The 56,388-nt window shown below is 63.6% G+C and carries 53 protein-coding genes and 1 pseudogene (2 of these 54 running past the window's edge); 28 read left to right on the top strand and 26 right to left on the bottom strand.

What is annotated here, in order from left to right; all coding sequences use genetic code 11:
• A protein-coding gene (locus FJ967_RS24325) for an SDR family oxidoreductase (protein ID WP_140734551.1) crosses the window boundary here: on the bottom strand, positions 1-510 show its 5' portion. It extends 243 nt beyond the left edge of the window; 510 of the gene's 753 nt are visible here — the first part of the coding sequence; its start codon is at positions 508-510; its stop codon lies off the left edge, out of view.
• Positions 511-675: 165 nt separating this feature from the next.
• Here FJ967_RS24325 and FJ967_RS24320 point away from each other — a divergent pair, with 165 nt between their 5' ends.
• Positions 676-1,041 carry a nuclear transport factor 2 family protein gene (locus tag FJ967_RS24320; RefSeq protein ID WP_140734549.1) on the top strand — a complete coding sequence of 122 codons (366 nt, stop codon included), beginning with the start codon at positions 676-678 and terminating at the stop codon, positions 1,039-1,041.
• A gap of 17 nt (positions 1,042-1,058) precedes the next feature.
• Here FJ967_RS24320 and FJ967_RS24315 read toward each other — a convergent pair whose 3' ends face one another.
• The gene (locus FJ967_RS24315; RefSeq protein ID WP_140734547.1) at positions 1,059-3,335 is read right to left on the bottom strand and encodes a transglycosylase domain-containing protein; all 2,277 of its coding nucleotides are present in this window, start codon (positions 3,333-3,335) and stop codon (positions 1,059-1,061) included.
• 116 nt (positions 3,336-3,451) lie between these two features.
• Positions 3,452-3,751 carry a hypothetical protein gene (locus FJ967_RS24310; RefSeq protein ID WP_140734545.1) on the bottom strand — a complete coding sequence of 100 codons (300 nt, stop codon included), beginning with the start codon at positions 3,749-3,751 and terminating at the stop codon, positions 3,452-3,454.
• A gap of 90 nt (positions 3,752-3,841) precedes the next feature.
• Here FJ967_RS24310 and FJ967_RS24305 point away from each other — a divergent pair, with 90 nt between their 5' ends.
• On the top strand, positions 3,842-4,381 hold the full coding sequence (locus tag FJ967_RS24305) for an inorganic diphosphatase (protein ID WP_140734543.1): 540 nt from the start codon (positions 3,842-3,844) through the stop codon (positions 4,379-4,381).
• Positions 4,382-4,421: 40 nt separating this feature from the next.
• Here FJ967_RS24305 and FJ967_RS24300 read toward each other — a convergent pair whose 3' ends face one another.
• The 5 genes from FJ967_RS24300 to FJ967_RS24280 form a co-directional block, all read right to left on the bottom strand.
• Entirely contained in the window at positions 4,422-4,568 is a 147-nt protein-coding gene (locus FJ967_RS24300; protein WP_013529552.1) for a hypothetical protein, read from the bottom strand.
• Positions 4,569-4,590: 22 nt separating this feature from the next.
• Positions 4,591-4,845 (bottom strand): GlsB/YeaQ/YmgE family stress response membrane protein, encoded by a 255-nt coding sequence (locus FJ967_RS24295; protein WP_140734541.1) that lies wholly within the window; start codon positions 4,843-4,845, stop codon positions 4,591-4,593.
• Positions 4,846-4,955: 110 nt separating this feature from the next.
• Positions 4,956-5,159 (bottom strand): hypothetical protein, encoded by a 204-nt coding sequence (locus FJ967_RS24290; RefSeq protein ID WP_140734539.1) that lies wholly within the window; start codon positions 5,157-5,159, stop codon positions 4,956-4,958.
• 85 nt (positions 5,160-5,244) lie between these two features.
• Positions 5,245-5,865, bottom strand: coding sequence for a ribonuclease D (locus FJ967_RS24285; RefSeq protein ID WP_140734537.1), 621 nt, complete (start codon positions 5,863-5,865; stop codon positions 5,245-5,247).
• A gap of 149 nt (positions 5,866-6,014) precedes the next feature.
• Positions 6,015-7,400 (bottom strand): M20/M25/M40 family metallo-hydrolase, encoded by a 1,386-nt coding sequence (locus FJ967_RS24280; protein ID WP_140734535.1) that lies wholly within the window; start codon positions 7,398-7,400, stop codon positions 6,015-6,017.
• Between the two features lie 419 nt (positions 7,401-7,819).
• Between FJ967_RS24280 and polA the strand changes: the two genes are divergently transcribed.
• Positions 7,820-10,777, top strand: coding sequence for a DNA polymerase I (gene polA, locus FJ967_RS24275; protein WP_181176130.1), 2,958 nt, complete (start codon positions 7,820-7,822; stop codon positions 10,775-10,777).
• Between the two features lie 177 nt (positions 10,778-10,954).
• Here polA and FJ967_RS24270 read toward each other — a convergent pair whose 3' ends face one another.
• Both FJ967_RS24270 and FJ967_RS24265 read right to left on the bottom strand, forming a co-directional pair.
• Complete coding sequence (locus FJ967_RS24270; protein ID WP_140734533.1) at positions 10,955-11,359, bottom strand: Fur family transcriptional regulator; 405 nt, start codon at positions 11,357-11,359, stop codon at positions 10,955-10,957.
• Positions 11,338-11,637 (bottom strand): hypothetical protein, encoded by a 300-nt coding sequence (locus FJ967_RS24265; protein ID WP_140734531.1) that lies wholly within the window; start codon positions 11,635-11,637, stop codon positions 11,338-11,340. Before FJ967_RS24265 ends, FJ967_RS24270 begins: the two co-directional genes overlap by 22 nt.
• Here FJ967_RS24265 and FJ967_RS24260 point away from each other — a divergent pair.
• The 5 genes from FJ967_RS24260 to amrB all read left to right on the top strand — a co-directional run bounded on the left by FJ967_RS24260 (position 11,630) and on the right by amrB (position 19,804).
• Complete coding sequence (locus tag FJ967_RS24260; protein ID WP_140734529.1) at positions 11,630-13,831, top strand: caspase family protein; 2,202 nt, start codon at positions 11,630-11,632, stop codon at positions 13,829-13,831. The genes FJ967_RS24265 and FJ967_RS24260 overlap by 8 nt on opposite strands.
• Positions 13,832-13,951: 120 nt before the next feature.
• Entirely contained in the window at positions 13,952-14,332 is a 381-nt protein-coding gene (locus FJ967_RS24255; protein WP_140734527.1) for a hypothetical protein, read from the top strand.
• Complete coding sequence (locus FJ967_RS24250) at positions 14,329-15,033, top strand: hypothetical protein (RefSeq protein ID WP_140734525.1); 705 nt, start codon at positions 14,329-14,331, stop codon at positions 15,031-15,033. The genes FJ967_RS24255 and FJ967_RS24250 overlap by 4 nt, the downstream gene beginning before the upstream one ends.
• A 2-nt stretch (positions 15,034-15,035) precedes the next feature.
• Positions 15,036-18,068, top strand: a complete 3,033-nt coding sequence (locus FJ967_RS24245) for a caspase family protein (protein WP_246675369.1) — start codon at positions 15,036-15,038, stop codon at positions 18,066-18,068.
• 71 nt (positions 18,069-18,139) lie between these two features.
• A complete protein-coding gene (gene amrB / locus FJ967_RS24240) occupies positions 18,140-19,804 on the top strand; it encodes an AmmeMemoRadiSam system protein B (RefSeq protein ID WP_181176129.1) in 1,665 nt (554 codons plus the stop codon).
• Between the two features lie 176 nt (positions 19,805-19,980).
• On the opposite strand, the gene FJ967_RS24235 is transcribed toward amrB, so the two are convergent.
• Together FJ967_RS24235 and FJ967_RS24230 are read right to left on the bottom strand one after the other, a co-directional pair.
• Positions 19,981-21,789, bottom strand: a complete 1,809-nt coding sequence (locus FJ967_RS24235) for a hypothetical protein (protein ID WP_246675368.1) — start codon at positions 21,787-21,789, stop codon at positions 19,981-19,983.
• 165 nt (positions 21,790-21,954) lie between these two features.
• Positions 21,955-23,046: a serine protease gene (locus FJ967_RS24230; protein WP_140734519.1), complete on the bottom strand. Its 1,092-nt coding sequence runs from the start codon at positions 23,044-23,046 to the stop codon at positions 21,955-21,957.
• A gap of 398 nt (positions 23,047-23,444) precedes the next feature.
• Between FJ967_RS24230 and FJ967_RS24225 the strand changes: the two genes are divergently transcribed.
• The gene (locus FJ967_RS24225; protein ID WP_140734517.1) at positions 23,445-24,542 is read left to right on the top strand and encodes a trypsin-like serine protease; all 1,098 of its coding nucleotides are present in this window, start codon (positions 23,445-23,447) and stop codon (positions 24,540-24,542) included.
• A gap of 70 nt (positions 24,543-24,612) precedes the next feature.
• Here the strand turns inward: FJ967_RS24225 and mgrA are convergent, their stop codons facing one another.
• The 7 genes from mgrA to FJ967_RS24190 all read right to left on the bottom strand — a co-directional run bounded on the left by mgrA (position 24,613) and on the right by FJ967_RS24190 (position 32,007).
• Positions 24,613-25,659, bottom strand: a complete 1,047-nt coding sequence (gene mgrA, locus FJ967_RS24220; protein WP_140734515.1) for an L-glyceraldehyde 3-phosphate reductase — start codon at positions 25,657-25,659, stop codon at positions 24,613-24,615.
• A 144-nt stretch (positions 25,660-25,803) separates the two neighbouring features.
• On the bottom strand, positions 25,804-26,946 hold the full coding sequence (locus tag FJ967_RS24215) for a Gfo/Idh/MocA family oxidoreductase (RefSeq protein WP_140734513.1): 1,143 nt from the start codon (positions 26,944-26,946) through the stop codon (positions 25,804-25,806).
• A gap of 5 nt (positions 26,947-26,951) precedes the next feature.
• Positions 26,952-27,704 carry a sugar phosphate isomerase/epimerase gene (locus FJ967_RS24210; RefSeq protein WP_140734511.1) on the bottom strand — a complete coding sequence of 251 codons (753 nt, stop codon included), beginning with the start codon at positions 27,702-27,704 and terminating at the stop codon, positions 26,952-26,954.
• Between the two features lie 54 nt (positions 27,705-27,758).
• Entirely contained in the window at positions 27,759-28,856 is a 1,098-nt protein-coding gene (locus FJ967_RS24205; RefSeq protein ID WP_140734509.1) for an ABC transporter ATP-binding protein, read from the bottom strand.
• Positions 28,857-28,861: 5 nt separating this feature from the next.
• Positions 28,862-29,797, bottom strand: coding sequence for a carbohydrate ABC transporter permease (locus FJ967_RS24200; protein ID WP_140734507.1), 936 nt, complete (start codon positions 29,795-29,797; stop codon positions 28,862-28,864).
• Positions 29,790-30,683 (bottom strand): sugar ABC transporter permease, encoded by an 894-nt coding sequence (locus tag FJ967_RS24195; protein WP_140734505.1) that lies wholly within the window; start codon positions 30,681-30,683, stop codon positions 29,790-29,792. The genes FJ967_RS24200 and FJ967_RS24195 overlap by 8 nt, the downstream gene beginning before the upstream one ends.
• Positions 30,684-30,768: 85 nt before the next feature.
• On the bottom strand, positions 30,769-32,007 hold the full coding sequence (locus tag FJ967_RS24190; protein ID WP_140734503.1) for an ABC transporter substrate-binding protein: 1,239 nt from the start codon (positions 32,005-32,007) through the stop codon (positions 30,769-30,771).
• Between the two features lie 376 nt (positions 32,008-32,383).
• Here FJ967_RS24190 and FJ967_RS24185 point away from each other — a divergent pair, with 376 nt between their 5' ends.
• Positions 32,384-33,436 (top strand): LacI family transcriptional regulator, encoded by a 1,053-nt coding sequence (locus FJ967_RS24185; protein ID WP_140734501.1) that lies wholly within the window; start codon positions 32,384-32,386, stop codon positions 33,434-33,436.
• Here FJ967_RS24185 and gndA read toward each other — a convergent pair.
• The 6 genes and pseudogenes from gndA to FJ967_RS24155 all read right to left on the bottom strand — a co-directional run bounded on the left by gndA (position 33,433) and on the right by FJ967_RS24155 (position 39,251).
• Positions 33,433-34,860, bottom strand: a complete 1,428-nt coding sequence (gndA, locus tag FJ967_RS24180) for an NADP-dependent phosphogluconate dehydrogenase (protein ID WP_140734499.1) — start codon at positions 34,858-34,860, stop codon at positions 33,433-33,435. The two genes, FJ967_RS24185 and gndA, sit on opposite strands and share 4 nt — an antisense overlap.
• 117 nt (positions 34,861-34,977) lie before the next feature.
• A complete protein-coding gene (locus tag FJ967_RS24175) occupies positions 34,978-36,612 on the bottom strand; it encodes a copper resistance CopC/CopD family protein (protein ID WP_140734497.1) in 1,635 nt (544 codons plus the stop codon).
• A gap of 56 nt (positions 36,613-36,668) precedes the next feature.
• A pseudogene (locus tag FJ967_RS24170) lies at positions 36,669-37,186 on the bottom strand (YcnI family protein).
• A gap of 41 nt (positions 37,187-37,227) precedes the next feature.
• The gene (locus tag FJ967_RS24165; protein WP_140734495.1) at positions 37,228-37,770 is read right to left on the bottom strand and encodes a copper chaperone PCu(A)C; all 543 of its coding nucleotides are present in this window, start codon (positions 37,768-37,770) and stop codon (positions 37,228-37,230) included.
• 97 nt (positions 37,771-37,867) lie between these two features.
• Positions 37,868-38,218, bottom strand: a complete 351-nt coding sequence (locus FJ967_RS24160) for a hypothetical protein (protein ID WP_140734493.1) — start codon at positions 38,216-38,218, stop codon at positions 37,868-37,870.
• Positions 38,219-38,348: 130 nt separating this feature from the next.
• Positions 38,349-39,251, bottom strand: coding sequence for a GntR family transcriptional regulator (locus tag FJ967_RS24155; RefSeq protein ID WP_140734491.1), 903 nt, complete (start codon positions 39,249-39,251; stop codon positions 38,349-38,351).
• 246 nt (positions 39,252-39,497) lie between these two features.
• Between FJ967_RS24155 and FJ967_RS24150 the strand changes: the two genes are divergently transcribed.
• The 6 genes from FJ967_RS24150 to FJ967_RS24125 all read left to right on the top strand — a co-directional run bounded on the left by FJ967_RS24150 (position 39,498) and on the right by FJ967_RS24125 (position 47,206).
• Entirely contained in the window at positions 39,498-41,003 is a 1,506-nt protein-coding gene (locus FJ967_RS24150) for an altronate dehydratase family protein (protein WP_140734490.1), read from the top strand.
• A 109-nt stretch (positions 41,004-41,112) separates the two neighbouring features.
• Positions 41,113-42,111, top strand: a complete 999-nt coding sequence (locus tag FJ967_RS24145) for an aldo/keto reductase (protein ID WP_140734488.1) — start codon at positions 41,113-41,115, stop codon at positions 42,109-42,111.
• A 340-nt stretch (positions 42,112-42,451) separates the two neighbouring features.
• Entirely contained in the window at positions 42,452-43,447 is a 996-nt protein-coding gene (locus FJ967_RS24140; protein WP_140734486.1) for an ABC transporter substrate-binding protein, read from the top strand.
• A 152-nt stretch (positions 43,448-43,599) separates the two neighbouring features.
• Positions 43,600-45,153 (top strand): sugar ABC transporter ATP-binding protein, encoded by a 1,554-nt coding sequence (locus FJ967_RS24135; protein ID WP_140734484.1) that lies wholly within the window; start codon positions 43,600-43,602, stop codon positions 45,151-45,153.
• Entirely contained in the window at positions 45,150-46,115 is a 966-nt protein-coding gene (locus FJ967_RS24130; RefSeq protein WP_140734482.1) for an ABC transporter permease, read from the top strand. The genes FJ967_RS24135 and FJ967_RS24130 overlap by 4 nt, the downstream gene beginning before the upstream one ends.
• A gap of 71 nt (positions 46,116-46,186) precedes the next feature.
• A complete protein-coding gene (locus FJ967_RS24125; RefSeq protein ID WP_140734480.1) occupies positions 46,187-47,206 on the top strand; it encodes a zinc-binding alcohol dehydrogenase family protein in 1,020 nt (339 codons plus the stop codon).
• Positions 47,207-47,303: 97 nt separating this feature from the next.
• Here the strand turns inward: FJ967_RS24125 and phnF are convergent, their stop codons facing one another.
• Complete coding sequence (gene phnF / locus FJ967_RS24120) at positions 47,304-48,053, bottom strand: phosphonate metabolism transcriptional regulator PhnF (protein WP_140734478.1); 750 nt, start codon at positions 48,051-48,053, stop codon at positions 47,304-47,306.
• A gap of 117 nt (positions 48,054-48,170) precedes the next feature.
• On the opposite strand from phnF, the gene phnG reads away from it, so the two are divergent.
• The 12 genes from phnG to phnD all read left to right on the top strand — a co-directional run.
• Positions 48,171-48,632, top strand: a complete 462-nt coding sequence (gene phnG, locus FJ967_RS24115) for a phosphonate C-P lyase system protein PhnG (protein ID WP_140734476.1) — start codon at positions 48,171-48,173, stop codon at positions 48,630-48,632.
• On the top strand, positions 48,632-49,243 hold the full coding sequence (phnH, locus tag FJ967_RS24110; protein WP_140734474.1) for a phosphonate C-P lyase system protein PhnH: 612 nt from the start codon (positions 48,632-48,634) through the stop codon (positions 49,241-49,243). Before phnG ends, phnH begins: the two co-directional genes overlap by 1 nt.
• 1 nt (position 49,244) lies before the next feature.
• Positions 49,245-50,357: a carbon-phosphorus lyase complex subunit PhnI gene (locus FJ967_RS24105; protein ID WP_140734472.1), complete on the top strand. Its 1,113-nt coding sequence runs from the start codon at positions 49,245-49,247 to the stop codon at positions 50,355-50,357.
• On the top strand, positions 50,354-50,773 hold the full coding sequence (fosX, locus tag FJ967_RS24100) for a FosX/FosE/FosI family fosfomycin resistance hydrolase (RefSeq protein WP_140734470.1): 420 nt from the start codon (positions 50,354-50,356) through the stop codon (positions 50,771-50,773). Before FJ967_RS24105 ends, fosX begins: the two co-directional genes overlap by 4 nt.
• Entirely contained in the window at positions 50,770-51,048 is a 279-nt protein-coding gene (locus tag FJ967_RS24095) for a hypothetical protein (RefSeq protein WP_140734468.1), read from the top strand. Before fosX ends, FJ967_RS24095 begins: the two co-directional genes overlap by 4 nt.
• Positions 51,045-51,944, top strand: a complete 900-nt coding sequence (locus tag FJ967_RS24090) for an alpha-D-ribose 1-methylphosphonate 5-phosphate C-P-lyase PhnJ (protein ID WP_140734466.1) — start codon at positions 51,045-51,047, stop codon at positions 51,942-51,944. Before FJ967_RS24095 ends, FJ967_RS24090 begins: the two co-directional genes overlap by 4 nt.
• Positions 51,941-52,717 carry a phosphonate C-P lyase system protein PhnK gene (gene phnK / locus FJ967_RS24085; protein WP_140734464.1) on the top strand — a complete coding sequence of 259 codons (777 nt, stop codon included), beginning with the start codon at positions 51,941-51,943 and terminating at the stop codon, positions 52,715-52,717. The genes FJ967_RS24090 and phnK overlap by 4 nt, the downstream gene beginning before the upstream one ends.
• A gap of 69 nt (positions 52,718-52,786) precedes the next feature.
• Positions 52,787-53,494, top strand: coding sequence for a phosphonate C-P lyase system protein PhnL (gene phnL / locus FJ967_RS24080; protein ID WP_140734462.1), 708 nt, complete (start codon positions 52,787-52,789; stop codon positions 53,492-53,494).
• Entirely contained in the window at positions 53,491-54,108 is a 618-nt protein-coding gene (locus FJ967_RS24075; RefSeq protein WP_140734460.1) for a DapH/DapD/GlmU-related protein, read from the top strand. Before phnL ends, FJ967_RS24075 begins: the two co-directional genes overlap by 4 nt.
• Positions 54,109-54,194: 86 nt before the next feature.
• Positions 54,195-54,905 (top strand): DUF1868 domain-containing protein, encoded by a 711-nt coding sequence (locus tag FJ967_RS24070; protein WP_140734458.1) that lies wholly within the window; start codon positions 54,195-54,197, stop codon positions 54,903-54,905.
• A 127-nt stretch (positions 54,906-55,032) separates the two neighbouring features.
• On the top strand, positions 55,033-55,890 hold the full coding sequence (gene phnC / locus FJ967_RS24065) for a phosphonate ABC transporter ATP-binding protein (RefSeq protein WP_140734456.1): 858 nt from the start codon (positions 55,033-55,035) through the stop codon (positions 55,888-55,890).
• A 111-nt stretch (positions 55,891-56,001) separates the two neighbouring features.
• Positions 56,002-56,388: the 5' end (the start) of a phosphonate ABC transporter substrate-binding protein gene (phnD, locus tag FJ967_RS24060; RefSeq protein ID WP_140734454.1), read on the top strand. The gene runs 522 nt beyond the window's last position; 387 of the gene's 909 nt are visible here — the first part of the coding sequence; its start codon is at positions 56,002-56,004; its stop codon lies beyond the right edge, outside the window.

Raw genomic sequence — 56,388 nt, 5'->3', positions numbered from 1 at the left:
GCCAAGTGCCGCCTTCGACGTCGCGTAAGCGGTGCCGGCAAAAGGATGCACGCGCGTGCCGGCGATCGAGGTGACATTGACGATCGAGCCCTTGGCCGCAGCGAGCTCCTTGAAGAGACCCCGCGCCAGCATGATCGGCGCGAAAAAATTGACCTGGAACACGTCGCGCCAGACATGCATGGGCGTGTCGATCGAGTTCATGCGGCTGTTGCCGTCCTTGAGCTTGGGCGAAATGCCGGCATTGTTGACCAGCGCATGCAACTGGCCGCCATGCGCCTCCAGCCGGTGGCGAATCTCGGACACGGCGATGCCGACATCTTCCTGATCGGCGAGATCGACCTTGATGTGGTCCTCCGGGCCGGCCGGCCAAGGGCAGTCCTCGGCAAAGGCCTGGCGCGAACAGGTGATGACGCGCCAGCCCTCGCGCGAAAAGCGCTTCACCGTCGCATGGCCGATGCCCCGGCTGGCGCCGGTCAGCACAATGGTCTTTCTGGTGTCGGTTTCGGTCATGTCACGGTCTCCGGGCTGGACATGTAGCCGAACGCCGCCGAGGTGGCGAGAGGCCGAAATGTCACCATTCATCCTTGTCCGAGGAACCGCACAGCCGGTCCGCCGTTGGTCCGATGGAAAAGACATAGGCATGGGGACTTGCATCAGCCAGTCAGGACCGGAGCCATGACACAGACACCACCTCTCGATATCGCCACAGCTTTCACCAAGGCTTGGACAAGCCACGATCTGGAAAAGGCGGCCTCCTTCGTCGCCGACGATGTAGTCTTCGACGGCCCCATGCAGCAGTCGACCGGCAAGGAGCCCTATCTGGCGGGGCTCGTGAAACTGTCGCAGGATGTCACCGGCATACGCATGATCGCCGCCTTCGGCGACGACCGGCAGGCGTTGCTGATGTACGATCTGATGACGCAGTCATCGGGGGCGTTGTCCTGCGCAAAACATCTCACCATCAGCGATGGCAAGATCCACAGCGACAAGCTGACCTTCGACAGCAAGCTTCTCGGCCGCGCTCAGCCGAAGGCGCAGTAGCGACGATGGCAACCGCCTCAGCCGCCGCCTAGAATGTCCAGGATCGAGGTCTGCTTCTTCTTCAGCGGGCCGCCGACGCTGCCGGGCGGCACCGGATGGCCGACGGAAGCGGTGGTGCCGGAATCGCTTGGCATGTTGAAGTCGCCATCGGCGTCGACCGTCTGTGCGGGACGAGGCGCGCGCACCGTTGCGGGCTGTGCGGACGGCGCCGCTGCGGCCGGAGCGGACTGACCGACCGACGCCGAAGGGACAGGTGCCGGCTGATTGTTGTCGGCCGAGGGGATGTCGTCGGGCACGATCGTGTCCGGCGGTGTGGACTTCCAGGTTCCGGGCAGCGGCCGCACCGGCACGCCCTCATGCGCGGCGACCATGAATTCGTGCCAGGCCTGTGCCGGCAGCGCGCCGCCGGTGACCTTCTTCATCGCCGTGCCGTCATCATTGCCGAACCACACGCCGGTGGTGAGATTGGCGGTGTAGCCGACGAACCAGGCATCGCGCGAATTCTGGCTGGTGCCGGTCTTGCCCGCCGACGGCCAGGTGAAGGCCGCCTTCTTGGCGGTTCCGACCTCGACCGTGCCGGTCATCATCGAATTCATCATGCCGACGATCTCGGGCTTGATCACGCGCGGTGCGCTACCGCTGCCGCCACTGTCGTAGAGCACCTTGCCGTCCGCGCTCGTGATGCGGCGGATGAAATGGATGTCAGGCTTGTAGCCGCCATTGGCGAAGGGCACATAGGCCGAAGTCAGCTCCAGCGGCGTCACTTCCGACGTGCCGAGCGCGATCGAGGTGTTGGCTTGCAGGTCTGACTGGATGCCCATGCGGTGCGCGGCTTCCACCACCGCGTTCGGCCCGACCTCCATGGTCAGTTGCGCGGCCACCGAGTTCAGCGACTTGGCCAGCGCCGTCGCCAGGGTGACCTTGCCGAAATACTTGCCGCCGTAATTGTCGGGGGTCCAGTTGCCGATCTTGATCGGCGCGTCGTTGCGGACGCTGTCGGGCGTACGGCCGGCCTCGAGCGCCGCCATGTAGACGAACGGCTTGAACGCCGAGCCCGGTTGGCGACGCGCCTCGGAAGCGCGGTCGAACTGGCTGGTCGAATAATCATAGCCGCCGACCATGGCACGCACCGCGCCGGAATCGTCGATCGACACCAGCGCGCCCTGGGTGACGTTGAGCTTCTTGCCGCTTTCGTCGATCAGCCTGCGGATCGATTGCTCGGCGAGCTTCTGCAATGTCAGGTCGACGGTCGAGTCGATGACGATGTCGCCGCGCACGTCGCCGATCAGGTCCGGCAGTTCTTCCATGATGGTGTCGGCGACATAGTTTTCCGAGCCGGTCCAGTAGGACGGCGAGCGCGTCGCCGGCGCGCTGAGCGCCGTCTTCAGCTCCTTCTCGCTGATCTTGCCTTCCTCGCGCATGGCGGCGAGCACGAGCTGCGAGCGCTCCTCGGCGGCCTTTGGATCGCGCGCCGGCGACAGCCGCGAGGGAGCCTTCAGGAGGCCGGCGAGCAGGGCTGCTTCCGACAAGGTGACGTCGCGCGCGCTCTTGCCGAAATAGCGTCGTGAGGCCGCCTCGACGCCATAGGCGCCCGAGCCGAAATAGACCCGGTTGAGGTACATTTCGAGGATCTGGTCCTTGGTGTGCTTGTGCTCCAGCCACAGCGCCAGCAGCACCTCCTGCACCTTACGCTCCAGCGTGCGGTCGGGCTTCAGGAACAGGTTCTTGGCCAATTGCTGCGTCAGCGTCGAGCCGCCCTGCGAGAAATGCCCGCCGAGCAAATTGGTCACCATGGCGCGCGACAGGCCGATCGGGTCGACGCCGAAATGCGAATAGAAACGGCGGTCCTCGATGGCGATCACGGCCTCGGGGATATAGGGCGACATTTCGTGCAGCCCGACGGCCTCGCCGCCGCTCATGCCGCGATTGGCCAGCAACTGCCCGTCGGCCGAGACGATCTTGATGTTGGGAGCGCGGTCCGGAATCGACCAGGTCGTGGCCGCCGGCATCTTGGCGCCGTAGTAGATGACGACGCCCGCCACGGCGATGCCGCCCCAGATGGCGAGCACGAAACACCAGTAGACCAGCCGGCCGAGCACGCCGAACAGGCCGCGCCCGCTGCCGCCGCGCCTGGATCGCGATGATTTCGCTTTCGACGATTTGCGTTTGGCGGAGGCTTTGCGGTTGCTCGGCACGACGCGGTCCTCCTCGCTCACCGAAAGACCCGTCTGGGATTTCGCCCGTGGCGGTCCCTCGAAGCTGGGCTCGATGCGGCTGTCTCTGCGGTTCGCCATGCGCTGCGCTTGATATCCCCGGTGCCAATGGCGCTCGGGTTGAAGAGTAGATGCGGCGATTTAAGGGCGGGTTAAGCAGGCCTTCGCCCAAGCCTTTGAATTTCGTTAGGAATTTGTTAATTATGCCGTTGCCGACCACAGCGACCGGACGACAGCCGGTTTGAGCGATGCAAGGCTTCCGCTGGACCTCTTGGCGACGACGCGCCTTCTTCGCCTTCCTGACGCTTTTCGATCTCGTAGGTCAGCCACCGGCAGAACATGCCGGCAACCGAAGCGGCGGCGCCAAAGAGCAGACAAGCGACCAGCAGCGGACTTTTGGAAGCGCTCGACCAGCTGACGACGGCCAGCAGCACGACACTCAGGGTTGAAATCAGATAGCCCACACCCTTGAGCAAGTGCAAAGAGGCTTTTGTCATAGCTGAAATCTCCTCGGCCTGCTCTTCGGAACATTCATTGCGCCTTGGAGTTCCATCCGGACCAACCCCGGAATGCGACAGAGGCATCTCATGCCCGACTACCTCAAGCTGCCGACGACGACGAAGGGCCTTGTCAGGGTCGTTATCGAGACCCCGCGTGGTGCCGCGGCAAAGGTTGCCTATGAGCCGGCGACGCGGGTGTTCGGTTATGTCCGCCCTTTGCCGGTCGGGATGACCTACCCCTACGATTGGGGCTTTATTCCCTCCACCTTGGGGGACGATGGCGATCCCCTGGATGGACTGGTCATCCATCAGGCCTCCACGGGTGCCGGCACCGTCATCAAATGCGATCTTCTGGGCGCGTTGCGGGTGAAGCAGCGGGATCAGGGCGGCGAGCCTATCCGCAACGACCGCTACGTCTTCTGTCCTCACCGGGAGGACGCCGTGGACGAGCCGGTGGCCGCCGACCATGTGCCCGAGCATCTCAGGCGTGAGATCGAACAGTTCTTTCTGTCGTCGGTGCTTGGGACTGGCAAAACCATCAAGTTCAAAGGCTGGCAGGATGCCGATGACGCCCGCAGCGCAATCAGGAAAGGCATGAAGGCCTTTGCCGCCAGGCTGCGCAAGTAGCCGGCGATGGCGTTGAGGCCGTCACCTATCGATCGCCGGCTCAGTTCTGCTGGATCGAAATGCCCTTGTCGTCGATCTTGAGTTCGACGCCCTTCGGCTTGGTCTGCTCGCGGTAGACATAGATGCCGAGCGCAATGACCACGACGACGAGCGCGCCAATGACGAGATAGAGAGTGTTCTGCTTCATGGCGCGCTCTTTTCTGCCGGGTTCAGGCTCGTTTCAGCACCTTGACCAGCACCAGCAGGATGATAGCGCCGATCGTGGCGTGGATGATGGAGGCGATGATGCCGCCGCCGATGGAAAAGCCGATCCGCGGGAACAGCCAGCCGGCGATGAACGCGCCGATGATACCGACGATGATGTTGCCGATCAGGCCGAAACCGAAACCGGAAACGATGAGGCCGGCGAGCCAGCCGGCGATGGCACCAATGATGATGAAGACGAGAAGGCTTTCGACACCCATAGCGGTTTCCCTCCGAGCAAGAGGCGAGCGCGGAGCGGAAGGCTCCGAATCGGCCCCGATATCAACGACTTCAGGCTATTCGAAAGCGACAGGCCTCGCCAGCGGCGCGCTCATTGGTCGTCATCGTCGCCGGCGGCGGGCCGCCAGCTGGTCGGTTCGACCTTCTTTTGCGTATGGCTATCGGTATAGACCCACCAGCCATCGTCTCGATATTGCGCGATGGATTCGTTGACAACGCCGTCACCATCCTTCCACGTGACAGTGACTTTGGTGCCGTCTGTAGGCGCGGTCGATATCGGCTTTCGGTCGGTCATGTCATCCCCTCTTCGAGCCGTCACAACGCATCCGTATGTGTCTGGTTCCCTTGGCGGCCGCCATGGCGCGACTGTCAGCAAGCCGTCAGCTGTGAGCGAAGATATCCTCTTCGTCCCAACCCATCAGGTCAAGCTTGGCCCGCGTCGGCAGGAAGCGGAAACAGGCGTCCGCTTCCTTGCTGCGCCCATCGCGCGCCAGCCGCCCCGCCAGAACGTCCCGCAACCGGTGGAGATAGAGCACGTCGGAGGCGGCGTATTCGAGCTGTTCGGGCGACAGCGTTTCGGCCGCCCAATCTGACGATTGCTGGGCCTTGGACAGGCCGACGCCGAGAAGCTCGAAGCAGATGTCCTTCAGCCCGTGCCGGTCGGTATAGGTGCGGGTCAGCCGCGAGGCGATCTTGGTGCAGAACACCGGTTCGGGCATCACGCCGAATGCGTTGTAAAGCACCGCGAGGTCGAAGCGCCCATAATGAAACAGCTTGGTTATGGAGCGATTCCTGAGCAGGCTGACAAGGTTTGGCGCCTTCTTCTGACCCGGCGCGATCTGGATGACGTCGGCGCTGCCATCGCCAGGCGATATCTGCACCACGCAGAGCCGGTCGCGATGCCGGTTGAGACCGAGCGTTTCCGTATCGATGGCCACCGCCGCGACATTGTAGCGGGAAAGGTCAGGCAGATCGTTTTTATGGAAGCGGATATCGCTCATCGTCTTCTCCGGGTCGCGGCCATTGGCGTCGCGCATCCGTCAAAGAAGCGCGCACGCGCTCCAACAAAATTGCGCTGGCAGCCCGTCCTTGCCGTGATCGGCGGAAAAATCAACATAAAGTTGATTTTCACGCCGTTCAGGGTCCCGGCTTACCGTGTCAGCGCGTCCAGAATGCGCGCCCAGGAGCGTTGGCCCTTGTGGAAGGAGCTGAGCTCGTATTTCTCGTTGGGCGAATGGATGCGGTCGTCGTCGAGACCGAACCCGACCAGCAGCGATTCCATACCGAGATAGGTCTGGAAGTCGCCCACCACCGGAATGGAGCCGCCGCTGCCGGTGGTCACCGCCGGTTTTGGCCATTCGTCGGAAAGCGCCGTCTTGGCCTTGGCCAGGAAGGGCGAGTCATAGGAAAGCTGGATCGCCGGCGAGCCGCCATGGGCGTGGAATTCGACCGAGCAGTCGGCCGGAATGCGCTCCTCTACGAATTTGCGGAAGGCCGCACGGATCTTCTTTGGATCCTGCTTGTGGACAAGGCGGAACGACACCTTGGCCGAGGCTTCCGCCGCGATGACGGTCTTGAAGCCCTTGCCGGTATAACCGCCGATGATGCCGTTGAACTCGGTTGTCGGCCGTGCCCAGGTCAGTTCCAGCACCGAGCGGCCCTTTTCGCCCGACGGGATCGACAGGCCGACAGGTCCGAGGAAGGTCTCGGCCGTTTCACCCAGCGTCTCCCATGATTGCAGAACCTGCGAGGGTGTCTCCTCGACGCCGTCATAGAAGCCCGGGATGGTGATATGGCCGTCCTTGTCGTGGATGTCGGCCAGCACCTTGGCCAGGATACGGATCGGGTTGGCGGCGGCACCGCCATAAAGGCCCGAATGCAGGTCACGGTCGGCCGCCTTGACGGTGATCTCCTCGCCGACCAGGCCGCGCAGCCCGACACAGATCGACGGCGTGTCGCGATCCCACATGCTGGTATCGCAGACCAGCGCGAAATCGGCCTTGAGCTCCTCGGCATTGGCCTCGAGGAACGGCTTCAACGAAGGCGAGCCGGATTCCTCTTCGCCTTCGAACAGGATCGTGACCTGGCACGGCAGGCTGCCATGCACCTGCTTCCAGGCACGGCAGGCCTCGACAAAGGTCATCAGCTGGCCCTTGTCGTCGGCCGAGCCGCGCCCGGTGATGATTTTGTGACCGGGTCCGACCTCCTTGATCGCGGGTGCGAAGGGGTCGTTTTCCCACAATTCGATCGGGTCGACCGGCTGCACGTCGTAGTGGCCGTAGAACAGCACATGCGGTGCGCCCGCCGGCCCGTCATGATGAGCCACCACCATCGGATGCCCCGGTGTGTCGCGCACGCTGGCGTCGAAGCCGATCAGCTTGAGCTCGGCCACCAGCCATTCCGCCGCCTTGCGGCAGTCGGCGGTATAGGCTGGATCAGTCGAGATCGACTTGATCGCGAGCAGGCCGAAGAGCCGTTCCAGGCTCTGGTCGAGATTCTTGTCGAGACGGTCGAGGACGGGGGAGATTGCGGACATTTGCGAAACCTTTCGATTCAGTGCCGGAACCGTAAAGGCAGAGCGGCGAAACGAAAAGCCCGGGACGATTGGACCACGGCCCGAGCGGCGGCCGCGAGCAAAAAAATGCCGCCGTGGTGGAGGGGGGACCACGGCGGCGTTTTACTCGAAACGATGCGGCAGCCCGGAGAGGGGGGATAGGCTGCCGCAATTGTCCGGGATAGGCGGGGGACGGGCCTTGCTCCGGACTCGGCGAAAACTGCCGATGACGTGTATTTGGGTCTGTGAACGTGGCGATTCAAGGGCGTCAACGTTACACTTTTGTAACGTACCCGTGAGCGGGCCTGTATAAGCCCGATCTGTCAGGGTGTTGACGGAACCTATATATGGCGGTGTCTTTGGCATGGACCAAGCCATCGCGCCGCGCTATCCCTGCCGGCATGAAAAAAGGCGATCATCTTTTCCTCATCGACGGCTCCGGCTACATCTTCCGGGCCTATCACGCGTTGCCGCCGCTGACCCGCAAATCCGACGGCCTGCCGGTAGGTGCCGTTTCCGGCTTCTGCAACATGCTGTGGAAGCTGATGCAGGATGCCCGCAACACCGATGTGGGGACCGTGCCGACGCACTTCGCCGTCATCTTCGATTATTCGTCGAAGACCTTCCGCAACGACCTCTATCCCGAATACAAGGCCAACCGTTCGGCGCCGCCCGAGGACCTGATCCCGCAATTCGGACTGATCCGCCAGGCCACCAGGGCTTTCAATCTGCCTTGCGTCGAGATGGAGGGGTTCGAGGCCGACGATCTCATCGCCACCTACTGCAAGCTCGCTTGCGAGGCTGGCGGCGACACCACCATCATCTCCTCCGACAAGGACCTGATGCAGCTCGTCGGCGACACGGTCGGCATGTACGACCCGATGAAGGACCGCCAGATCGGCATCCCCGAAGTGATCGAGAAATGGGGCGTGCCGCCGGAAAAGATGATCGACCTGCAGGCGCTGACCGGCGATTCCGTCGACAATGTGCCGGGTGTGCCCGGCATCGGGCCGAAGACGGCCGCGCAATTGCTGGAGCAGTTCGGCGATCTCGACGGGCTGCTCGCCCGTGCCGGTGAAATCAAACAGGAGAAAAGGCGGGAATCGATTATCGCCAATGCCGAAAAGGCGCGCATCTCGCGCCAGCTGGTGACGCTGAAGAACGATGTGCCGGTGGCGGAGGGGCTGGACGATTTCGTCCTGCATGCCCCCGATGGGCCCAAGCTGATCGGCTTCCTGAAGACCATGGAATTCACCTCGCTGACCCGCCGTGTGGCGGAAGCGACCGGCACCGAGGCCGGCGACGTCCAGGCCGTCTCGGTGACCGTCGAACGCGCCGACAATGCGCATGGCCCCGATGTCGGCGCCGGAGCACCCGCCGTTGCCCGCAATGGCGCGGGCACGGAACCTGGCCAGGCTGCTGGAACCGAAACCACGCAGACGCCGAAACAAGGCGATACCCCCTCCCTGCTCGCCGCGCTGCGACTGGAGCGGGCGGCGACCGCCGAGATCGATACATCCGCCTATCAGTGCATCCGCGATATGGCGACGCTGAAAGCCTGGATCGCCGAGGCGCGCGAGACCGGCATCGCCGCCTTCGACGTCAGGGCGACCTCCGCCGATCCGATGCAGGCCGAGCTGATCGGCATGGCGCTGGCCACGGCGCCCGGTCGCGCCGGCTACATTCCCTTCGCCCACAAGAGCGGCAGCGGAGACCTGCTCGGCGGCGGCGTGCTCGAGAACCAGGTCCCGCTTCGCGAAGCCCTGGCGGCACTCAAACCCCTGCTCGAAGACAGGTCGGTGCTGAAAGTCGCGCAGAATTTGAAATATGATCTGGTCATCATGAGCCGTTACGGCATCGACGTCGCGCCGTTCGACGACACCATGCTGATCTCCTACGTGCTCGACGCCGGCACGCCGCACGGTCACGGCATGGACGCCCTTGCCGACAAATGGCTTGGCCACACTCCCCTCCAGCTCAAAGACGTGACCGGTTCCGGCAAGAGCTCCGTCGGTTTCGACCAGGTCGACATCGACAGGGCGACCGCGCATGCCGCCGAGGATGCCGACATAACGCTGCGGCTGTGGCAGGTGCTGAAGCCCAGGCTTGCCGCCAAGGGCCTGGTATCCGTGTACGAACGCCTGGAACGGCCGCTGGTGCCGGTGCTGGCGCGGATGGAACAGCGCGGCATTTCGGTCGACCGGCAGATATTGTCGCGGCTCTCGGGAGAACTGGCGCAAGGTGCCGCCCGGCTCGAGGAGGAAATCTACCAGCTAGTAGGCGAGCGCATAAACATCGGCTCCCCCAAGCAGCTCGGCGATATATTGTTCGGCCGCATGGGCCTGCCCGGCGGCTCCAAGACCAAGACCGGCCAGTGGTCGACCTCGGCGCAGTTGCTCGAAGACCTTGCCGCCGAGGGCCACGAGTTGCCGCGCAAGATCGTCGACTGGCGCCAGCTCACCAAGTTGAAATCGACCTATACCGATGCGCTGCCCGGCTTCGTCAATCCCGAAACCAGGCGGGTCCACACCTCCTACGCACTGGCCGCGACGACCACCGGCCGACTGTCCTCGTCCGACCCGAATCTGCAGAACATCCCGGTCCGCACCGCGGAAGGCCGCAAGATCCGCACCGCCTTCATCACCGACAAGAGCCACCGGCTGGTGTCGGCCGACTACAGCCAGATCGAGCTGCGCGTGCTCGCCCATGTCGCCGAAATTCCGCAATTGCGGCAGGCTTTCGCCGATGGAGCCGACATTCACGCCATCACGGCTTCGGAGATGTTCGGTGTTCCGGTCGAAGGCATGCCGTCGGAAGTGCGCCGCCGCGCCAAGGCGATCAATTTCGGCATCATCTACGGTATCTCGGCCTTCGGCCTCGCCAACCAGCTGTCGATCCCGCGCGAAGAGGCAAGCGCCTACATCAAGAAATATTTCGAGCGCTTCCCCGGCATCCGCGACTATATCGAGGAGACCAAGGCCTACGCCCGCGAGCACGGCTTCGTCGAAACCATCTTCGGCCGCCGTATCCATTATCCAGACATCAGGTCCTCGAACCCGTCGTTGCGTGCCTTCAACGAGCGCGCTTCGATCAATGCCCGCCTGCAAGGCACCGCCGCCGACATCATCCGCCGCGCCATGATCCGCATGGAGGAAGCCCTGGACAAGGCCAGGCTGTCCGCCCGCATGCTCTTGCAGGTGCATGACGAACTGATCTTCGAGACGGTCGAGGCCGAAGTCGAGGCGACGATCCCGGTCGTGCGCCACGTCATGGAAAACGCGGCGATGCCGGCGGTCTCGATGTCCGTACCCCTCCATGTCGACGCGCGCGCGGCGAACAATTGGGACGAGGCGCATTAGCGCCAACGCAAGGTGTGTTGCGGTTCAGATCAGGCCGAGTCAAAAGTGGTGAATCCTGAGAACCGGAGCGGGGCATACTTTTGGGTACGTGAGCACAGTTCTACTGCGACGCAGTAGAACGGGGAAGCGGAGGTATCAGCCATTTGCAGGCCGGCCTCACCTGAATATCAATACACCTTAGGCCGCTTCGGCCCGGCACTTCGCGCACACACCGCGAAACTCGATCACCGCCTTCTTGGCGGCGAAGCCGGTCGCGTTGACCCATTCGTTCAGCCGGTGATCGACGTCGTGGTCGGACATTTCGGTCACCTGCCCACATGTGTCGCAAATGGCGAAGGCGGTCATCGAATGGCTGTGGTCGTGCGGCTCGGCGCAGGCGACGAAGGAGTTGATGCTTTCCAGCCGGTGCACGAAGCCGGATTTCACCAGCGTGTCGAGCGCCCGGTAAACCTGTAGCGGCGCGCGGAAGCCGCGCTCGCGCAGCTGGTCGAGCAAGGTATAGGCGCTGAGCGGCCCGCTGGCGGTCTCGAGCTTCTCGAGCACGCACAGCTGATTCTTCGTCAGCACATCCCTTGCCGCCATGATCCTGCTTCCGCTTGTTGCGCCTCTCGCATGGCTTTTTCGCATGCGAGCGGCTCTTTCCAATGAAATAGCGACGAACCGGCGCCTTTGCCACTGTTTCCGCGATCTTCATGATTGAAGTCGCGGCCGAACTGCCTGATTGGTGGCGCCGTCGGAATGATCCCAATGCGTTGCATCGGGTTGACTGGCCCGGCCACATTCAAAATACTGACAAAATTCCCGGCGAGATTTGGCTTACTTGGGAAATTCGATCGGCTTGGGGAAGCAATCATGATCAAATTGACACGCCGGACGCTGCTTGTCGGCACGTCCGCGCTGATGGCCGCTGGTGCGGTGTCGTTCCGCGCGCGGGCCGCATCGCGCACTTACCACGCGCTGCTGGTCGCCTGCACCGAATATCCTGCCCTGCCGCAGAGGAACTGGCTGATCGGGCCGAAGAACGATGCCGGCCTGGTGCATGAATATCTCCTGAAGAACGTGCCCGATCCCGTGCGCTTCGCGCCCGAGAACGTCACGCTGCTGGCCAAGGACGTGCCTGGCGCCCAGGATCTTCCGACGCACAAGGCGATCAAGGCGGCCCTCGCCGACCTCGCCGCCAAGGTGCAGCGCGACGATTTCGTCTACCTGCACCTGTCGGGCCACGGCGCCCAGCAGCCCGAAATGGTCAAGGGCGACGAGACCGACGGCCTCGACGAGATATTCCTGCCCGTCGACATCGAGAAGTGGATCAATAGGGATGCCGGCGTGCCGAACGCGCTGGTCGACAACGAAATCGGCGATGCGCTCGACGCCATCAGGAACAAGGGCGCCTTCGTCTGGGCGGTGTTCGACTGCTGCCATTCCGGCACCGCGACCCGCGCGGTCGATGTTGAGGACGAGCTGGAACGCAAGGTCGAGTTCGCCGACCTGGTCGGCGGCGACGAGGCTGCCAGGGCGGCAGCCATCAAGACCTATGAGGACACGGTCGCGGGCGCATCGCGCGGCCTCGACGAGAACGGCCAGCGCAAGCCTGCCTTCAACCTGACGCCGACCGGCGGCGAGCCGATCACCAAGGGCAAGCTGGTGGCTTTCTATGCCGCGCAGACCGTCGAGACGACGCCGGAAATGCCGTTGCCCAAAGGCACGACGGACGCGCCGCGCTTCGGCCTGTTCACCTTCACCATCCTGTCGAAACTCGCCGAAAACCCCAACGTCACCTATCGCCAGCTTGGCCAGGCCGTGCTGCAGCAATATTCTGCCGACAGCCGCACCCGGCCGACGCCGCTTTTCGAAGGCGAACTCGACGCGCGTGTCTTCGGCACCGACAAGACGGACGCGGTCATGCAGTGGCCCATCGTCGTCAAGGACGGCGAGGCCTCCATCGGCGCCGGGCTGCTGCATCGTCTCACCCCCGGCAGCAAGCTCGCGATCCTGCCGTCGGCGCTGTCGTCGCTGTCGGACGCGGTCGGCTATCTCGAAGTGGAATCGGCGAAGAACCTGGAGAGCCGGGTCAAGCCGGTCGAGTTCGACAAGAAGCCGGCCCTCAAGGTGGCTGACATCCCCGCCAATGCCTACGCCCGGGTGGCGGAGATCGCCGTCGATTACAAGCTCGCCGTCGCACGCCCGGCAGCGACCAAAGGACTGGAGACGGAAACCGCGCTGGTCAACTCGGTTCTCGACGAACTGGCCACGGCCAAGGAGACCGGCTTCAACATCGAACTGGTCGATCCGGGCAAGAGTGCCGAACTGCGCTTCGCGGTGATGCGCGAGAATACCATTGCCGGCGCTGATAAGAATGCCACCGACAAGCCGGCACTGTGGTTCCTGCCGGCCTCGGGCGACGTGACCCTGAAGGATGGCAGCAAGCCGCCGCTGATCATCATCCACCCCGACGACCGCCAGAAGCTCGTCGATGCGACGACCAGGAATTTGCGCACCATCTTCCGGGCCACCGGGCTTTCCAGGCTGGCCGTGGCTTCCGACTACAAGCCCGAGGACGTCGACGTGCAATTCCAGGTCAAGCGCCGCGACAAGGATGCGCTGGAGCCGTTGCAGGCCTCGGTGGTGCCACGCGTTTCACCCGGCGACGAGGTGCATGTTCTGGCCAAGAACAGCTCGGACCAGCTGGTCGACATCAACGTGCTCTATGTCGGCAGCGACTATTCGATCACCCACATCGTCGCCGAGCGGCTGGCGCCGCAGGCCACGCTTGAGGAAGGGCTGCTGGCCTTCACCGACACCAGTTTCGGCATGGAGCGGATGATCGCGGTGCTGACCGAGGCGCCGCCGGAAAGCGAGAAGGAGGATCTGAGCTTCCTGGCACAGGACGGTGTCGCGTCGATGACGCGCGGGATTGGCCCCGCCAGCTTCTCCGACATGCTCGCCGATATCGGCATGGCGCCATCGACCCGTTCGGTGATGCGGCTTGCCGACAAGAGCGGCCCCAAGGGAGCGGTGATGATCTTCCCGATGGAGACGGTGCCGCGCGCTTGAGCGGCGCCGGCGCGGGCCTTCTGGTCCGTATGCCGGCCCTTGCGCGATTGGCGTGATGTGAGAACATTGCAGGCTGCGGCCCTGGGGCACGACGGCCGCATGAAGCGGGTGGGATCGATTGTGAAGAAGTCCGTATTTTCCTGGCGCGCCACGGTTGCCGGTCTTGCCGGCGGCATGTTGCTGATCGCCAACGCCTCGGCGCAGGACGCCTGCGGCCTCTGCGCCAAGCAGGTGGTTATCAATTCGGAACTGGCGACGTGCTTTCTCGACCAGTACGACCAGTTTGCCAAGGCCAGCAGCGACGCGATCGTCGTCGATCTGTCCGGCTGCACCTCGCGCGGCATCGTCGAGGCCTTGCCGTCGCCCAACAAGGCACCGGCGGAGCCGGACATGCAGTTCATCGTCTCACGCCCTCAACTGGCCTGCCTGAAGAAGCAGCTCGAGACGCCGGGCGTGGTCCTCGATCCCTCCGCCACCATCGAACTGGACAGCTGCAAATGAAGAAGCCGGCGGGGGCGCCCAAGCAGACAGACGTTGCCGCGCCGGCAAAGGCGCCGGCGAAGCAGGCCTTGCCGGAAACCACCGAAGGTTTCCCCTGGCCGAGCAGCCATGAGATCAAAAAGGAAAGCAATCCGTTCACCGACCGCGACTGGCGCATGCTGGTCTACGCCTGGTCGGGCATGGCGGTGCGTTTCGCCATCATCTTTACTCTGGGTTTCTCGGTCTATCAGTTCCTGGCCAACCAGGAGCAGAAGCGCGTCGAACAGACCATGTCCCTGGTCGAACTCTGGGAGACCAAGGACTATCAGCAGGCGCAGCGGGCGCTGAAAGACCGCCTCGCGGCCCTCAACGCCAAATATGACAACCTGCTCAGCGCCAATCCTTCGCCGGCCGAGGAGCAGATATTCCGTCAGCGTATCGGCATCGAGGCGATGACCGCCGCCGGCGGCGACATGCCGCTGGCCGACTTCAACGAGAATTTCGACCGCATCGTCTATTTCCTCAACCGGCTGTCCTTCTGCGTCGATGGCGATCTGTGTTCGCGCAAGGTGACCGACGCCTACTTCCGCGACTATGCGGTGTCGTTCTGGAGTTATTTTGCCGGCTATGTCGAGAAGCAGCGCAAGGCCGGCTCGCCCACTTTCGCCACGGCGATCGAAGCCTATGTGCGCAGCGGCCAACCGTCGACTGAAGTCAAATAGACATGGCAAAGGTCGGGCTGTGCTTGCCTCTTCTGCGTGCCTGCCGCTGGCTTGCCATGGCCGGAACCCTGGTCGCGGCCTCGATTGCCCATGCCGAGGACGCCCCGGATTTCCATCTTGATCTCGACACCGGAGGCCACAGCGCGCGCGTCACCGATCTCGCCTTCACGCCCGATGGCGAGGACCTTGTCTCGGCTTCGGACGACAAGACCATCCGCATCTGGGACTGGCAGGCGGGCGTCAGCCTGCGCACCATCCGCGGCTATCTCGGCAACGGCAACGATGGCAAGATCTTCGCGGTCGCGGTCTCGCCGGACGGCAAGACGATCGCCGCCGGCGGCTATTTCGGCGCCGGCCTTGGCGACAAACCGCCCTATGGCGATGTCAGGCTGTTCGACTTCGCCACCGGCAAGATGAAGGCCGTGCTCAAGGGGGCCGACTACGCCACCTATGATCTTGCCTTCTCTCCCGATGGAAAGACGCTGGCTGCCGGTGGTGCCGACGGCGTCGTCTATCTCTGGAAGCTGGACGACAAATCTGCATCGGGATGGACGCTGGACAAGAAGCTCGACGCCGATTCCTGGCACATCGACAAACTGGCTTTCGCCGCGGCGGGAACCCGGCTGGCGGCGACGACGACGGACAATGGCATCCGGCTCTGGGATGTCACGAAGGGCGAGGAGATCGCCTTGCCGGCTGATGCCGAGCCGCTACGCGATGTCAGCGTCATGGCGCTGGCCGTTTCGCAGGACGGTGCCCTGTTTGCCACCGGCAGCAAGGACGGGCTGGTGCAGCTCTGGCACGCTACTGACGGCACGCTGGCGCACGCCATGCCGATGCAGGATTTCCTCATCGGCTCGCTGACCTTCGCCAAAGGGTCGCGCCTGGTCGCCTCCTGCGGCTATCGCTGCGCGGACAAGCACCGCTCCATCGTCTGGAACACCGACACCGGCGACAAGGTGCTCGATTATGCCGGCCATGACGGCACGGTCTACGCAAGCGCCGCCAATGCCGACGGCTCCCTGGTGGCGACAGCCGGCGGCACCCGCAACGCCATCCAGGTCTGGGATCCGGCGACGGGGGAACGCAAGGCTTTGCTGCAAGGAGCCGGCGAACCGGTGACCGCCGTCGGCATCGACGCGGCGAACGGGGTTATCGCCTGGGGCGGAGCCGACCCCTGCCCCGAGCGCGTCACCTGCCCGGAAAAACCGGGAACGCTCGACAAGAAGCTGAAGTTGCCCACCGCCGAGCGGTTCTTCGACGATCCGCAGCCGCTGACGGAGCCGGACTCGTTTGCCCGGGCCATGCTTTCCGACGGCCAATGGTCGCTGCACGCCGCGGCCGGAGGCAAGGACGCGCTGGAAAACGCGGTGCTGGAGATCGCCCATGACGGCAAGGTGGTGCGCACGATCGAGAACGACGCCACCAACGGCTTTGCCCATTCCGCTTTCACGCTGATCGACAGCGGGCTTGGCCTGGTCACCGGCGGCAATGATGGCACGCTGCTGGAATACAAATCCGCGACCGCCAGGGTATCGGGTGAATTCATCGGCCATACCGGCGAGATCAACGCCATGGTCGCTTCGCAAAAGGCCGGCCTGCTGGTCACCGGCAGCGCCGACCAGACGCTCCGGCTCTGGAACCTGGAGACGCACGAACTGATCGTGTCGATGTTCTTTGCCGGGTCGCAATGGATCGCCTGGATGCCGCAGGGCTATTACTATTCCTCCGACGAGGGCGACAAACTCATCGGCTGGCACGTCAACCAGGGCCGCGACCACGAGGGACGCTTCATCCGCGCCGGCCAGTTGAAGAAATATCTCTGGAGCCCGGAAATGGTGCGCCGCGCAATCATCCTGCGCAGCGCCAAACAGGCGGTGAAGGAGATGCGGCCGGGCGTCGACAATGAGCTGCAGAAGCTTCTTGAGCGCAAGCCGCCGGAGTTCGGCATCCGCCTCGCCGACGACCAGAGCAAGGCCCGCGACGGCTATGTCGCGGTCGAGATAACAGGCGCCAGGGAAGCCGGCGCCGACGTCTCCGGCTTCTCGATCCTGTCGAACAGCCGCAATGTCGGCGACATCGCCACCCGCTCGGCCGATGGCGACAAGACCATCGTCGAGGTTCCGGTCGAGGATGGCCAGAACACCATCCGCATCACCGGCACCAACGAATATGGCTATCTGACCGAGCGCAGCGTGACCGCGCTGGCGAGGAAAACCGAGAAGGCCGAGGCCAAGGGCAAGCTCTATGTCGCCGTCATCGGTGTCGACAAATATCCGTTCCTGACCGACGCCTGCTCCGGCCGGGCCTGCGACCTGCGCTACCCCGTCGACGACGCCACCGAGTTCCTCAAGGTGGTTGCGCAGAAATCGGCGCCCTTGTTCTCGTCGATGGAGACGCTGGTGCTGGTCAATCGCGAAGCGCTCGACGAAAATCCCGACAAGGCGCAGCAGACCTACACGGTCGCCAGTGCCGACAAGATCATGGAACCGGACTCGCATACGATCGACGACCAACTCGCCGATTTCCTCGACAAGCCGGGTGAGCATGACACCACCATCGTCTTCGTCGCCGGCCATGGCATCAACATCGACGAGGACTACTATTTCATCCCGACCGACGGCCGCAAACAGGACACTGACCGTTGGAAGCGGTCTTCGCTGGTCGATTGGTCCGACATCCAGAAATCGGTCGAGCGGGCCAAAGGCATGCGCTTCATGCTGCTCGACACCTGCCACGCCGCCAACGCCTTCAATCCGCGCCTGGAAAAGGACGCGCAGGACGCGCGCATCGTCGTCTTCTCCGCCACCGCCGCCAACAACACCGCCGCCGAATTGCCCGAACTCGGCCACGGCGTCTTCACCTACTCGATCCTCGAGGGTCTGCGCGGCAAGGCGAAAACCTCGGATGGCGGCGTGACGCTGTTCGGCCTCGCCGATTTCATCTCGCGCGAGGTGGTGCGGCTGACCGCTTCGAAGCAGAAGCCGTTCTATTATGTCGGCGGCGTCGAGAATATCGTGTTGGCCGAGCCGTGAGGCCTTTGCGCCCGGGGGCGATGTCCGGCAGGACACAGAGGGGGGCCTGGGCGCAAACTATCTTTGTGCTTATGTTCGTAGTCAGTCTCCTGTTCCCACTCCCAACCCAGGCCGCCCCTGTCACCTGCCCGCCAGGCACCGAAAACTTCCCGCCCTTCTACGACGATGCGAAGCTCTTCGACGATGCCATCTCCAGCGTTGCCGAGGTCCAGCCTTCCAACCAGCGGTTGACCGGCATCACCGTGCCGCATCATCTCCTGGCTTCCGAGCTGGTGGCGCTGGGCTTCCGTGCCGCCTCGGGCTTCCGCTACAAACGCATCGTCATCCTGTCGCCGGACCATTTCCACAAGACCCACAAGCTTTACGCCACCTCCATGCGCGGCTTCGACACCGTGCTCGGCCCCGTCGGGGCCGACACCGACGCGGTTCGGCTTCTGGAGAAGAATGGCGACATGGTCGAGGAATCCTGCCTGTTCGACAAGGAACATGGCGTGCGCGCCATGCTGCCCTTCCTGCACCACTATTTTCCCGAGGCGAAAATCGTGCCGGTGGCGATGTCGGTGAAGGCGCGGCGCGGCGACTGGGACAGACTTGCCGAGGCGCTCAAGGCCATCGTCGACCAGGACACGCTGATCGTCGAATCCACCGACTTCTCGCACTATCTGCCGCAGCATGAGGCGCGCCGGTTCGACCAGCAGTCTCTCAACATGCTGGCCGCCGGCTCGCTCGACGGCATCGCCGCGCTCCGTCAGCCCGATCACGCCGATTCTGTCGGCGCGCTCTACATCCAGACCAGGCTGCAGCGCGAACTGTTCGGCGCCCAGCCACTGGTTGTCGCCAACGAGAATTCGCAGGAACACACGTCGGACTATGTCGAGCGCACCACCAGCTATGTGGTGGCCCTGTTCGGCGCCTTCGGTCCCGGGTTCAACAGCCCGGCACGGCCGAACGACAAGATCTACTATCTCGCCGGCGACGTGAATTTCGGCCGCGCCATGAAGAAGATCCTGCTGCGCGACGGCGTCGCAGACCGGATCGTCGACAGCATCCTGTCGCTGACCGGCTCGCGGCCGCTGATCGTCAACCTCGAGGGCGTCATCCTGCCCAACGTGCCGGAAGCGATCGACGACATGACGCTGGCAATGCCGCAAGGCCTCGCCGTCGATATGCTGAAGCGGCTGCATGTCGCTGGCGTCGGCCTTGCCAACAACCACGCCTACGATCTCGGCCCGTCAGGCTATGCCGAGACGTTGCGCGCGCTGGACGAGGCCGGCATTGCGCATTTCGGCCAGGGCGAGACGCTGGCGCTTGCCGACCTCGACCTCGTCGGCCTGACCGACATCGACACCAACGGGTCAAAGAACACCGACCTCATCACCCCTACCTTGCTCGACCGGCTGCTGCACGAGAATGCCGAACGGCCGGTGGTCGCCTTTGTCCATTGGGGCCGGGAATACAAGACCGAACCATCGGCGCGCGAAGACAGGCTCGCCGACGAGATGCGCTTGCGCGGTATCACCGCCATCGTCGGTGGCCATCCCCATGTGTCGAGCGAGGCGATCGTGCCGCTTGCCGGCGGCGATGTGGCGGAGGTCTATTCGCTGGGCAATTTCCTCTTCGACCAGAGCGCGCGGCGCTCGTCCGGATCGATGCTGGAACTGCGCGTCTTCGGCCAGGGCACGATCTTCACCCGGCTCATCCCGCTGCCCAACTATTTCGAGATGGGTCGCAAATAGCGTCCACCAGCCAAGGCATGTGAGATTCAGGTCAGGCCGAGTCGAAAACGACTGACACCGAGAACCGGAGCGGAGCCTACTTTTCGTACGTGAGCTTAGTTCTACTGCGACGCAGTAGAACGGGGAAGCGGATCAGCCGTTTGCACAGGCCGGCATCACCTGAATATCCACATGCCTTAGCCGCAGCCGATCATCTGGCGGGGCAGATAACACGCCGCCGGCTCGGTCTTGGTTTCGAACAGCGACTGCTTCGGCCGGAAATAGAAGAAGCTCACGGGCTTGCTCTCGCGCACACTGCCGTCGGCGAAATGCGCGGCAATGCTGAAGCGATGGATCGACGACATGGCCGACCACATTTTCAGCCGCGCCGTGTAGGCGCTGATGGTCTTGTTGCCGCGCACCGGCATGGGAATCATATAGTCATGCTTGCCGATCGGGAATTCGATGTTCTGGTAGCGCATGGCCTCCGGGCTGCCGCCGCCGCCATCGCCGCATTCGGCCATCGATTCGGGAACCTCGAAGATCGCCATTGTCATCTGCGCCCGAAACGGCTCGCTCTGCTGATAGACATTGCCTTGGTCGTCGGCCCAGGAATAGTCGAACTTGCCGATCGCATGCAGCGTCATGGCCTGGTTGAAATTGCTGAGATAGTCGCCGACCTCGCCGAACTTGATCTTGTTGGTGAGCTGGCTGCGGCAGACATTGAGGCTGTCGACCGAGGGACAGGGGAAACGCCCCGTCTCCAGACTGGCCGTATCGACACCGGCCTCGTCGAGCACGCTCTTGATCGAGACGTCGACACCGTCGGCGAAACCGCCGATGTCTTTAGTGAACATGCGGCTCGGCTGGCCGGTCGGATTGCCGTCATCGTCCACCGTGGTGAACTGGATCGACATCTTCATGTCCTTGGCATCGCCCCAGCCATTGTTCACGACCGAGAAATCCGGACGGAAGCCGATACAGCCGAAATGCTCAGAGATCGACAGCATCGGCTTGCGGTAGGCGTCGCTGGCCGCGACCTTCATCTCAAGCCTGTCGAGCTTGACCTTTGACTGGTCCGTCGTGTTCAGGTCGACCTCGGCAAAGGCCGGCGCGTCCTCCCAGTCAGGGCCTTCATAGACATTGTTCGTGTTGATCTGCCCGGTGCCGTTCCAGGCGTCGTTGTAGAGATTGTCCTCCGGATAGATGGCGACGTCCTCGTCACGCACCAGATGCTGGTACTTCGTGTCGGTCTGCTGGGTCATGCGCTGGTCCACGATGACACCGATCTCGACCTTGTCGGCATCGCCGCCACCGGCCTGCGCCTTGAGCAGGCCGCTTACCCTGGCATCGGCCAGAACGTCGGGACGCGAGCCGCCGATTTCCGTGCCCTTGACCCATTGCGAGGTATAGACGGTGCCGCCGGCGAGCCGGGTCTGGCCCTTGCCGTCCTTCAGCCCGTCGACAAATGAGCCGACGAATATCTCACCCGTCTTTGACAGCAACCTGCCTTCGCCATTCGGGACGCCCCTGACGAACTGTCCTTCATAGCGGTTGCCATCGGCATCGACATGCATGCCCTTTCCATCGAGTTCTCCGGCGAGCCAATGTCCCTCGAAAACTTCGCCCGAGCGCAGGTCGAGCCGGCCTTGCCCGTCGGGCCGGCCGTTTCTGACATCGCCGAAATAGCTGGAATAGATGGTTTTGGGATCGTAGCTCGCCGAACCGCGCACACGCCAGACCAGCCTGCCCTTGCCGTTGATCGTCCCATCGCTGGCGATCGTCCGGTCGGGCGACTGGCCCGCCGCCGGCTCCCAGGTGAAGTCTAGGCCCTTCTCCGGGTTCAAGTCCCACACCCGCACCGTCCTGCGCAGTACCGAGCGGGTGTCGCTCTGATAAAGGATCTGCACGCGCTCGGCCCAGGCGCCTGACCCCGCGGCGGAGGAGGCGAAAGCCGATGAAAGCGTCGGCATGGCCAGCATCAATGCGGCCGCGATATCAAGCACTGCCCTTGCCCGCGCCATGCTCCAAACCCCTTTGGACACCCAACCCCTTGGGCGCTCAAGCGTAGTCGGCGCGCCGGCCGCGTGCAAGAGAAGCCGTGCGCGGGGCCGGCATAAAAAAGGCGGCGGAATTGACCCGCCGCCTTGCCGTAACTGCCGGTACGAAAATTATTTGTACAGGCTGTTGATCCACTGGATGTTGGCCGCATTCAGGCGCACGGCGGTGTTCGCGTCGGGGCTTTCCGCCACGTTGACGCCGGTGATGATGCGCTGCTTGGAGTTGTTGTCGTAGGCATAGACCGAGCTGCCGCTCGATCCCGGGAACGTGTCGCAGTCGTACTGGAAATATTCCGGAGCGATGTTTTCGGCATGCACTTCGCAGCTTGCCTTCCACATCGTGCCCATCGGCTTGTCGCCGGGATAGCCGACGAGGTTGGCGGTGAAATCGCCGAGATCGTCATAATTGGCGTAGCCCAGCCAGCCGAGATTGGTGCCGACATCCTGCTTCAGTGTGATGATGCCCAGATCCCACGGGATCACCGATCCATAATAGCCCTGGTAATTGTCGATGAAGCCCTGCAGCACATAGGCGCTTTCATAGGTGAAGGCGCCGAACGGGGCGTCATCTGCCGTGCTGCCGTTGAGGCCTGGCACGAACAGATACTCGGACAACCAGTCCTTGTCCTCATGGCTATAGAGGCAATGCGCGGCTGTGAGCACCGTGCGCGGACCGATCAGCGTTGCAGAGCAGCTGCCATAGCTGCCGGTCTTCGGCGATTTGGCTTCAAGATAGCCGATGGCCGAGAACGGATAGGTCTTGGTGTTCTTGACCTGCACGCGATCGTCGGTGCCGAAAACCTGGCGGCCGGCTTCGCCTTCGCCAAGATCAGGATCCTCGGTCTTGCGCTGGGTACCTTCCGGCCCGTCGGCCGGTGCGTTCAACTGCTTGATGATCAGTTCCCGCAGCGCTTCGCTCGGCTCGATCTTGATCTCCTTGCCATCGGCGGAACGTCCGACGATGCCGTAGGATTTGACGGCCGTCGCCTCGTCGGTGAGCGGAGCGGCGCGGCTGTCTTCATCGGTAAGTTTCGGTGTCGTGATCGGTTTTGCCCGCCCAGGCTTGAAGTCACCCGAAGTCACGTCCCGCATGCTTTCCCCGTTGCCGGAACTGGCCGAGCCGGGATCGGCGAAAGCAGGAACCGCCCACATCGCCGTGGAAAGCAATGCGGACGCAATCATAGCGTTTGTCAGTTTTGTCATGGTGAGACTCTCCCAAAAAGTCAGCAAGGACTGGATCAAAATACAGAAATATTGTCGAGATCGTGGTGACGCCGAAAAATCAGTTTGTTTGCCGGCATTCCCCCCGACCGTTGTTCTGGGCGGTCATTTTCAAGGCCCCGCCAAAAAAATTTCCCGGCCGTATACTGCCTAAAATAATCCAACATTGGCAATGACAAATCGCTTCCACGTAGCCCGTGGGGGGCTATAGAGTTTTGTGCGGGTTCTGCTCGCGGGCACGGTTAGCAAAAGTGGGATTCGGTTTTGTGACCGATCGCGCACCGTTCGATACGGCGCGGTGCGGGGTCGTCGAAACCGGCAACCTCCTTGCACAAGGCCCGGAGCCGATCCGCGCGCGAGAATTGTCTCAGGAGGTTCAGGTGCACATCACAAATCGGTTCGGGCCAATCATTGCCGCATCGCTGCTTGGCATCGCCGCTGCCGTCGCTTCAATCAACACCGGCTGGGCGGACGAAGGCACCGTCAGGCCAGAGGCGGCGGTCTCGCCGATGCAACGGGTGAACGAAGCCAGGGCCAAGGCAGCGGCGGAGAATCCCGACGGCGACGATCGCGTCTATGGCGGCAATCAGGCCGAGAAGGGCGCCTATCCGTTCCAGGTCGCGTTGCTCACCACCAACCGGCTGGACGAGAACCCGGCCTCGCAGGCCAATGCGCAGTTTTGCGGCGGCAGCCTGATCGCGCCGCAATGGGTGCTGACGGCTGCGCACTGCCTCAACGACAAGGGACATCCGATCTCGCCCGATAGCGTCACGGTGCTGACCGGCGCCACGGATCTCAGCGAAGGCAAGCGTCACAAGGTGATCGAAGTCATCGTCAACGAGGGCTATAGCGAGCAGACGCTCGACAACGACCTCGGCCTGCTCCGGCTTGCCGAGCCGGCCGATGCGCCGACAATCAAGCTGACCCATGACGCGACGCCCGAGACCGGCAAGACCACCGTCACCGGCTGGGGCAAGATGCAGGACGGCACCTTCCCGACCACGCTGATGGTCGCCGATCTCGACCTCCAGCCCAATAGCGCCTGCAACAGCGGCATCAAGGCCATCTACGCCCACGACCTGAAGGCCGCGCTCGGCGACCTGTCGCACCGCATGCGCTATTCGGAAAAGGGCATCGACGCCGCCGCCAATGCCATCGCCGCCGACATGACCGACCCGCTGACGTCGAACATGATCTGTGCCGGCACGACGAGCGGTGTGCGTGACGCCTGCAACGGTGACAGCGGTGGTCCGCTGTTCATGACCGGCGCCGACGGTCCGGTCCAGGTCGGTGTCGTCTCCTGGGGCGAAGGCCCGGCCGACGGCAGTGCCGCCTGCGGCCACAAGGACGCCTACGGCATCTATACGCGGCTGGCCAACTACACCGGCTGGATCGACGAGAAGATGAAGACCAAGGCTCCGGCGCCGGAAAAGCCCAAGCCGGGGCTGGGTACGGCCATGAAGCCGAAAACGCCCTGACGCCAGGACATTGCGGATGCAAAAACGGCGGGAATATTCCCGCCGTTTTTGTTTGAGCTTTCAGGCCGCGTTATTTCCTTGGCGGGCCTTTGCGCTCGGCGGAGGCCGCCCACAGATTGATGTCGGACTCGCGCGCGTAGGTGTCGATCTCGGCGAGTTCGGCGTCGCTGAAGTCGAGCACCTTCAGCGCCCCGACGCAGTCCTCGACCTGTTCGGGCCGGCTGGCCCCGATCAGCGCCGATGTCACCTTGCCCTTGCGCAGCACCCAGGCCAGCGCCATCTGCGCCAGCGTCTGGCCGCGCTTGGCCGCGATCGCATTGAGAGCCTTAATGTTGGCGATGGTGCGGTCGTTGATGAAAGCCGTCTTCAGCGACTTGCCCTGGGACGCCCGGCTGCCATCGGGAATGCCGCCGAGATATTTGTCGGTGAGCATGCCTTGCGCCAGCGGCGAGAACACGATGGAGCCGACGCCGAGCCCCTCGAGCGTGTCGAGCAGTCCATCTTCCTCCACCCAGCGGTTCAACATCGAATAGCTCGGCTGGTGGATGACGCATGGCGTGCCAAGCTGCCGCAATATGTCGGCGGCCTCGCGGGTGCGCTGCGAATTGTAGGACGAGATGCCGGCATAGAGAGCCTTGCCCGAACGCACCGCGTGGTCGAGCGCGCCCATGGTTTCCTCCAGCGGCGTGTCGGGGTCGAAGCGGTGCGAATAGAAGATGTCGACATAGTCGAGCCCCATCCGCTTCAGGCTCTGGTCAAGGCTGGCCAGCATGTATTTGCGCCCGCCCCATTCGCCGTAAGGACCGGCCCACATTTCATAGCCGGCCTTGGTCGAGATGATCAGTTCGTCACGATATCGCGCAAAATCGGTGCGCAGGATCTCGCCGAAGGCGGTCTCGGCCGAGCCGGGTGGCGGGCCGTAGTTGTTGGCGAGGTCGAAATGCGTGATGCCGAGGTCGAACGCCTTGCGTACGATCGCCTGCTTGGTCTTGTGCGGCGTGTCGTTGCCGAAATTGTGCCAAAGCCCGAGCGAGATCGCCGGCAGCTTCAGGCCGGAGCGGCCGCAGCGATTGTAGATCATCTTCTCGTAGCGGTTTTCGGCGGCGATATAGGACATGGGACATCCTCGGGGATCGGGCGGCGGGGGAGCGCCGCAGGAGAATTGAATCGATGCTTGCCCTTCTCCTTAACCTCTCCCCGGCGAAACGGGGAGAGGGGATTTGAAAAATTATCGATAATCACCCGACCTGCCTGACAGCCGCTATTTCTTCTTGGCCAGCAGCGCCTTCGCTTCCTTGACGCCAAGGGCTGCCGGCCGCTCGCAGGCCGTCTGCATGGCGACGACCTTGCCGGTCTCACCGGCGCGCAGAATACCGGTCATGACATCGACGGCATGCAGCGCCAGCTCCATCGAGCAGCGATGCGGTCGGCCTTCGGTGATCGCGATCGCCATGTCGGCAAGGCCGGCGGTGCGGTAGTTCGCCATCATGCCATGGCCGTGCATCTCGTTCGGCACGCCGAACGGGTGATACCATTTGGGCAGCTTCTTGACGGGCTTGGCGCCGTCGGTGAAGCGCACCTCGCCGCCGAAGAAGTTCGGGTCCGGCACGAAGACAGTGCCGGCCTCGCCATAGAGTTCCATCGGCGCGTGGCCGTGGCTCCAGACGTCCCAGCTGGTGTTGAGCGTCACCACCGCGCCGTTTTCGAACTCGAGCAGGGCGTGGATAGTAGTCGGCGTGTTGACCGGGATCTTTTCGCCCGCGCGTGGTTTCGACGAGATGGTACGCTCCTTGGCCGGCGTCGCGGTGAACGCCGTCACCTGCTTCACCGGTCCGATCAGCTGGATCAGATTGGTGACGTAATACGGCCCGATGTCGAGCACCGGCCCGGCGCCCGGCTGGAAGAAGAAGTCCGGATTGGGGTGCCAGTGCTCCATGCCGTGGCTCATCACATGGCAGGTGCCGCTGGTGATGGCGCCGAGCCTGCCGCTGTCGATCAGCTCGCGCACCAGCTGATGCGCGCCGCCGAGGAAAGTGTCGGGCGCCGAGCCGATGCGCAGGCCCTTCTTCTCGGCCCGGCTTTTCAGGTCCTGCCCTTCCTTCACCGAAAGAACGAAGGGCTTTTCCGAATAGACGTGCTTGCCGGCATCAAGCACGGCTTTCGACACCTCGTAATGCACGGCCGGAATGGTCAGGTTGACGATGATGTCGATCTCGTCGTCCTTGAGCAGGTCGTCGACCGTCTCGGCGCGCAGCTTGAACTCCTTCGCGCGCGCCTTCGCGGCCTCCATGTTGATGTCCGCGCAGGCGCGCATCTTGATGCCGCGGAAGAGCGGCGAGAGCGAGAAATACGCCTTCGAGATGTTGCCGCAGCCGATGACGCCGACGCCAAGTTTGTCTGCCATTTCCGTTACTCCTGCCAGCTCTTGGCTGTCGCGATCGAGCGTCTTGCATAGCGCTCGATGTTGTTGGGATTGTCCTGTTCCATGACAAAGTATTTTGCCGCGCTCCTGGCTCGCAATAGCTTGATCAGGCCAGCCCAGTCGATCGTGCCATGCCCGACATCCGACCAGCCATCCTCATCGAGCCCCTCGCCCGGCTTCGCCATATCCTTGACATGCACGGCACTGATGCGCTTGCCGTGCTTTTCGATCCAGGGCAGCGGATCGGCCCCGCCGCGCACCACCCAGGCAACGTCCATTTCCCAGCCGATGTCGGAGGCGGCCGCCAGGATGTGATCCTGCGGCACCGAGCCGTCGGCGAGCTTCTTGAATTCGAAATCATGGTTGTGCCAGGCAAAGCCGTAGCCGGCCTTCGAGGCTGCCTCGCCGACCTTGGCGAGGCGCTCACCGAAGCCGCGCCAGCCGGCGGCATCGGATGGCCTGTCCTCGGCCATCAGATAGGGACAGATCAAAAGCTTGACGCCGAGCGCTTCGGCGATCCTGCGCACGCCGTCGAAATCATTCTCCAGCGCGTCGATGGAAAAATGCCCGGTCGGCATGGCAAGGCCGTTCTTGTCGAGTTCGGCACGGAAGGCCTTGGGATCGTCATAGACGCCGCCGAAACCTTCGACCTCGGCATAGCCGAGCTTGCCGAGCATTTCGAGCACATCGGTCCAGGGCAAGAAATTGCGGGCGCTGTAAAGTTGGAATGACCAGTTCATCGTCTCTGTCCGTTCTGCTTGGGGATGGTCTTGGGGAGGATGGTTTCTTGGAAGCTACATGCGGTTGCCGGAAGGAGTATCGAACAGCGAGGCGCGGGCTGGATCAAAACCGATCCGGATCGGATCGCCATTGCGCAGCGTCTTCTCCGCCTCGACACGGAAGGAAAAATTGCGGTCACCGAGCTTCGTCCACACCAGCGTGTCCGAGCCCATCGGCTCGACGATCTCGACGGTGGCATCGGTGACGAAGGGCATGGAGTTCGCGGCCTCGCCAAAGATCACGTGCTCGGGCCGGATTCCGAACACGCAAGGCCCGCCGCCCTTGCCCGCGCTCTCGAAATCGTAGCGATCGAGCGGTATGGCTAGATCTCCCGCCTTGAACACCGCCGGCGTGCCGGTCTCCATCTGTCCCTCGATGAAATTCATCGCTGGCGAGCCGAGGAAGCCGGCAACGAAGCGGTTGACCGGCCTGTTATAGATGGTCTGCGGCGCATCGAGCTGCTGGATGACGCCGCCCTTCATCACCGCGATGCGGTCGGCCAGCGTCATTGCCTCGATCTGGTCGTGGGTGACATAGATCATCGTGTTCTGCAGCTTGCGGTGCAAAAGCTTGATCTCGACGCGCAGTTCCGAGCGCAGCTTGGCGTCGAGATTGGAGAGCGGTTCGTCGAACAGGAAGACATCGACATCGCGCACCAGTGCCCGCCCGATCGCCACGCGCTGGCGCTGGCCGCCGGAAAGCGCGGCCGGCTTGCGTTGCAGGAGCGGTTCGATCTGCAGGATCTCGGCCGCCCGCGCGATGCGCTTGGCGATGTCGTCCTTGGCCACGCCGGCGACACGCAGCCCGAAGGACAGGTTCTTCTCCACCGTCATCTGCGGATAGAGCGCATAGGACTGGAACACCATGCCGATGCCCCGGTCCTTGGGCTCTTCCCAGGTGACGTTCTTGCCCTTGATGAAGATGCGGCCTTCCGAAATGTCGAGCAGGCCGGCGATGCAGTTGAGCAGGGTCGACTTGCCGCAGCCGGAAGGACCGAGCAGCACGATGAACTCGCCTTCGGCGACATCGAGGTTGAGCGTCTGCAGCACCGAGACCGCGCCGAAGTTCAGCGACAGGTCCTGGATCGAGACGCTGGTGCCGTTCGCCGCCATCGCCATCATCCTTTCACCGCGCCGGCGGCAATGCCGCGCACGAACAACTTGCCTGATATGAAGTAGACGACGAGCGGCACCAGCCCGGTCAGGATGGTGGCGGCCATGTTGACGTTGTATTCCTTCACGCCCTGCACCGAGTTGACGATGTTGTTGAGCTGCACCGTCATCGGATAGGTGTCGGGACGGGTGTAGACGACGCCGAACAGGAAGTCGTTCCAGATGCCGGTCACCTGCAGGATGACGGCGACCACGAAGATCGGCAGCGACATCGGCAGCATGATGCGCAGATAGATGCCCCAGAAGCCGGCGCCGTCGACGCGCGCCGCCCGGAACAATTCCTCCGGCATGGAGGTGAAATAATTGCGGAACAGAAGCGTCAGGATCGGCATGCCGAAGATGGAATGTACGATCACCAGGCCGCTCAGACTGCCATAGAGGCCGATCTCGCGCAGGATGATGACGATCGGATAGATCATCACCTGATAGGGGATGAAGGCGCCGACGATGAGAATGATGAAGAAGGTGTCGGCGCCCTTGAAGCGCCAGTTGGCGAGCGCATAGCCGTTCACCGAGGCGATGGCGATCGACAGGATCACCGAGGGCACGGTGATGCGCACCGAGTTCCAGAAACCGCGTGAGAGCCCGTCGCAGTTGAGGCCGGTGCAGGCCTGTGACCACGCTTTGACCCAGGGCTCGAACGTGATCTCGAGCGGCGGCGAGAAGATGTTGCCGAGGCGGATCTCCGGCATGCCCTTGAGCGAGGTCACGACCATCACATAGAGCGGCAGCAGGTAGTAGAGCGCGACCACGACGAGCGTGCCGTAAAGGAAGATGTTGCGGCGCGAGAACACGTGCCGCGGCTTCGGCCCGCTCGGACCCGAGGCATCGGCGCGGATGGCGGCGTGGGGAGCGGCCAGGGAGATGGCATGGTCAGACACGCCTGCGGCCTCCGAATTCGAGATAGGCCCACGGCACGATGACGATCATCACCGACAAGAGCATCATGGTCGAGGCGGCAAAGCCCTGGCCGAGATTCTGGGCGAAGAACATGTAGTCATAGACATATTTTGCCGGCACTTCGGAGGCGATGCCGGGACCGCCGCTGGTCTGCGCGACGACGAGGTCGTAGACCTTGACGATGCCGGACGCGATGATCACCAGCGTGGTGATGAACACCGGTCGCATCATCGGGATGATGATGAAGAGATAGGTCTTCCACATGGGTATCCCGTCGACCCTTGCGGCCTTCCAGATATCCTCGTCGATGCCGCGCAGGCCTGCCAGCATCAGGCACATGATCAGCCCGGTGCCTTGCCAAAGCGCCGCTATCGATATGCCGTAGATGACGATGCTGGAGTTGTAGAGCGGATTGAAGTCGAAGCTGGTCCAGCCGAGGCTTCGGACCACGCCCTGGACGCCGAAATCCGGATTGAGCAGCCATTGCCAGACAAGGCCGGTGACGATGAAGGACAGTGCGAAGGGGTAGAGGAATATGGTGCGGAACGTGTCCTCGAAGCGGATCTTCTGATCGAGCAGGGCCGCCAGCAGAAAGCCGATCACCAGCGAGAACACCAGTGAGATCACACCGTAGATCAGGAGGTTTTCGATCGAGATCAGCCAGCGCGGCGTCGCCCACAGCCGGTAATATTGGTCGAGCCCGACGAAATTCAGCCGTGGCAGCAGCTTCGAATTGGTGAAGGAATAAAGCACCGTCCATGCCGTGCCGCCGACGAACACCACAAGCGCGGTGAGCACCATCGGGATCGAGGCGATCTTCGCATTGAGGTTGCGGAAAAGCTGGTTGGGGCGTTCGCTCTTGCTCATCTTGGCAGCCGTGCTGGGACAATGAGGGCATCACGCTCCCGACCCTCGATGGGCAAGGGCCGGGAGCTGGCGGGGGCGCCTGAGATCAATCGGCCGAAGCGATGATGTCGGCGAAGCGCTTCTGCGCCTCTTCGAGCGTCATGTCGGGCTTTGCGAAGAACTCCGAAAACAGATCTTCCTTCTGCTTCTGGCTGTCCTGCGACAGCAACTGGTCGGTCCACGGGATGACCGCGCCCTTGGCCAGAATGGCAAGGCCCTTCTTCATACAGTCGTTGGCCGCGTTGAGGTCGACGTCGCCGCGCACCGGCAGCGAGCCTTTCTTCAGGTTGAAGGCGACCTGGGTCTTGGGATCGAGCAGGGTCTCGGCCAGCACTTCCTGAGCCTTGGCCTTGTCGGCGTCCTTGAGCAGCGGGAAGTAGAAGGCGTCGCCGCCCGTCGCGATGACCTCGTTGAGGCCAAGGCCGGGAAGGCAGGTATAGTCCTTGCCTGCGGTCTTGCCGGCGACCTGGAATTCACCCTGCGCCCAGTCGCCCATGATCTGGCCGCCGGCCTTGCCGGTGATGACCATGTTGGTGGCCTGGTTCCAGTCCTGCACATTGGTGTTCTTGGCCATCTTACGGGCGTCGTCGGCCGCCTTGAATACCTTGCCGATTTCGGGTCCGGCGGCGAACTTGGCGTCCTTGTCCTTGTAGACCTTGAGGAAGGCGTCCGTACCGCCGACCGCCGCCAGCAGCACATCGAAGGCGCCGGAGGCCTGCCAGGCCTGTCCGCCGACGGCGAGCGGAACGATGCCGGCCTTTTCCAGCGCCGGTGCGGCGGCAACGAATTCGTTCCAGTCCTTCGGCATTGGCACACCGGCTTTCTGGAAGGCTTCGTTGGACAGCCACAGCCACTGCCAGGAATGGATGTTGACCGGCACGCAGTAGATCTTGCCGTCGATGGTGCAGGATTCGAGCAGGCTCTTCGGCCGCACCACTTCCGTCCATTTGCCCTTGGTGGCGACATCGGTCAGGTCGCGCATCAGGCCGGCCTGAACCAGTTCTTCCGCCTGCCTGCCGTGATTGAACTGGGTGGCCCCCATCGGATCGCCGCCGGTGATGCGGCTGATCATGATCGGCCGTGCCGTGCCGCCGGATCCGGCGATGGCGCCGTCGACCCAGTGGTTGCCGGTGGCGTCGAACGCCTTGGCGAGCTCGGCGACCGCCGCGGCCTCGCCGCCGGAGGTCCACCAATGGGTGACTTCCAGATCGGTCGCGGCCGCCGGCCCGGCGACGTTGAGCGCAACTGTCGCGGCAAAGGCAGCGGTCAGTAATTTGTATCGCATTTCGGCTTCCTCCCAGAAATCTGAAACGTTACAGATTTTCGATACGGCAATTGCGCGGATGGCGCAACCCCGGGCAAGTGGGCGGTCTTATATTTTTTCGAGTCGCGAACAAATTCTGGCGCACATCGGACGCGCTGCGCTGCAACATGCAGTCATTGCGGCGCAAAATCACAACGAAGAGGCACTTCGCCTTGGATTCGCAAAGAAATTCGGTCGCCGGCAATCCGCAGTCCTACCACCGCCCCCGCATCCGACATGGCAATCTGTAACGTTTCAGTATATTGGAACCATGCCGGGCTTGAAATCACGCCTTGTTGCGGATCGCCGCGATTGCCGACCCGGCCTGTGACTGCTATGCGCCTGACGGGCGGGACGAATGGACAGACAGCGTACGGAAAAGAACGAGGACGCGTCGGCGCTGGAGCGGCCGACGCTGAAGACGCTTGCCTTCATGACCGGGCTCGGCGTCACTACGGTGTCGCGCGCGCTGAAGGACGCGCCGGAGATCGGCGCCGAGACCAGGCGCCGCGTCCAGCTCGTCGCCAAGCAGATCGGCTACCGGCCCAACCGCGCCGGCGTGCGTCTGAGGACCGGCAAGACCAATGTCATCAGCCTCGTGCTCAACACCGAGCAGGAGATCATGAGCTTCGTCTCCGACATCATCTATGGCGTCACCGAAGTCATTGCCGACACGCCGTATCACCTGATCGTAACGCCCTACTCGCGTTCGCAGGATCCGCTGGATCCGGTTCGCTACCTCGTCGAGACCGGTTCCGCCGACGGCGTCATCATCTCGCGCACGCAGCCGAACGACCCGCGCGCCCGCTACATGCTGGAGCGCGGCATACCGTTCGCCACGCATGGCCGCACCGATATGGGGCTGGTGCACCCCTATCATGATTTCGACAACTACGCCTTCGCGGACGAAGCCGTGCGTTGCCTCGCCGGCAGGGGCCGGGGCCGCCTTGCCCTTCTGACCCCGCCCGTCGGCCTCACCTATCATAGCCACACGGTGAACGGTTTTGTCGACGCGCTGGCTGATGTCGGCGCCAGCGAGGTACCGTTCAACACCGTCTCGATCGATCAGTCGATCGACCAGATCAGGATGCGGACCGCGCAGCTGATGCGCCGCAAGGATCGGCCGGACGGCTTCGTCAGCAGTGCCGCCGCAGCGACGCTGGCGCTCGTCGCCGGCATCGAGGACGCCGGCCTCAAGCTTGGCCGCGACGTCGATATCGTCTCAAAACAATCGTCCGACCTCTTGCATCTGTTCCGGCCGGAACTGCTCATCGTCAACGAGAATTTCCGGCTGGCGGGCTCGGAGCTCGCGCGCGCGGTGCTGGGCTGGATCGGCGGCGAGGCACCCGGCTCGCTGCAATCGCTCAGCAAGCCTGGCCAGGTCCTGGCCTACCCACGTTCGGGCGGCTAGCCAGCCGCGCCGCTGCCCCAGGGCCCGTGGAAAGCGCCCTGCTCGCCGATGCGCTCGAAACCATGAGCGCCGAAGAAATCGCGTTGCGCCTGGATCAGGTTCGAAGTGCCGCGCCCTTGGCGGTAGCTGTCGAAATAGGCAAGCGCCGAAGATAGCGCCGGCACCGGGGCACCGGCTTCGGAAGCCCTCGCCACGATGCGCCGCAGCGATGGGTGCGCCTCCTGCATCAGGCTTATGAAAGCCGGGGCCATCAGAAGATTGGTCGAGGCGCCGCCGCTGCTGAAGGCTTCCGCCATCGTGTCGAGCATTTGCGAGCGGATGATGCAGCCGGCGCGCCAGATTTTGGCGATGGTCGGCATCGGCAGGTTCCAGTTGAATTCCTTCGAGGCACCGGCCATCACGGCAAAGCCCTGCGCGTAAGCAGCAATCTTCCCGGCGAACAGCGCCAGTTCGAGATCATGCAACAGCGCGTCCCTGTCACCGGAAATCTTCGTCACGCCGCTATTGCCATAGGCCTTTTCCGCCGCCTGCCGCTCATCCTTGATCGATGAGAGCACGCGCGCCGCCACCGCGGCTTCGATTGCGGTCGCCGGAATGCCGAGCTGCTGCGCCTCGATGACGGACCATTTGCCGGTGCCCTTCTGGCCGGCGCGGTCGAGGATGATATCGACCACCGGCTTGCCGGTCTTGGGATCGTCGGCGGCCAGCACCTTGGCGGTGATCTCGATCAGGTAGGAGTTGAGCCGGCCCTTGTTCCAGTTTTCAAACACCGTCCCGATGTCCTTCGGCCCCATGCCCAGTCCGTCACGCAAAATGCCGTAAATCTCGGCGATCATCTGCATGTCGGCATATTCGATGCCGTTATGGATGGTCTTGACGAAATGACCGGCGCCATCGGTGCCCAGCCAGGCGGCACAGGGCTCGTCCTTGAATTTTGCCGAGATGGCGGTCAGCACCTTCTCGACGCGCTTCCAGGACTCCTCCGTGCCGCCGACCATGATCGACGGACCATGGCGCGCGCCTTCTTCGCCGCCGGACACGCCCATGCCGATGAAAGTGAGGCCCGAGCCGGACAGTTCGGAGAAGCGCCGCATCGTGTCGCGGAAATTGGCATTACCGGCATCGATGACGATGTCGTTGCCCGACAGCACGCCGCGCAGCGCTTCGATCTGCTCGTCGACCGGCTTGCCGGCCAGTACCATGATGATGATCGGGCGCGGCGGGCGGATCGCGGCGGCGAGTTCCTCCAGGCTGTAGCAAGGAACAACCATATCCCTCAGCGCGCCCGCGCTTTCCAGAAAGGCGTCGGTGCGCGCCCTTGTGCGGTTGAAGACGGCGATGCGATGCCCATGCTCGGCGATGTTCAGCGCCAGGTTGGAACCCATCGTGCCAAGGCCGATCAGGCCGATTTCGGCTTTTTCCATCGTTTCTTCCCTGCTTTCGGATCTGGTGTTTTCGAGCTCGCACTCATCGTTGCCCGGATGTTTGACGGGCCTTCAGTCTCGCGTCAACCGCCTCGCCCAATTGTGTTGCCGGGACCATTACGGCCTGATGTCGATCGGCGCCTCGATCTTCACGATCTCGAAGTCCGATACCAGTATCTCGATGCGCACCGTCCAGCGACCGGGTATCGGAATGACGAGATTGTCGACGCGCCAGCTGCCGTCGCCGGGTTTGGTCGCAGCGCGCTTCATCGGCTCGATGCCGGAATCGGGCTTCGACAGCACCAGCGTCACTTCCTTGGCGTCGAGCGGGCCGAAATCGCCGGTCATGATGATCATCGAGGCCGTGACAGGCCCCGCATGGCCTGGCGTGATGCTGAGATCGGCCATCGCCTGCAGCGCGTGGATGTGGACCGAGGCAGGCTGCGCCGCCGCGATCGCCAGCGCCCTTGGCGGCGGCGTGAACCGCCAGCCCGCGGCGATCCCGAAGATCGCCAGCACGATCAGCACTTCGACGCCGACCGAGCGCGTGAGCCTGCGCTGCACCTCGGTCGCGCCCGCCTCGGCCGAAGCGGTGAGCTTCCAGCGATTGACGGCGGCCAGCGTGAACAGAAAGACCAGCAGCACCAGTTTCAGCAGCAGCAGCCGGCCATAGGCGGTGCCAAGCAGCGCCGAGGGGGTCTGCACCTGGATCACGGCCAGCACGATGCCCGCCGCGGCAAGCAGGGCGACCACGGGCAGGATCGCCCACGAGAAGCGGCGCAGGAATTCGACCGCGCCGACCGTTCGACGTTTCAGCGCGAGGCCGAGCGGCACCAGCGCGCCGGTCCAGAAGGCGATGCCGGTGCCGTGCACGAAGACCAGCGGCCGCGTCAGCCATTGCGGCTCGGCGGCACTGGCATGGCCGCTCGCGGCAAGTGCCGCGCCCACGCCGGCCAGCCCGGCAAGGGCAAGTGGCCTGGCGGCGGCGCGCGGCCCGGCCAGCGACATCAGGCCAAGCCCCAGAGCGATGAGGGTGACCAGCACCGTCCAGCCGAAACTTGTGCCGAGCGCGGTTCGCCAGACCACCGCCTGCGCCAAATGAGACAGCGGTGCGCCAAGCGCGTCCAGCCCCTGGAAACCCAGCGACAGCGGCGCCGCCAGCAGTCCGCCCAGGATCGCCCCGGCAACAAAGCGCTGACCGGCGCGGCCATCTCCGGCCAGCCAGGCAATGGCGAAGGCGCCGCCGACACCGAGGAAAAGACCGGCGTAGAGAAAAACCTTGCCGATCCAGATCGCCGACCGCAGCGGCCAGTCGACCGCTTCGGACACGGCCGGCGGCTCGCTTGGCGCCCCGATGGAAAACAAGAGCGAACCGCCAACCGGATGGCCGTCGGCGGAGATGACGCGCCAGCTCAGGACATGCGTGCCCGATTTGAGTGCCTGTGGATTGTCGATTTCCAGCGTCTGGTCGGTGAGCCGGAAGGATGTCAGCGCGACCGGCGTGCCGTCGGGCTTCACCAGCGTCAGCACCAAGGGCGAGACAGGCTCGCTGAAGGTCAGCGAGAACTGTGCCGGCGCCTGCGCCAGCACGGCGCCGTCGGCCGGGTCGGTCTTGATCAGCGCCGCATGGGCAAGGGCCTGGCTTGTCGAGGCCATGACGATGGTCGCCACGATCATCGCGAAAAGCCCGCCGAGCCAGGCGAGGCGTTTGCCGGTGGTTCCCGTCCCTCGGGGTGGAAATGTCGCGTTCATGCCGTCGCCATGGAAATTGGCGGCGCACCTTGCGGACAGGGCACGCCGCCGAAAGATCATTTCTTCGGCGTGAGCTTGATGCCGGGCGCCGGGGTCTCCAGCGCGTCCTCATCCTGTCCGGCCGCCGGAATCTCGATCCAGCGTTCGGTGGCGCCGTCACATTCCTGCACCACCGGGAAGTAGAGTTTCTGGTCGACAGGCAGGTCCGCCGTCAGTGTCGCCCGGAAGACGAACTCGTCGTAGAATTCGTCCGGCAGATTGCCGCCGCTCCAGTCGACTTCCTTGACCCGTCGGCAACCGCCTGGCCGTAGAGCTGGTACGATTTCTCGTACTTGCCCTTCTTGGTCTGCAGCGTCCAGCCGGGCTTGGGCATCGGCTTAACCGCGATCACCCCTTCCGGGATCTGCACGCGCACGGCGGTCGTCGCCTTGCCGTCGCAACCGTGCGGCACGCGCAGCACTGCCTTGTAGGTCGAGCCAACCGCCGCTTCCTGGGTTTCGAGCGTGATGTGCGCGAAAGCGGTATTTGTCCCCAGCACAAGAAGCGCGCCGGCCGCCAAGAGATACTTGTTCATGAATGGTCCCTCTGATTTCAAGAATTGTTGGATCGGCGCGATCAGTTGGCGTGATCGTCCATGCCGCCCATTTCGCCCATGCCCTCGACGGCGAACTCGACGCTGACCGCGCCGGCCTTCTCGAAGGTCAGCGTGGCGGCGAATTTTTCGCCCTGCTTGGGCTGCCGCTTCAGGCCGATGAACATCAAATGATAGCCGCCGGGCGCCAGCGCCACCTTGCCGCCCGCCGGAACTTCCAGGCCGCCGGAGACCGGCCGCATGGTCATGACGCCGTCCTTGACGCCCATTTCATGCAGCTCGGCCTTTTCGGAGACGTCGGAGGAAATCGACAGCAGCCGGTCGGGAGCGCTGCCCTTGTTGAGGATGGTGAAATAGCCGCCAGCCACCTTGGCGCCGGCCGGCGTGGCGCGTGACCAGGGGTGCTCGATTTCGAGATCGCCGACCTTGAATTCATGCGCCAGGACGGTTTGGGCGCCGACCAGCACCAGGACGAAGGCCAGCATGATGGTGCCGAGACGCGCCCGGGCAGGAGACAGGGTGCGGCCGGACACTATGCCCGCCGCTATGGGGAAAGAATGGGACATGGTTGCTCCATGACGTGATAATCGCGCCGTCGCCGGTCGCGAATGGTTTTTGATCTTGGATGAGTAGGCTCGCGAAAGGTTCCGCAAGCAAGCAAAGTCAACCGACCAGCGGCGGCGCTCGCGGGTTCGACGGAGAACGTTCGCGGGCGAAGTCGAGATGCGTGGTCGCCGGGAAGACGAAGGCGACGCTCTCGAACGACACGGACGCAAGCGCAAGCCCGGCATCTGGCGGCGGCGCATAGGCCGGCGAAAACATGCTGCAACCCAGTGTGCAACAGGCCGGCAAATGGGATGGGTGCTGGTCGCCGCCGGGAAGCTGAACGGCGCCTTCATGGGTGCAGATGACATTGCCGAAGGCATCGAGCTGCGCGGGGCCGGCGCCGAAGGCAAATGCGCCAAGTGTCGACTGGAGCAACAGCAGACAGGCCGCGACGAGTGCGGCCGGCATGCTCCAGCGTCTCCCCTTCTTGTTCAAACGATTTGCCCGTTCAACCCATTTCAAACAATCGACGGCAATACCTACCACGGCCGCGACAGGTCGAAAATCGCCAAATCGACACTGCGGCAACACGGCAGGGTCAGTTTTTTTGGGATGACCGGCTTTCCGGGATCGAGGTCAGCAATGTCTGGCGTGCCGATTTCAGATGCTTGCGGCAGGCGGCATCGACCTTGCCGAGGTCGCGCGACTTGAGTGCCTCGATATAGGCGAGGTGCTCGCCGATCGCGACTTCGTTGCGCTCGCGCTCCTGCGCCTTGTTCCACTGATAGTGGTAGTGGAAGATCATCGCGATGACGTCGTAGAAATCGACGATGAAGCGGTTGTGCGAGGCGCGATGGATGAGCCGGTGGAAGCGCTCGTCCAGTTCCGAGAACTCGTTGAAGCGCGTCGCGATCTCGCGCTGCAGGAAACGATGCTCTTCCTCGAGGCGGTCGAGATCGCCCCAGACCGGGCTGTCCTGCGGCAGCGCGGTAAAGGCAGCGGCCGAGCGCAATTCGAACATCTCGCGGATCTCTGTCAGTTCCAGCGCGAAGGCGCGCGTAAAACCTTTCAGCACCCAGTGGCTGTTGCGGCGCTTTTCGATCAGCCCGAAGCGAGAGAAGCGGATCAGGAACTCGCGCACGCTGGTGGTGCCGACGCCGATCTCGCGCGCCAGTTCGAGCTCGTTGATCTGCATGCCAGCCTCGGCGCCGCCGGCCAGCAGCCTGCGCATGAACGAGCGCTCGATGATCTCGGCCAGCGTGTCGGTCTCTTCCTCGGGGAAGAAATCATCGGGACGCGGGTCGCGCAGCACCGTCTTGGCGCGCTTGTTCCAGGCGATCAGCCCGGTCTCCTCCATGCGCGCCAGAATGCTGCGCACGGTCGTGCGGCTGACGCCGAGCAAGGCGCCCAGCTCCGGCTCCGACGGCAGGCTGCGCGTCTCGTCGAGCAGCCTGAGGCACCTGTTATAGGCGTCCTTGTAGACGTTGTTGCTCTTCGACATCCCCTGCCCCATTCATGCGGGCGCTTGCGGCGGCCGGCTTGAAGCGCAATATGACGTTCCCATGACCCTGAAAAGCAGGAATCGCTTCCGCCGGGATCAGGTCCATTGTTTGCCGCGCCACCGCCTACCACGCGGAACCGCAGCGAAAAAACAATTGACGCAAAACTGTTTTTTCACGATAAAAGACATTAACTCTTAACAGGCGCGTGTCAATCCGCGCATCCCAGGATCACCCAGGAAACGCCCGTGAACGTCTCGAACACCATCCTTCTGTCCCCCGCCGACAATGTCGCCGTTGCCAATGGCCGCATCGAGATCGGCACCGCCCTGCCGGGTGGCGCGCTCGCCGTCGCCGTCATCGAGCCCGGCCACAAGGTGGCGATCAAGCCGATTGCCGCGGGTGAAGCCGTGGTCAAATATGCCCAGGCGATCGGCCGCGCCACTGAAGCCATCGCGCCGGGCGAGCATGTCCATTCGCACAATCTGGTCTTCGAGGCGGGCCGCCTGCCAGTGGTGCCGCCGAGCGAGGCCGAGCACGCGACCGAAGCCGACCGTATCAGGACCTTCATGGGCTATCGCCGCGCCGACGGCCGCGCCGGCACGCGCAATTTCATCGGCATCGTCGCCAGCGTCAATTGCTCGGCCACCGTCTGCCATTCCATCGCCGACACCGCCAACCGGACCTTGCTGCCGAAATATCCCGGCATTGACGGCTTCGTGCCCATCGTTCACGGCCAGGGCTGCGGCATGAGCGGCACCGGCGACGGCATGATGGTGCTGCATCGCACTTTGGCCGGCTACGCCCGCCACCCGAATTTCGGCGGCGTGCTGATGGTCGGGCTCGGCTGCGAGGTCAACCAGCTCACGCTTTACGGCCAAAAGGGCGTCGCCGCCGGCAAGCGCCACTTCAACATCCAGGATGCCGGCGGATCGCGCAAATCGGTCGAGAAGGCGATGGGCGTGCTGGCCGAGATCGCCGAGGAGGTCGGCCAGTTGAAGCGTGAGCCGATCCCGGTCTCGGAGATCGTCGTCGGCCTGCAATGCGGCGGCTCCGACGGCATGTCGGGCATCACGGCCAATCCCGCATTGGGCGCGGCCGTCGACATTCTGGCCGGCGTCGGCGGCATCGGCATCCTCTCCGAAACCACGGAAATCTACGGTGCCGAGCATCTGCTCGCCTATCGCGCGGCGACGCCCGAGATCGCCAAGAAGCTCGATGGCTACGTGAAATGGTGGGAAGACCATGTCGCCAAGCACGGCGCTTCGATCGACAACAACCCGTCGCCCGGTAACAAGCGGGGCGGCCTCACCACCATCCTGGAAAAGTCGCTCGGCGCGGTCGCCAAGGGTGGCCAGACGCCGCTGAACGGTGTGTTCGGCTACGCCGAGAAGGTCTCCGGCAACGGACTGGTGTTCATGGACACGCCCGGCTACGACCCGGTCTCGGCCACCGGCCAGGTCGCGGGCGGCGCCAACATCATCGTCTTCACCACCGGTCGCGGCTCCTGCTTCGGCTGCCGGCCGACGCCCTCGATCAAGATCGCCACCAACTCGACCATGTATCACCAGATGGAAGAGGACATGGACGTCAATTGCGGCGTCATCGCCTCCGGCGAAAAGACCATTGCCGGCATGGGCCGCGAGATCTTCGAACTGATCGTCGAGACGGCCTCGGGCCGCAAGACCAAGAGCGAGGATTTTGGCTACGGTGACAACGAGTTCGTGCCCTGGCATCTCGGCGCAACGCTCTAGCTCTTTGTAGTCTCGCATTCCCGAAGGCCGGGACTTTCGCGGAATTGCCTCGGATTGATGTCTTGGAACCAGCCGCAACCGACAGCGGCTGGCAATGGGGAGATTGTGCATGGAAAGACGCCGCATCGGCCAGACGGCACTGGAGATCACCGAGGTCAGCTTCGGCGGCGCCGCGATCGGCGGCCTCTACCGCGCCTGTTCACGCGAGGCGGCGATGGAAACGCTGCAAGGCGCCTGGGAAGCGGGTTTGCGTTATTTCGACACCGCGCCCTTCTACGGCTTCGGCCTGTCGGAGCGTCGCTTCGGCGACTTCCTGCGCTACAAGCCGCGCGATTCCTATGTGCTGTCGACGAAGGTAGGCCGCCTGTTCCGCCCGGTGCCGGAAGACCAGGTGCCCGATCACTCCTATGTCGATCCGCTGCCCTTTGCGCTCGACTACGACTATTCCTATGACGGCATCATGCGGTCGGTCGATTTCAGCTATGCGCGGCTCGGCCTGAACAAGATCGACATCCTCTATGTCCACGATATCGGCGCTTACACGCATGGCGTGGAGAAGACCAAACTGCACTTTCGCCAGTTGATGGATGGCGGTCTCAAGGCGCTCGACGAGCTGAAGCGGGCCGGCACGATCTCCGCCTATGGGCTTGGCGTCAACGAAGTCCGGATCTGTCTCGACGTCATGCGCCGGGCGCCGCTCGACTGCATCCTGCTTGCCAGCCGCTATTCCCTGCTCGACCGCAGCGCCGAAGCGGAGCTGCTGCCGCTGTGCCGTGAACAGAAGACGTCGCTGGTGATCGGCGGCGTTTTCAACTCGGGCATATTGGCGACCGGACCGGTGCAAGGCGCGCATTTCGACTACCAGCCCGCCAGCCGCGCTATGCTCGACCGCGTCGACGCGATGGAGAAGATCGCCGGTGAAGGCGGTTATCCGCTGGCCGCCGCCGCGTTCCAGTTTCCCTTGCATGAGCCAGCCGTCGCCACCGTGCTGACCGGCACCGCGAAACTCGCGAACCTGACGCGCAACCTCGACCTGCTCGATATCGACGTGCCGGAGACGGAATATGCCAAGTATCGTCCCTACACGGTGGTGCAGGAACTGCCTTGAAGCCCGCACCGTGCCGCGGTCCGGGGTCGCGCTCGGTTTCACAATGTCGCGATCCCGGAAAAGAATGAATATTCCATGTTGACTGGTGTATGGAATTAATATTCCATACACTCACAGAACGGAACGGAAGCGCCTGACTGCGGCAAAGGGAGGAGCCCCGCCGGTGACAAGTCGTCGCCAGACCCGTCGGGATGACTGGCTGGAAACACCGCTTGCATCGGCTGGGTCGATGCACTATCAAAACAACGCAACTGTTTTTTATTGATAAAGTTCTGTTTGGGCCGCGCCTATCCGAACGGAGCTTCCGTAAACGTTCACCGGGCGACTTAGGGAGGATCCTATGAAATTCGTGACCAGCATTCTCAACCGCCGCGCCGTCATGGCTCTGGCGGCAGCCTCGATGTTCGCCGGTGTCATGCATACCGCACCGGTTTCAGCGGCCGACGTGACCATCCCGATCATCGTCAAGGACACCACGTCCTTCTACTGGCAGATCGTGCTCGCCGGAGCCCGCAAGGCCGGCAAGGATCTCGGCATCAACGTGCCGGAACTCGGCGCCCAGGCTGAAACCGACGTCAACGGCCAGGTCTCGATCCTCGAGAACGCCGTCGCCAGCAACCCGGCCGCGATCGTGATCGCGCCCACCGAGTTCAAGGCGCTCGGCAAGCCGATCGATGAGGCAGCCGCCAAGGTCAAGGTGATCGGTATCGACTCCGGCGCCGACTCCAAGGCCTTCACCTCGTTCCTGACCACCGACAACGTGCAGGGCGGGCGTGTCGCCGCGGACGGCCTTGCCGCCGCCATCGCCGCCGCCAATGGCGGCAAGATCGAGGGCGACGTCGCCCTGATCACCAACGCTCCCGGCGCCGGCTCGCTCGAACAGCGCAAGCAGGGCTTCACCGAACAGCTCAAGGCGAAATATCCGGGCCTGAAGCTGATCGCCGACAAATATGCCGACGGCCAGGCCACCACCGGCCTCAACATCGCCACCGATCTGATTACCGCCAACCCGAACCTCAAGGGCATCTTCGCTTCCAACCTGATCATGGCGCAGGGCGTCGGCCAGGCCGTCGCCGAGAACAACCTTGGCGGCAAGCTGGCACTGGTCGGCTTCGACAGCGACGAGAAGCTGATCAAGTTCCTCAACGACGGTGTCATTTCCGCCCTCGTCGTCCAGGACCCCTACCGGATGGGCTATGACGGCATCAAGACCGCGCTTGCCGCCTCCAAGGGCGAGAAGGTCGAGGCCAATGTCGACACTGGCGCCAATCTGGTGACCAAGGACAACATGAAGGATCCCAAGATCGACGCGCTGCTCAATCCGAAGCTGAACTGAGCTTCGGCACAGCCATTGTTTCCGGGGCTTCGCGCCCCGGAAACATCCCGTGGCGGCTTGGAAACCGGCGGGCTTGACCTAATCTGATTTCAACGATGTGGAGCGCCGCATCGCCGCCTGCCACCCCGCAAGACCAATCTGGGAGGATTGTCATGACGCCGACGGCGCAGGAATTGCATCCAGCCCCCATGCTGGAGCCCGGCAGGACAATCCTCGAACTGCGCGGGCTGGAAAAGCGCTATCCCGGCACCCACGCGCTGAAGCCCGTCAATCTTGCTTTCAAGTCAGGCGAAATCCACGCCATCGTCGGCGAGAACGGCGCCGGCAAATCGACCCTCATCAAGCTTTTGACCGGCGTCATGCCGCGCACCTCGGGCGATGTTATCTGGGAAGGCAAGCCGGCCGCGCTGGCGACGCCGCATGAGGCGATGGCGCTTGGCATCAACGCGGTCCACCAGGAAGTCGTGCTGTGCCGGCATTTGACCGTCGCCGCCAATATGTTCCTCGGCGAGGAGGAGTCCCGCTTCGGCATCCTGCAGCAGCGCGCCATGGTCAGGCAGGCGCAGACGATCATTGACGATCTCGGCTTCGACCTGCCGGCTCATGTGGTGCTGGGTGACCTCACCATTGGCCAGCAGCAGCTGATCGCCGCCGCCCGCGCCACGGTGCGCGGCACCAAATTCCTGATCTTCGACGAACCCACGGCCTATCTCACCCGCAAGGAAGCCGACCAGCTCTTCACGCTCATCCGCCGCCTGAAAAGCGAAGGCGTGACGATCATCTACATCAGCCACCGCATGGAGGAAGTGTTCGAACTCGCCGACCGGGTTTCGGTGCTGCGCGACGGCACGCTGGTCGGGACGAGAACGATCGCCGAGACCAACGACGCCGAGCTGGTCAAGATGATGATCAACCGCTCGATCGAACAGGTCTACCACAAGGAGCATTTCACACCGGGCGCAGCGATCGTCGAGGCAAGGAACCTGTCCGGCAAGGGCTTCGAGGACATCTCGATGACGGTGCGTGCGGGCGAGATCGTCGGCCTCTATGGCCTGATCGGCGCCGGGCGCAGCGAGTTCGTCACTTCGCTCTATGGACGTCACAGGAGATCGGCCGGCCAGATCCTGTGGGAAGGCAGGCCGGTCCAGATCAATTCCGAGCACGACGCGATCAAACTCGGCATGGCGCTGGCGCCGGAAAGCCGCCGCGACCAGGGCCTTTGCCTCAACCTGCCGGTTGGCCTCAACCTCAACCTGCCGATCTACAAGCGCATTTCCAACAATCTCTTGATCTCCAACGCCAAGGAGAAGGCCGAGGCTGACCGCCAGATCGCCGGTCTCAGGATCAAGACGCCGACACGCGGCGCGCTGGCATCGAGCCTTTCGGGCGGCAACCAGCAGAAGATCGTCATCGGCAAATGGCTGGCGCATGGCGCCAAGCTGTTCATCTTCGACGAACCGACGGTGGGCGTCGACGTCGGCACCAAGGCCGAGATCTATCGCCTGTTCGGCGAATTGTTGTCGAAAGGCGCGGGCATCATCCTGATCTCCTCCTATCTGCCGGAAGTCTATGAACTGGCCGACACGCTGCACGTGTTCCGGCGCGGCAAGCTGGTGGCCACGCATGGGTTCCACACCGCCAGTCACGAGGACATTCTCACCCAGGCGCTCGCCGAGAAACAAGAAAAAATGGGAGGACAGACATGAGCATCGAGGCGATCCCCGCCGACAAACCGAAGCGCAACTACAACGTCCTGTTCGGGCTGACGCTGCTGGCGCTGCTGGTGCTGCTCTGGATCGTCCTGTCCCTGGCGACACCGAGCTTCGCCTCCGGCAACAACATCGCCAACCTGCTGCGCCAGGGTTCGATGATCGCCATCATGGCGGTCGGCCAGACCTTCGTCATCATCACCGGCGGCATCGATCTGTCGGTCGGCGCGGTGGTCGGTTTCGCCACCGTCGTCGTCGCGATGCTGATCAATGCCGGCGTCCCGATCGCGCTCGCCATCCTGATCACCTTGCTGGTCGGTGTCGCCATCGGCCTTTTCCATGGCTTCGGCATCGTCAAGATGGGCCTGCCGCCCTTCATCATCACGCTGGCGACGCTGACCTCGCTTCGCGGCATCGGCCTGCTGATGACCAATGGCAATTCGATCAACATCAACAGCGACAGCTTCACCGCCTTCTCGCGCAATTCCTTCATCGGCATCCCCAACCTGTTCTGGATGGTGATCCTGGTCGGCGTACCCGCCTACATCTTCCTGCATCACAGCCGCTGGGGCCGTTATCTCTTTTCTGTCGGCTCCAACGCCGAGGCCTCGCGCCTGTCGGGCGTCAATGTCCAGCGCACCATCTACATGGCCTACACGCTGTCCGGCCTGTGCGCGGCCTTCGTCGGCGTGCTGCTTGCGGCGCGCATCGGCATCGGCAACCCGACCCAGGCCGAAGGCTGGGAATTGCAGGCGATCGCCTCTTCCGTCATCGGCGGCACCTCTCTGTTCGGTGCGGTCGGCTCGGTGCACGGACCGCTGCTCGGCGCCTTCATCCTGGCCACCATCAACAACGGCGCCAATCTGCTCAACGTCAACTCGTTCTGGCAGCGCATCATCACCGGCGCGCTGATCATTATCATCGTCTACTTCGACGGGCTGCGCCGCCGCGGCAAGTAGAGCCTCCCTATCGATCGCCGGCCTGGCACGGATCGCTGGCCGGCGATTTCCTGAACGGACTGGACCGAAGCATGAAAGCCGTCATCTGCCGCTCGCCCGGCGATCTCGTCGTCGAAGACCGCACTGCTCCCGGCTCGCCGCCTGCCGGCTGGGCTCTGGTGGCAGTCAGCCATGTCGGCATCTGCGGCACCGACTATCATATATTCGAGGGCAAGCATCCGTTCCTCGCCTATCCCCGCATCATGGGCCATGAAGTCTCGGGAACGGTAGCTGCGACCGGTGAAGGCGTCGATCTCGCCGTCGGTGAGCCGGTGATCATCAACCCCTATCTTTCCTGCGGCAGATGCATCGCCTGCCGGCACGGCAAGCCGAATTGCTGCGTCAGCATCGAGGTGCTCGGCGTGCATCGCGACGGCGCCATGTGCGAACAGATCCTGGTGCCGGCGCAAAATCTCTATCCGGCCAACGGCCTGTCGCTGGCCAACGCCGCCGCCGTCGAGTTTCTGGCCATCGGCGCGCACGCCGTGCGGCGCGCCAAGGCCGAAACCGGCGCCCGCACGCTGGTCATCGGCGCCGGGCCAATCGGGCTTGGCACAGCCATCTTCGCCCGCATCGCCGGGCTCGACGTCAGCCTGCTCGACATGAGCGCTGAACGATTGGGCTTCGCGGCACATGAACTCGGCTTCCCGGTCCTCGATGGTTCGCAAGCAACGGCAATCGATCTGGTGCGACAGGCGACATCAGGCGAAGGTTTCGACCTGGTCTTCGACGCCACCGGCAACACCGCCTCGGTGCAATCCGCCTTTGCCCATGTCGCGCATGGCGGGACGCTGGTGCTGGTCAGCGTCGTCAAGGACGACATCGTCTTTTCCGATCCTGAATTCCACAAACGTGAAATGACGCTGATCGGCAGCCGCAATGCGCTGCGCGCCGACTTCGATCATGTCGCCGCCTCGATCCGCAACGGTGCCGTACCGCTGGCCAAGCTCGTCACCCACCGCACCACGCTCGAAGGAACGCCAAGGGATCTCGCACGCTGGGCGCACGAGAAATCCGGCCTGATCAAAGCCGTGATCGAGGTGGGACGATAAACATGGTGGGCGGTGAACCGACCCGAGTGACGACGGCCCGCGCAGGTCGGAAAGGCGTTTCTCAACGTCAAGCCGCTAAAAATAGTCCCGAACCGAGCTACAGCGCCGACAATTTCAATTCCACCCGCTCCGCCGGGAAGCGCGACTCGGAAAACTGGATCGGCTGACCGTCGGGCGTGACGTTGACCGCGACGGTGACCAGCACGATGGCTCCGGGTTGAAGACCGAGGTCGGCGAGGTCGGCCGCATCGGCGTGGCGGGCCGAGAGCACGGTGGACTGCCTGAGATAATCGTCTATGCCAAAACGGGCCAATGACGCAGTGATCGAGCCGGTCTCGGCCATCGCCTTGTCGATGCCGGCAAAGCGGCTGACATCGAACCAGGCGGCGGCGCGGGACACGGGCCGTCCATCGGCCTCGCCGCGTGTCTCCAACCTTATCACCTCGGCGCCCCTGGCAAGACCAAGGCTCTCGGCAACGCGCTGGCTGGCGGGCTCGACCGATGAGGCGAGCAGCACGATGTGGCGCTCGGACGTCTGCCCTTGCAGGCCCGTCGAGAAGCGCGTGCGCGCGCCGATGGGATAGGAGAGTCGCTTGCGCGACAAGACGAAGGTGCCGCGCCCCTGTTCGGCCCTGAGCACACCCTCCTGCACAAGCGCCGATATGGCACTGCGCACGGTGTGACGATTGACGCCATAACGCTCCGCCAGCGCGACCTCGGGCGGCAGCGCGGCATTTTCGGCGAAATCGCCGGTGGCAATCGCTTGCAGGATCCTGTCGGCGATCTGGCGCCACAATGAGACGCCGCTGCGTCGCTCGATGCTATCGGCCACTGGCTGCCCGATCATGTTTTTGCCCCCCGGCCAATCCTGTCACGCACCCGTCATGGACTCGCGTTAGGTAATATGCATAACTTGTATAGTTGTCTATATCAATAGACAAATTTAGCAAAGAGGAAAGTGGCAATGCGAGGACAGGAAGCCCGCGACCAGGCTGAGCGCAAGGCTGCCATGGCGACCCTGGCGCAATCCAGCGGAGATGACATCGTTCGTCTCTGGAACGAGGCCGGCCTGCCCTCGGAGGCCGAGCTGCTTCGCGGCCCCGAGACCGGCCTGGTCACCCTGCGCGGCCGCATCGGCGGCGGCGGCGCGCCCTTCAATGTCGGCGAGGCGACGGTTACCCGCGCCACCGTGCGGCTGCCGTCCGGACAGGTCGGCCATTGCTACGCGCTTGGCCGCGACAAGCAGAAGGCGAAGCTGGCGGCAATAGCCGACGCGCTCTGGCAGGACCCGGCCCGCCGCACCGAGGTCGAGACCAGGCTGATTGCGCCTTTGCGCTCGACCTTGACGACGGCCCAGGAGAAACGCCGCGCGCAAACGGCGGCAACGAAGGTGGATTTCTTCACCATGGTTCGCGGAGAAGATTGATGGATATCGCTGCGCAATCGATCGAAGGCGGTTTCGCCGATCCGGTCTTCAACGCCCAGACTGTTTTCCGCGCCGTGATGGATGCGATGGCCCGACCAGGCACCGTCCAGCCCTTGCCGGCCTTGGCCCACCCGCCGGCACCGCTGTCGGCGACATCAGGCGCCATTGCCTTGGCGCTGTGCGACAACGATACGCCGCTCTGGCTCGATCCGACCCTGCATGCTTGTGCCGCCATCGGGTCCTGGCTTGGCTTCCATACGGGAGCGCCGCAGGCCAACACGCCCGCCGACGCGCATTTCGCGTTTATCGCCAGCCCGGCCGAGATGATGGCGATCGACGGCTTTTCGCAAGGCACACAGGACTATCCCGACCGTTCGACGACGCTGGTCCTCCAGGTCGGCAACCTCGCCTCAGGGGCCCCGCTGTTGCTCGAAGGCCCCGGCATCGAAACCAGCGCCACAATCGCACCGGCGCAAATGCCGCGCCATTTCATCGAGCAGTGGAAGCAGAACAGCAAGCGCTTTCCGCGCGGCGTCGACATCATTCTCGCGGCTCCCGAAGGCATCGCCTGCCTGCCGCGCACGACGCGCATCAAGATGATGGGGGCCTGAGATGTATGTCGCGGTAAAAGGCGGCGAAGCCGCAATTGCCAACGCTCACAGCCTGCTCGCCGACCGCCGGCGAGGCGACCGTTCGGTACCGGCCCTGCGCCTCGACCAGATCGTCGAACAATTGGCACTCGGTGTCGACCGGGTGATGAGCGAGGGCTCCCTCTACGACCGTGAGCTGGCAGCACTTGCCATCGTCCAGGCGCGCGGCGACATGATCGAGGCGATCTTCCTGGTGCGTGCCTACCGCACCACCCTGCCGCGCTTCGGCTACACCAGGCCGATCGACACCGGCGCCATGCTGGTCGAACGGCGCGTGTCGGCGACCTACAAGGACCTTCCCGGCGGCCAGCTTCTCGGGCCCACTTTCGACTACACGCACCGGCTGCTCGATCCCGAGCTTGCCGCTGGCGCCGATGTCGCCGAACCCTTGCAGCGCGAGAGCGAGGCGCACGCCATGCCGCGCGTCTCGGCTATCCTCGCCCGCGAAGGCCTGATCGAACCGGATGGCGAGATGCCCGGGGATCATGTCCCCGGCGACATAACCCGTGAGCCGCTGGAATTCCCGATGGCCCGCGACATCCGCCTGCAGGCGCTGTCGCGCGGCGACGAGGGCTTCCTGCTGGCGCTCGGGTATTCCACCCAGCGCGGCTACGCCCGCAACCATCCCTTTGTCGGCGAAATCCGCATCGGCGAGGTCGAACTGGAACTCGACGTCCCCGAACTGCCCTTCGCCGTGCCGCTCGGCAAGATGCGCGTCACCGAATGCCAGATGGTCAACCAGTTCAAGGGTTCGGCCAAGGCACCGCCGCAATTCACTCGTGGCTATGGCCTTGTCTTTGGCCAGAGCGAGCGCAAGGCGATGGCCATGGCGCTGTGCGACCGCGCGCTGCGGGCGACGGAACTCGGCGAGGATGTGGTCGCCGCCGCCCAGGACGAAGAGTTCGTCATCTCGCATTCCGACAATGTCCAGGCGACCGGCTTCGTCGAGCACCTGAAGCTGCCGCATTATGTCGACTTCCAGGCCGAACTCGACCTCGTGCGCCGCATGCGCGCCGAATACGAAGCCCGTGAAAACCCCGCCAGAGCGGAAGACAAGCGGGAGGCCGCCGAATGATCGAGGGCCTCTCCCACATGACCTTCATCGTGCGCGACCTCGACCGGATGACGGCCATTCTGCAGGGCGTGCTGGACGCTCGCGAGGTCTACACCAGCGATGCCGAGCAGTTCTCGCTGTCGCGCGAAAAATTCTTCCTGATCGGCGACATCTGGATCGCCATCATGGAAGGCGAGACGCTGCCGGAGCGTAGCTACAACCACATCGCCTTCAAGATCGATGACGCCGATTTCGACCGCTACGCCGAACGTGTCACCAGGCTCGGCCTCGACATGCGCCCGCCGCGGCCGCGCGTCGAGGGCGAAGGCCGCTCGATCTATTTCTACGACGACGACAACCACATGTTCGAACTGCACACCGGCACGCTCGATGAGCGGCTGGCGCGCTACGCCAAGGGATTGGAGGCGGTGCAATGAATTCAGTGCCCACCCCCATGGCCGCCATCGCTGGAATGGCCGCCATGGCTGTCATACCCGGAGTAGTCGCCATTGCCGATACCGACGGACTCACCATGGGAGCCCGCTTTTGGCGCAGGCAGAATCATGCGCCGAAGGAAAAAGAGAACGACCACGCCGAACGCCAGCAGCAGGATTGCGAGATGTATCCACCCGGTTTGGGTCATCCGGCTTCACCCCTGTTCCCGCATCATGGACGCCAGATCAATAGCACAAAGTGGATGAGATCGTCATGACCGACATCGCCACCTACAACTTCGCCTATCTCGACGAACAGACCAAGCGGATGATCCGTCGCGCGATCCTCAAGGGCATTGCCATCCCTGGCTATCAGGTGCCGTTCGCCTCTCGCGAAATGCCGATGCCCTATGGCTGGGGCACCGGTGGCGTCCAGGTCACCGCCTCGATCATCGGCCCGGATGACGTGCTTAAAGTCATCGACCAGGGCGCCGACGACACCACCAATGCCGTCTCGATCCGCGCCTTCTTCAGGAAGGTCGCCAATGTCGCCGTCACCACCGAAACGGCGAGCGCCTCAATCATCCAGACCCGCCACCGCATTCCCGAACATCCGCTTAGCGCCGGCCAGGTTCTGGTCTACCAGGTGCCGATCCCCGAACCGCTGCGCTTCCTCGAGCCGCGCGAGACCGAGACGCGCAAGATGCATGCGCTGGAGGAATACGGCCTCATGCATGTCAAGCTCTACGAGGACATCGCCAAGCACGGCCGCATCGCCACCACCTATGCCTATCCGGTCAAGGTCGAGGGACGCTACGTGATGGACCCGTCGCCGACGCCGAAATTCGACAATCCCAAGATGCACCGTTCGCCGGCCTTGCAGCTGTTCGGCGCCGGCCGCGAGAAGCGCATCTACGCCGTGCCGCCCTTCACCGATGTCGTCAGCCTCGACTTCGAGGACCATCCCTTCGAGGTGCAGACCTTCGACCAGCCCTGCGCGCTGTGCGCCGCCGAGAACGTCTATCTCGACGAGGTCATCCTCGACGATCATGGCGGCCGCATGTTCGTCTGCTCCGACACCGATCACTGCGAAAAGCGGCGTGAAGCGGGCCATCGCGGCCACCTTGCTCCCGAAAGCGACCCAACCTCGCAAACAATGGAGCCGGCGCAATGACCGACGAACCGCTGCTGCGCGTCGCAGCACTTTCCAAATTCTACGGCTCGCGCGTCGGCTGCGACAACGTCTCCTTCGACCTGTGGCCGGGCGAGGTGCTGGCGGTCGTCGGCGAATCCGGCTCCGGCAAGACGACGTTGCTCAACTGCCTGTCGACGCGGCTCTTGCCTTCCTCGGGCACCGCCAGCTACCGCATGCGCGACGGCCAGTTCCGCGAACTCTATCGGATGAGCGAGGCCGAGCGCCGCTTCCTGATGCGCACCGACTGGGGCTTTGTCCATCAGAACCCGGCGGATGGCCTGCGCATGACGGTGTCTGCCGGAGCCAATGTCGGCGAGCGGCTGATGGCGGTGGGTGACCGCCACTACGGCAAGATCCGCGCCACCGCCGTCGACTGGCTGTCGCGAGTCGAGATCGAGCAGGACCGCATCGACGACGAGCCGCGTGCCTTCTCCGGCGGCATGCGCCAGCGCTTGCAGATCGCCCGCAACCTCGTCACCGGCCCGCGGCTGGTGTTCATGGACGAGCCGACCGGCGGCCTCGACGTCTCGGTGCAGGCACGCCTGCTCGATCTCTTGCGCGGCCTGGTCACCGACCTTGGCCTTGCGGCGATCGTCGTCACGCACGACCTCGCGGTGGCCCGGCTTCTGTCGCAGCGCATGATGGTGATGAAGGACGGCCGCGTCGTCGAAAGCGGCCTCACCGACCGCGTCCTCGACGATCCGCGTGCGCCCTACACGCAATTGCTTGTTTCCTCGATTTTGCAGGTGTAGCCGCATGATCCCGAAAAGTGGAAGCCGATTTTCGGATCAGATCATGCGGCAAAGCAAAGGACTTTGACGATGCCAACCCCGCTCGTTGTCTCCGACGTCGCCAAGAGCTTCACCATGCACCTGCGCGACGGCATCAAGCTGCCGGTCGTCGCCGGCGTTTCCTTCTCCATCAAGGCCGGCGAATGCACCGTGCTCGGCGGCCCCTCCGGCGCCGGCAAGAGCTCGATCCTGAAGATGCTCTACGGCAACTATGCCGTCGACGAAGGCCAGATCATCGTCAAGCATGAGGGCGGACTGGTCGACCTCGCCCAGGCCAGCCCGCGCACCGTGCTGGCCATACGCCGGCAAACGATCGGCTATGTCAGCCAGTTCCTGCGTACCGTGCCGCGCGTCTCGGCGCTTGATGTCGTTGCCGAGCCGCTGGTCGAACGCGGCGAGGAACGCGAGACGGCCCGGGATAAGGCACGGAGCTTGCTGGCCCGGCTCAATCTGCCGGAAAAACTCTGGATGCTGCCGCCGGCAACCTTCTCCGGCGGCGAGCAGCAGCGCGTCAACATCGCGCGCGGCTTCATCACCGAACATCCGATCCTGCTGCTCGACGAGCCAACCGCATCGCTCGACGCCACCAACCGCGACGTGGTGATCGGATTGATCGCCGCCAAGAAGGCGGCAGGCGTCGCCCTGCTCGGCATCTTCCACGACCATGATGTGCGCGAGGCGGTGGCCGACCGCATCATCGACGTCACCGTCTTTGCCCCGGGAAAACTCGCCGCATGACCAGGAAATTGTCGGAAACGCCCCTGGTCCACCCAACGGCGGAGGTGCACAATTCGACGCTCGGCCGCTGGACCGAAATTGCCGACCGCAGCCGGGTTTCCGAAAGCGAGCTCGGCGACTATTCCTACATGATGCAGGACTGCGCCGTCTGGTGCGCGACAATCGGCAAGTTCGCCAACATAGCGGCCAGCGTGCGCCTCAACGCCACCAACCATCCGACATGGCGGCCAACCCTGCACCATTTCACCTACCGCGCGCCGGACTATTGGGACGACGCCGAGCATGAGAGCGCGTTTTTCGCCGAGCGCCGCGCGAAAAGGGTCACCATCGGCCACGACACATGGCTCGGTCATGGCTCGACCGTCCTGCCCGGCGTCACCGTCGGCGATGGCGCGGCGGTCGGCGCGGGCGCAGTGGTTTCGAAGGATGTCGCGCCCTACACCATCGTCGCCGGCGTACCGGCAAAACCGATCCGCGAGCGCTTCGATCGCCGCACCGCCGAACGCTACCAGGCGCTGGCCTGGTGGGATTGGGACCATGCCAGGCTGCGCGCCTGTCTGGACGATTTTCGGGAACTGTCGGCCGAGGCATTTCTGGAAAAATACGAGGGATAGCGCTTCACATCCTCGTCAGGGATGGGCAAGGTTCATATCCCTGACATATCGGCTAGGCAGGACCGGCCTTTCCGCTGGAGATCGCTATGCCCGACATCATCAAACCTTCGCTCGCCGGATTCTTTGCCGGCTCCAATCCCAGACCTCCCGTGCATCTCGGCACGCGCTATGACGCGTCGGGCAAATTTCTCCTCGAACCTGGCAATACGGTCGTCAGCCATCTGGTCAGCGGATCATCTTCGGAAACCGTGGTGCTTGCCGTGCGCGAGAAGATGCTGGCGATGCCCGATGCCGATCGCCTCGCCTTTACCCCGGTCTCCAGCCTGCACATGACCCTGTTCCAGGGCGTCATCGAATACCGTCGCCGCCTGCCCTACTGGCCGTCCGATGTGCCGCTCGACACCAGCATCGACGCCATGACCCGTTTCTATCTCGAACGCCTGAAAGGCTTCCAGCGCGCCGGTCCGTTCAACATCAAGGTGGTGGAAGTCGTGCCGACCGGCCTCACCGTCGCTGGCGCGACGGAAGAGGATGTGCGCATCATGCGCGAATGGCGCGACGCGCTCGCAGTGCCGTTCGGCTACCGGCATCCCGATCACGACACCTACGTCTTCCACGTCACCTTCGCCTATCAGACCCAGCGCCTTGCCGATGACAGGGCCGCCGCATGGCAGGCGCTGTTCGACGAGAGCCTGATGCTTTTCGGCCGGGAGGCGCCGGTGATCGAGATCAGGCCACCCGCCTTCTGCGCCTTCCGCGACATGAAGCATTTCGAGGAGTTGCTGGTGCTCGGCTGATCGCCCGTTAGAGGCCGGCCGCCGCGCCTGTGGAGCGTAACAAAACTGACATGCCCGCGACACGGCAGGTTCATGTCACTGCGTTAGGCGAGAGTCCGACGATCAATGGTCCGGACTGGAACCTGCCATGCCAGCAGCCTCTGCCACGCTCGAAATTCGCGGTGTCAGCCGACGATTTGGCAAGAACACCGCCGTCAGCGACGTCAACATCTCGATCCCGCAAGGTCAGATGGTCGGCGTCATCGGCCGTTCGGGCGCCGGCAAATCAACTCTTCTTCGCATGATCAACCGTCTCGTCGACCCCAGCCAGGGGTCGATTTTTTTTGACGGCGCCGAGGTTTCGCAATTGCGCGGCTCGCCGCTGCGGCGCTGGCAGCGCGACTGCGCCATGATCTTCCAGCAGTTCAACCTGGTGCCGCGCCTCGACGTGCTGACCAACGTGCTGCTGGGCAAATTGAACCACCGCTCGACCGTGTCCAACCTTCTCGGCATGTTCTCGCGCGCCGAGTGCGCCGAAGCGGTCGCCGCGCTCGAGCGGCTCGACATTGCCCGCACCGCGCTGCAGCCCGCCGGCACATTGTCGGGCGGCCAGCAGCAGCGTGTCGCCATCGCGCGTGCCATGATGCAGCAGCCCAAGGTGATCCTCGCCGACGAGCCGATCGCCTCGCTAGATCCGCTCAACGCCAAGGTGGTGATGGATTCGCTGCAGGACATCAATCTGCGCGAAGGCATCACCGTCGTCACCAATCTGCACACGCTCGATACCGCGCGCACCTATTGCAACCGCATCATCGGCATGGCCGCCGGCAAGGTCGTCTTCGACGGCCCGCCCGAAGCGCTCGACCGCGAAGCGGTGCGTCTCGTCTATGGCGCCGACAGCAATGGCGGCGAAATCTCGGAGGTCATCACCTCCACCAGCGTTGCCTTCAAGCAGAAGATTGCCGCATCCGCCGGACCGCTCGAACCCGCATTCCCGGGGTACTGAGCCCATTACGGGCCAATAGCGAGCAGCCTGGATCGTCCGCCCGCGTCAAGGGCACTTGTCAAGATCAAGAACGTCGCCGGCGCGGGGCCGGAACTTACAGGAGAGACATCAATGTTCAGGAAGATGGTTTTCGGCGCCGTTTCGGTGCTCGCCATGGCCACCAGCATGGCTCACGCCGCCGACATGAAGGAATTTCGCGTTGGCATTCTCGGCGGTGAAAACGAAACCGACCGGCTGCGCAACTATCAGTGCCTGGCCGATCACCTGAAGACCGAATTCGGCTTCGAGAAGGTTTCGCTGTTCCCCGCCGCCGACTATGACGGCGTCATCCAGGGCCTGCTCGGCGGCACGCTCGACTTCGCCGAACTCGGCGCTTCCGGCTATGCCAGCGTCTATCTCAAGGACCCGAAGGCGGTCACCCCGATCCTCACCACCAAGCAGACCGACGGCTCGACCGGCTATTACTCGATCGGCCTGGCGCTGAAGACCTCGGGCATC

The sequence above is a fragment of the Mesorhizobium sp. B2-3-4 genome, assembly GCF_006442315.1.
In the GTDB taxonomy this organism is placed as follows: domain Bacteria; phylum Pseudomonadota; class Alphaproteobacteria; order Rhizobiales; family Rhizobiaceae; genus Mesorhizobium.
The sequence above is the reverse complement of the archived record's forward strand: the minus strand, read 5'-3'. Positions and strand labels throughout refer to the sequence as shown.

Excerpts from the sequence above, each read along its gene's own strand:
- FJ967_RS24320 (WP_140734549.1), top strand. The coding sequence starts at position 676 with ATGACACAGACACCACCTCTCGATATCGCCACAGCTTTCACCAAGGCT.
- FJ967_RS24315 (WP_140734547.1), bottom strand. The coding sequence starts at position 3,335 with ATGGCGAACCGCAGAGACAGCCGCATCGAGCCCAGCTTCGAGGGACCG.
- FJ967_RS24310 (WP_140734545.1), bottom strand. The coding sequence starts at position 3,751 with ATGACAAAAGCCTCTTTGCACTTGCTCAAGGGTGTGGGCTATCTGATT.
- FJ967_RS24305 (WP_140734543.1), top strand. The coding sequence starts at position 3,842 with ATGCCCGACTACCTCAAGCTGCCGACGACGACGAAGGGCCTTGTCAGG.
- FJ967_RS24300 (WP_013529552.1), bottom strand. The coding sequence starts at position 4,568 with ATGAAGCAGAACACTCTCTATCTCGTCATTGGCGCGCTCGTCGTCGTG.
- FJ967_RS24295 (WP_140734541.1), bottom strand. The coding sequence starts at position 4,845 with ATGGGTGTCGAAAGCCTTCTCGTCTTCATCATCATTGGTGCCATCGCC.
- FJ967_RS24290 (WP_140734539.1), bottom strand. The coding sequence starts at position 5,159 with ATGACCGACCGAAAGCCGATATCGACCGCGCCTACAGACGGCACCAAA.
- FJ967_RS24285 (WP_140734537.1), bottom strand. The coding sequence starts at position 5,865 with ATGAGCGATATCCGCTTCCATAAAAACGATCTGCCTGACCTTTCCCGC.
- FJ967_RS24280 (WP_140734535.1), bottom strand. The coding sequence starts at position 7,400 with ATGTCCGCAATCTCCCCCGTCCTCGACCGTCTCGACAAGAATCTCGAC.
- polA (WP_181176130.1), top strand. The coding sequence starts at position 7,820 with ATGAAAAAAGGCGATCATCTTTTCCTCATCGACGGCTCCGGCTACATC.
- FJ967_RS24270 (WP_140734533.1), bottom strand. The coding sequence starts at position 11,359 with ATGGCGGCAAGGGATGTGCTGACGAAGAATCAGCTGTGCGTGCTCGAG.
- FJ967_RS24260 (WP_140734529.1), top strand. The coding sequence starts at position 11,630 with ATGATCAAATTGACACGCCGGACGCTGCTTGTCGGCACGTCCGCGCTG.
- FJ967_RS24250 (WP_140734525.1), top strand. The coding sequence starts at position 14,329 with ATGAAGAAGCCGGCGGGGGCGCCCAAGCAGACAGACGTTGCCGCGCCG.
- FJ967_RS24245 (WP_246675369.1), top strand. The coding sequence starts at position 15,036 with ATGGCAAAGGTCGGGCTGTGCTTGCCTCTTCTGCGTGCCTGCCGCTGG.
- amrB (WP_181176129.1), top strand. The coding sequence starts at position 18,140 with ATGTTCGTAGTCAGTCTCCTGTTCCCACTCCCAACCCAGGCCGCCCCT.
- FJ967_RS24230 (WP_140734519.1), bottom strand. The coding sequence starts at position 23,046 with ATGACAAAACTGACAAACGCTATGATTGCGTCCGCATTGCTTTCCACG.
- mgrA (WP_140734515.1), bottom strand. The coding sequence starts at position 25,659 with ATGTCCTATATCGCCGCCGAAAACCGCTACGAGAAGATGATCTACAAT.
- FJ967_RS24215 (WP_140734513.1), bottom strand. The coding sequence starts at position 26,946 with ATGGCAGACAAACTTGGCGTCGGCGTCATCGGCTGCGGCAACATCTCG.
- FJ967_RS24210 (WP_140734511.1), bottom strand. The coding sequence starts at position 27,704 with ATGAACTGGTCATTCCAACTTTACAGCGCCCGCAATTTCTTGCCCTGG.
- FJ967_RS24205 (WP_140734509.1), bottom strand. The coding sequence starts at position 28,856 with ATGGCGGCGAACGGCACCAGCGTCTCGATCCAGGACCTGTCGCTGAAC.
- FJ967_RS24195 (WP_140734505.1), bottom strand. The coding sequence starts at position 30,683 with ATGAGCAAGAGCGAACGCCCCAACCAGCTTTTCCGCAACCTCAATGCG.
- FJ967_RS24190 (WP_140734503.1), bottom strand. The coding sequence starts at position 32,007 with ATGCGATACAAATTACTGACCGCTGCCTTTGCCGCGACAGTTGCGCTC.
- FJ967_RS24185 (WP_140734501.1), top strand. The coding sequence starts at position 32,384 with ATGGACAGACAGCGTACGGAAAAGAACGAGGACGCGTCGGCGCTGGAG.
- gndA (WP_140734499.1), bottom strand. The coding sequence starts at position 34,860 with ATGGAAAAAGCCGAAATCGGCCTGATCGGCCTTGGCACGATGGGTTCC.
- FJ967_RS24175 (WP_140734497.1), bottom strand. The coding sequence starts at position 36,612 with ATGAACGCGACATTTCCACCCCGAGGGACGGGAACCACCGGCAAACGC.
- FJ967_RS24165 (WP_140734495.1), bottom strand. The coding sequence starts at position 37,770 with ATGTCCCATTCTTTCCCCATAGCGGCGGGCATAGTGTCCGGCCGCACC.
- FJ967_RS24160 (WP_140734493.1), bottom strand. The coding sequence starts at position 38,218 with ATGCCGGCCGCACTCGTCGCGGCCTGTCTGCTGTTGCTCCAGTCGACA.
- FJ967_RS24155 (WP_140734491.1), bottom strand. The coding sequence starts at position 39,251 with ATGTCGAAGAGCAACAACGTCTACAAGGACGCCTATAACAGGTGCCTC.
- FJ967_RS24145 (WP_140734488.1), top strand. The coding sequence starts at position 41,113 with ATGGAAAGACGCCGCATCGGCCAGACGGCACTGGAGATCACCGAGGTC.
- FJ967_RS24140 (WP_140734486.1), top strand. The coding sequence starts at position 42,452 with ATGAAATTCGTGACCAGCATTCTCAACCGCCGCGCCGTCATGGCTCTG.
- FJ967_RS24135 (WP_140734484.1), top strand. The coding sequence starts at position 43,600 with ATGACGCCGACGGCGCAGGAATTGCATCCAGCCCCCATGCTGGAGCCC.
- FJ967_RS24130 (WP_140734482.1), top strand. The coding sequence starts at position 45,150 with ATGAGCATCGAGGCGATCCCCGCCGACAAACCGAAGCGCAACTACAAC.
- FJ967_RS24125 (WP_140734480.1), top strand. The coding sequence starts at position 46,187 with ATGAAAGCCGTCATCTGCCGCTCGCCCGGCGATCTCGTCGTCGAAGAC.
- phnF (WP_140734478.1), bottom strand. The coding sequence starts at position 48,053 with ATGATCGGGCAGCCAGTGGCCGATAGCATCGAGCGACGCAGCGGCGTC.
- phnG (WP_140734476.1), top strand. The coding sequence starts at position 48,171 with ATGCGAGGACAGGAAGCCCGCGACCAGGCTGAGCGCAAGGCTGCCATG.
- phnH (WP_140734474.1), top strand. The coding sequence starts at position 48,632 with ATGGATATCGCTGCGCAATCGATCGAAGGCGGTTTCGCCGATCCGGTC.
- FJ967_RS24105 (WP_140734472.1), top strand. The coding sequence starts at position 49,245 with ATGTATGTCGCGGTAAAAGGCGGCGAAGCCGCAATTGCCAACGCTCAC.
- fosX (WP_140734470.1), top strand. The coding sequence starts at position 50,354 with ATGATCGAGGGCCTCTCCCACATGACCTTCATCGTGCGCGACCTCGAC.
- FJ967_RS24095 (WP_140734468.1), top strand. The coding sequence starts at position 50,770 with ATGAATTCAGTGCCCACCCCCATGGCCGCCATCGCTGGAATGGCCGCC.
- FJ967_RS24090 (WP_140734466.1), top strand. The coding sequence starts at position 51,045 with ATGACCGACATCGCCACCTACAACTTCGCCTATCTCGACGAACAGACC.
- phnK (WP_140734464.1), top strand. The coding sequence starts at position 51,941 with ATGACCGACGAACCGCTGCTGCGCGTCGCAGCACTTTCCAAATTCTAC.
- phnL (WP_140734462.1), top strand. The coding sequence starts at position 52,787 with ATGCCAACCCCGCTCGTTGTCTCCGACGTCGCCAAGAGCTTCACCATG.
- FJ967_RS24075 (WP_140734460.1), top strand. The coding sequence starts at position 53,491 with ATGACCAGGAAATTGTCGGAAACGCCCCTGGTCCACCCAACGGCGGAG.
- FJ967_RS24070 (WP_140734458.1), top strand. The coding sequence starts at position 54,195 with ATGCCCGACATCATCAAACCTTCGCTCGCCGGATTCTTTGCCGGCTCC.
- phnC (WP_140734456.1), top strand. The coding sequence starts at position 55,033 with ATGCCAGCAGCCTCTGCCACGCTCGAAATTCGCGGTGTCAGCCGACGA.